Source organism: Trabulsiella odontotermitis (assembly GCF_030053895.1).
GTDB classification, from domain to species: domain Bacteria; phylum Pseudomonadota; class Gammaproteobacteria; order Enterobacterales; family Enterobacteriaceae; genus Trabulsiella; species Trabulsiella odontotermitis_C.
On record NZ_CP125781.1, the window covers coordinates 343,744 to 396,227 of the forward strand.

Below are 52,484 nucleotides of genomic sequence, written 5' to 3' on the forward strand. Positions count from 1 at the left end.
GGGATCTTCGATATTAAAGACGCCATTAACCAGGTGGCTGACCGTCTGAATATTTCGAAGCACACGGTGTATCTTTATATTCGCCAGTTCAAAAGCGGCGACTTCCAGGGGCAAGATAAGTAATGCGATTTGCCCTGATGGTGACGGGCCCCGCCTACGGTACGCAACAGGCCAGCAGCGCATTGCAGTTTGCGCGTGCGCTGGCGGCGGAAGGGCATGAGCTTGTCAGTGTCTTCTTTTATCGGGAAGGGGTATACAACGCGAATCAGCTGACCTCGCCCGCCAGCGATGAATTTGACATGGTGCGTGCATGGCAACAACTTCACGAGCAGCAGGGCGTGGCATTGCACATATGTGTGGCCGCCGCGCTGCGTCGTGGCGTCACCGATGAAACCGAAGCGCGTCAGCTCGGCCTTCCGGCGTTTAATTTGCAGCCGGGTTTTATGCTGAGCGGTCTGGGCGCGCTGGCGGAAGCCACATTAACTTGCGATCGCGTGGTGCAATTCTGATGAAACGCGTCGCCTTTGTCTTTTCTACCGCGCCACATGGCAGCGCGTCAGGGCGTGAAGGGCTGGATGCGCTACTGGCCACCTCCGCGCTGACGGACGAAATCGGCGTGTTCTTTGTCGGCGACGGCGTGTTGCAAATCCTCGACGGGCAACATCCGCAAATGGTGCTGGCGCGGGATTACATCGCGACCTTCAAACTGCTGCCGCTGTACGATATCGAACAGTGCTGGATGTGCGCAGCCTCGCTGCGTGAGCGCGGCATTGGCGGCGAGGCGAAATGGGTGGTTGACGCTGAAGCGCTGGAGCCAGAGCCGCTCCGCCAGCAGCTCGATCGTTTTGACGTCATTCTCCGCTTTTGAGGCGCCCATGCTCCATACTTTACGTTGTTCTCCCTGGCATGCTGACATCAACGCGCTTTTGCGGCTGGTGAAAGAGGGCGACGACCTGCTGTTGCTCTCTGATGGCGTGCTGGCCGCGGTTGAAGGCAGCCGCTTTATTGAAATTCTTCAAAAGGCCCCCATATCGCTTCATGTCCTACAGGAAGATGTTGAAGCCCGGGGTCTTTCCGGTCAAATTTCGAGCAGTGTCGTCAGGGTTGACTATACTGATTTCGTCAGGCTCACCGTCAAACATCCAGGGCTGCTGGCCTGGTGAAGACCAGAACGTTGTATATTTCTTGACACCTTTTCAGCGTGGCCCTAAAATTTCGCGTCCTCATATTGTATGAGGTCGTTTTATTACGTGTTTACGAAGCAAAAGCTAAAACCAGGAGCTATTTAATGGCAACAGTTAACCAGCTGGTACGCAAACCACGTGCACGCAAAGTTGCAAAGAGCAACGTGCCTGCGCTGGAAGCATGCCCGCAGAAACGTGGCGTATGTACTCGTGTATATACCACCACCCCTAAGAAACCGAACTCCGCACTGCGTAAAGTTTGCCGTGTGCGTCTGACTAACGGTTTCGAAGTCACCTCCTATATCGGTGGTGAAGGTCACAACCTGCAGGAGCACTCCGTGATCCTGATCCGTGGCGGTCGTGTAAAAGACCTTCCGGGTGTTCGTTATCACACCGTTCGTGGTGCGCTTGACTGCTCTGGCGTTAAAGACCGTAAGCAGGCTCGCTCCAAGTATGGCGTGAAGCGTCCTAAGGCTTAATGGTTCTCCGTTAAGTAAGGCCAAACGTTTTAAATTAATGTCAAACTAAACTCTTTGAGTTTTGGACAATCCTGAATTAACAACGGAGTATTTCCATGCCACGTCGTCGCGTCATTGGTCAGCGTAAAATTCTGCCGGATCCGAAGTTCGGATCAGAACTGCTGGCTAAATTTGTCAATATCCTGATGGTAGATGGTAAAAAATCTACTGCAGAATCAATCGTATACAGCGCGCTGGAGACCCTGGCTCAGCGCTCTGGTAAAAATGAACTGGAAGCTTTCGAAGTAGCTCTCGAAAACGTGCGCCCGACTGTCGAAGTTAAGTCTCGCCGCGTTGGTGGTTCTACTTATCAGGTACCAGTTGAAGTCCGTCCGGTTCGCCGTAATGCTCTGGCAATGCGTTGGATCGTTGAAGCTGCTCGTAAACGCGGTGATAAATCTATGGCCCTGCGTCTGGCGAACGAACTCACTGACGCTGCAGATAACAAAGGTACTGCAGTGAAGAAACGTGAAGACGTTCACCGTATGGCAGAAGCCAACAAGGCGTTCGCACACTACCGCTGGTAATCCCATCGGAGTTTTAGTCACCAGGCGGGCGCTTCAGGTAAGCTGCCCGCACTGGGTTACTTAATCTGAACGCCTAAAGAGACAAACGAGGAATCAAATGGCTCGTACAACACCCATCGCACGTTACCGTAACATCGGTATCAGTGCGCACATCGACGCCGGTAAAACCACTACTACCGAACGTATTCTGTTCTACACCGGTGTAAACCACAAAATCGGTGAAGTTCATGACGGCGCCGCAACCATGGACTGGATGGAGCAGGAGCAGGAACGTGGTATCACCATCACTTCCGCTGCGACTACTGCATTCTGGTCTGGTATGGCTAAGCAGTATGAACCGCACCGTGTCAACATCATCGACACCCCGGGGCACGTTGACTTCACTATCGAAGTAGAACGTTCCATGCGTGTACTCGATGGTGCGGTAATGGTTTACTGCGCAGTTGGTGGTGTTCAGCCGCAGTCTGAAACCGTATGGCGTCAGGCAAACAAATATAAAGTTCCACGCATTGCGTTCGTTAACAAAATGGACCGCATGGGCGCGAACTTCCTGAAAGTTGTTGGTCAGATCAAATCCCGTCTGGGCGCGAACCCGGTTCCGCTGCAGCTGGCAATTGGTGCTGAAGAAGCTTTCACCGGCGTTATCGACCTGGTGAAAATGAAGGCCATCAACTGGAACGATGCAGACCAGGGCGTTACCTTCGAATACGAAGATATCCCGGCGAGCATGCAGGAACTGGCTGACGAATGGCACCAGAACCTGATCGAGTCCGCAGCTGAAGCTTCTGAAGAGCTGATGGAAAAATACCTGGGTGGTGAAGAACTGACTGAAGAAGAGATCAAAAAAGCTCTGCGTCAGCGCGTTCTGAACAACGAAATCATCCTGGTAACCTGCGGTTCTGCGTTCAAGAACAAAGGTGTACAGGCGATGCTGGATGCGGTAGTTGACTACCTGCCATCTCCGGTAGACGTTCCTGCGATCAACGGTATTCTGGACGACGGTAAAGATACTCCGGCTGAGCGTCACGCCAGCGATGATGAGCCTTTCTCTGCACTGGCATTCAAAATCGCTACTGACCCGTTCGTGGGTAACCTGACCTTCTTCCGCGTGTACTCTGGTGTGGTTAACTCCGGTGATACCATCCTGAACTCCGTGAAGGCCGCTCGTGAACGTTTTGGTCGTATCGTTCAGATGCACGCCAACAAACGTGAAGAGATCAAAGAAGTTCGCGCAGGCGACATCGCTGCAGCGATCGGTCTGAAAGACGTGACCACAGGTGATACCCTGTGTGATCCGGATCATCCGATCATTCTGGAGCGTATGGAATTCCCGGAACCGGTAATCTCCATCGCCGTAGAACCGAAAACCAAAGCTGACCAGGAAAAAATGGGTCTGGCTCTGGGCCGTCTGGCTAAAGAAGACCCGTCTTTCCGCGTATGGACTGACGAAGAATCTAACCAGACCATTATCGCTGGTATGGGTGAACTGCACCTCGACATCATCGTTGACCGTATGAAGCGTGAATTCAACGTTGAAGCGAACGTCGGTAAACCTCAGGTTGCTTACCGCGAAGCGATTCGCGCGAAAGTTACCGATATCGAAGGTAAACACGCCAAGCAGTCTGGTGGTCGTGGTCAGTACGGTCATGTTGTTATCGACATGTACCCGCTGGAGCCGGGCTCAAACCCGAAAGGTTACGAGTTCATCAACGACATCAAAGGTGGTGTAATTCCTGGCGAATACATCCCTGCCGTTGATAAAGGCATCCAGGAGCAGCTGAAGTCTGGTCCGCTGGCGGGTTACCCGGTAGTTGATCTCGGTGTGCGTCTGCACTTCGGTTCTTACCATGACGTTGACTCCTCTGAGCTGGCGTTTAAACTGGCGGCTTCTATCGCCTTTAAAGATGGCTTTAAGAAAGCAAAACCTGTTCTTCTTGAGCCGATCATGAAGGTTGAAGTTGAAACGCCGGAAGAGAACACCGGTGACGTTATCGGTGACTTGAGCCGTCGTCGCGGTATGCTGCGTGGTCAGGAATCCGAAGTGACTGGCGTTAAGATCCACGCTGAAGTTCCGCTGTCTGAAATGTTCGGATATGCGACTCAGCTGCGTTCTCTGACCAAAGGTCGTGCATCATACACCATGGAATTCCTGAAGTATGATGATGCGCCGAACAACGTTGCTCAGGCCGTAATTGAAGCCCGTGGTAAATAAGCCGTAGGGTTAAAACCAAAGTCCCGTGCTCTCTCCACGAGGGGAGAGCACTATAGTAAGGAATATAGCCGTGTCTAAAGAAAAATTTGAACGTACAAAACCGCACGTCAACGTCGGTACTATCGGCCACGTTGACCATGGTAAAACTACCCTGACCGCTGCAATCACTACCGTACTGGCTAAAACCTACGGTGGTGCTGCTCGCGCATTCGATCAGATCGATAACGCGCCGGAAGAAAAAGCTCGTGGTATCACCATCAACACTTCTCACGTTGAATACGATACCCCGACTCGCCACTACGCACACGTAGACTGCCCGGGCCACGCCGACTATGTTAAAAACATGATCACTGGTGCGGCACAGATGGACGGCGCAATCCTGGTAGTTGCTGCGACTGACGGCCCGATGCCGCAGACTCGTGAGCACATCCTGCTGGGTCGTCAGGTAGGCGTTCCGTACATCATCGTGTTCCTGAACAAATGCGACATGGTTGATGACGAAGAGCTGCTGGAACTGGTAGAGATGGAAGTTCGCGAACTGCTGTCTCAGTACGATTTCCCGGGCGACGACACGCCGATCGTTCGTGGTTCTGCTCTGAAAGCGCTGGAAGGCGACGCAGAGTGGGAAGCGAAAATCATCGAACTCGAACTGGCAGGCTTCCTGGATACTTACATTCCGGAACCAGAGCGTGCGATTGACAAGCCGTTCCTGCTGCCGATCGAAGACGTATTCTCCATTTCTGGTCGTGGTACCGTTGTTACCGGTCGTGTAGAGCGCGGTATCATCAAAGTGGGTGAAGAAGTTGAAATCGTTGGTATCAAGGAGACAGCGAAGTCCACCTGTACTGGCGTAGAAATGTTCCGCAAACTGCTGGACGAAGGCCGTGCTGGTGAGAACGTAGGTGTTCTGCTGCGTGGTATCAAACGTGAAGAAATCGAACGTGGTCAGGTACTGGCGAAGCCGGGCACCATTAACCCGCACACCAAGTTCGAATCTGAAGTGTACATTCTGTCCAAAGACGAAGGCGGCCGTCACACTCCGTTCTTCAAAGGCTACCGTCCGCAGTTCTACTTCCGTACAACTGACGTGACTGGCACCATCGAACTGCCGGAAGGCGTAGAGATGGTAATGCCGGGCGACAACATCAAAATGGTTGTTACCCTGATCCACCCGATCGCGATGGACGACGGTCTGCGTTTCGCAATCCGTGAAGGCGGCCGTACTGTTGGTGCGGGCGTTGTTGCTAAAGTTCTGAGCTAATCATTTAGCTTTGAATAAAAAAGGGCGCTTCGGCGCCCTTTTTGCTTTCTGTTATTTTTCCGGAAACATTCGTATGCATTTTAATCGTTACCGCCGCACCGGTTTCATAATTGTGCTATTGTAATCATAACTATTCTCATTTACACTTTGCGCATAAAGTAAACGGGAGCAATTATGTTCGTTTGTTTGTGTAATGGTGTAAGCGATAAAAAAATACGGCAGGCAGTTCGCCAGTTTCATCCACAGTCATTTCAGCAGCTTCGTAAGTTTATTCCCGTTGCAAATCAATGTGGTAAATGCGCGCGGGCCGCGCGTGAGATAATGCAGGATGAATTAACCCAGATGCCGGAATATAAAGAGATTGCCTGAGGCTCTATCTTTTTTTTGACATCCCTGTAGCCCCATCTACGCTTCAATGAGTGGAAGCGGAGGGACTATAAAATGAAAGGTGATGTTAAAGTTATAAATTATCTCAATAAATTATTGGGAAATGAGCTTGTCGCTATCAACCAGTACTTTCTCCATGCGAGAATGTTCAAAAACTGGGGCCTGATGCGCCTCAATGATGTTGAGTACCACGAATCCATCGACGAAATGAAGCATGCCGATAAATACATCGAACGCATTCTTTTTCTCGAAGGCATCCCCAACCTGCAAGACCTGGGCAAATTAAACATCGGTGAAGATGTTGAAGAGATGCTGCGCTCCGATCTCGCGCTTGAGCTTGATGGCGCACAAAATCTCCGTGAAGCGATTGCCTATGCTGACACCGTTCATGATTACGTCAGCCGCGATATGATGATCGAAATCCTGGCGGATGAAGAAGGCCATATCGACTGGCTGGAAACCGAACTGGATCTCATCGATAAACTGGGTCTGCAGAACTATCTCCAGTCGCAAATCAAAGTGGAAGACTGAGCACCGTCTGCCAGCTACAAATCCAACCCGCTGCCGCCAGAAATGGCCCGAAAGGCAGCGGGTTTTTTATTGGCCGTAAAGAAAGGTCATCAATAGCCTGGATGCATATAAACAGCAACGCCAGGCTTGCCGCAATACAGACGAGCTGAGGGAGTTGCTGCCAGCCATGCCATGCACCCAGCGCGGCCAGAAATTTCACATCGCCATACCCCAACCCTTCCTGTTTTCGGAGCCATCGGTATCCCCAATAGATAGCAGCAAACGCCAGGTAACCGACGATAGCGCCAAGAACAGACAGCGGCAGCAGCTCCGGGAATAAGCAGAGATAAAACAATTGCCCGCTCCACAGCAGCGGGCAGGTCAACCTGTCTGGTAACAGGCGCGCTTTGAGATCGTGCCAGCCCAGCGTCAACGTTAACCCGGCGTAAATAAAGAAGAAGGGGAGAGCAGCAATCATCAATTTAACCTGTCAGCCAGTAAGTCGCAGCAGTGTCGGCGTAACAGTGCCGTGGCAGCAAAAGGCAAAATATGGTATTGCGTAGCGCTATCCAGAGAATCTCTGTCTTGTTACCTGCGTTGTATAAAAACGCCAGCCACGATCGCATCGCCGGCAGCCGGCATATTGTTGAAATAGTAAACACAGCTTGCTTCGCGGCGAGATTTGCGTATAATGCGCGGGCTTGTCAAAATTGACGGCGGGTTCGATATGAACTCTGGCAGAGTTAATTTTCTGTCAAACAATGTTCCCAATCGGGGAACTACGTAAGAACGGTTACACTCCCCCATCAATCGTAATGGGTGCGAGGAGTAATCATTTTCGTTTATAAAATAATTGGAGCTCTGGTCTCATGCAGAACCAAAGAATCCGTATCCGCCTGAAAGCGTTCGATCACCGTCTGATCGATCAATCAACCGCGGAAATCGTCGAGACTGCTAAGCGCACTGGTGCGCAAGTCCGTGGTCCGATCCCGCTGCCGACCCGCAAAGAGCGCTTCACCGTTCTGATCTCCCCGCACGTCAACAAAGACGCGCGCGACCAGTACGAAATCCGCACTCATAAGCGTCTGGTTGACATCGTTGAGCCAACTGAGAAAACCGTTGATGCTCTGATGCGTCTGGATCTGGCTGCCGGTGTAGACGTGCAGATCAGCCTGGGTTAATCAGGTCATCGAGCGATTGAGAGGTTGAAACAATGATTGGTTTAGTCGGTAAAAAAGTGGGTATGACCCGCATCTTCACTGAAGATGGCGTCTCTATCCCAGTAACCGTAATCGAAGTTGAAGCAAACCGCGTTACTCAGGTTAAAGATCTGGCTAACGATGGCTACCGTGCCATTCAGGTTACCACCGGTGCTAAAAAAGCTAACCGTGTAACCAAGCCGGAAGCGGGTCACTTCGCTAAAGCTGGCGTTGAAGCTGGCCGTGGTCTGTGGGAATTCCGTCTTGCTGAAGGCGAAGAGTTCACCGTAGGTCAGGACATTAGCGTTGAGCTGTTTGCTGAAGTTAAAAAAGTTGACGTAACTGGCACCTCTAAAGGTAAAGGTTTCGCTGGTACCGTTAAGCGCTGGAACTTCCGTACCCAGGACGCGACTCACGGTAACTCCTTGTCTCACCGCGTTCCGGGTTCTATCGGTCAGAACCAGACTCCGGGCAAAGTGTTTAAAGGCAAGAAAATGGCAGGTCAGCTGGGTAACGAACGTGTCACCGTTCAGAGCCTGGACGTAGTACGTGTTGACGCTGAGCGCAACCTGCTGCTGGTTAAAGGTGCTGTCCCGGGTGCAACCGGTAGCGACCTGATCGTTAAACCAGCTGTGAAGGCGTGAGGAGATAGCAATGGAATTAGTATTGAAAGACGCGCAGAGCGCGCTGACTGTTTCCGAAACTACCTTCGGTCGTGATTTCAACGAAGCGCTGGTTCACCAGGTTGTTGTTGCTTATGCAGCTGGTGCTCGTCAGGGCACTCGTGCTCAGAAGACCCGTGCTGAAGTAACTGGTTCCGGTAAAAAACCGTGGCGTCAGAAAGGCACCGGCCGTGCGCGTTCAGGTTCTATCAAGAGCCCGATCTGGCGTTCAGGTGGCGTGACCTTCGCTGCGCGTCCGCAGGACCACAGTCAAAAAGTTAACAAAAAGATGTACCGCGGCGCGCTGAAAAGCATTCTGTCCGAGCTGGTACGTCAGGATCGTCTGATCGTTGTCGAGAAGTTCTCTGTAGAAGCGCCGAAAACTAAGCTGCTGGCACAGAAACTGAAAGACATGGCTCTGGAAGATGTGCTGATCATCACCGGTGAGCTGGACGAGAACCTGTTCCTGGCTGCGCGCAACCTGCACAAGGTTGACGTACGCGATGCAACTGGTATCGACCCGGTTAGCCTGATCGCCTTCGACAAAGTCGTAATGACTGCTGATGCTGTTAAGCAAGTTGAGGAGATGCTGGCATGATTCGTGAAGAACGTCTGCTGAAGGTGCTGCGTGCACCGCACGTTTCTGAAAAAGCGTCTACTGCGATGGAAAAAACAAACACCATCGTTCTCAAAGTTGCTAAAGACGCGACTAAAGCAGAAATCAAAGCTGCTGTGCAGAAACTGTTTGAAGTCAAAGTTGATACCGTACGTACCCTGGTCGTTAAAGGCAAGGTGAAGCGTCACGGACAGCGTATCGGTCGTCGTAGCGACTGGAAAAAAGCTTACGTCACCCTGGAAGAAGGCCAGAATCTGGACTTCGTTGGCGGCGCTGAGTAAGTCGGAGGAGTAATACAATGGCAGTTGTTAAATGTAAACCGACATCTCCGGGTCGTCGCCACGTCGTTAAAGTGGTAAACCCTGAGCTGCACAAGGGCAAACCTTTTGCTCCGCTGCTGGAAAAAAACAGCAAATCCGGTGGTCGTAACAACAATGGCCGTATCACCACTCGTCATATCGGTGGTGGCCACAAGCAGGCATACCGTATTGTTGACTTCAAACGCAACAAAGATGGTATCCCGGCAGTTGTTGAACGTCTTGAGTACGATCCGAACCGTTCCGCGAACATCGCGCTGGTTCTGTACAAAGACGGCGAACGCCGTTACATCCTGGCCCCTAAAGGCCTGAAAGCGGGCGACCAGATTCAGTCTGGCGTTGATGCTGCAATCAAAGCGGGTAACACCCTGCCGATGCGCAATATCCCGGTTGGTTCTACCGTTCATAACGTAGAAATGAAACCAGGTAAAGGCGGTCAGCTGGCGCGTTCTGCTGGTACTTACGTTCAGATCGTTGCACGTGATGGTGCTTATGTCACCCTGCGTCTGCGTTCTGGTGAAATGCGTAAAGTCGAAGCAGACTGCCGCGCAACTCTGGGCGAAGTTGGCAATGCTGAGCATATGCTGCGCGTTCTGGGTAAAGCAGGTGCTGCACGTTGGCGTGGTGTTCGTCCTACCGTTCGCGGTACTGCGATGAACCCGGTCGACCACCCACATGGTGGTGGTGAAGGTCGTAACTTTGGTAAGCACCCGGTAACACCGTGGGGCATTCAGACCAAAGGTAAGAAGACCCGCAGCAACAAGCGTACTGATAAATTCATCGTACGTCGCCGTAGCAAATAATATTAGAGGATAAGCCATGCCACGTTCTCTCAAGAAAGGTCCTTTTATTGACCTGCACTTGCTGAAGAAGGTAGAGAAAGCGGTGGAAAGCGGAGACAAGAAGCCCCTGCGCACTTGGTCCCGTCGTTCAACGATCTTTCCAAACATGATCGGTTTGACCATCGCTGTCCATAATGGTCGTCAGCACGTTCCGGTATTTGTTTCCGACGAAATGGTCGGTCACAAACTGGGTGAATTCGCACCGACTCGTACTTATCGCGGCCATGCTGCTGATAAAAAAGCGAAGAAGAAATAAGGTAGGAGGAAGAGATGGAAACTTTAGCTCAACATCGCCATGCTCGTTCTTCTGCTCAGAAGGTCCGCCTTGTTGCTGACCTGATTCGCGGTAAGAAAGTGTCGCAGGCCCTGGATATTCTGACCTACACCAATAAGAAAGCGGCTGTACTGGTCAAGAAAGTTCTGGAATCTGCCATTGCTAACGCTGAACACAACGATGGCGCTGACATTGACGATCTGAAAGTTGCGAAAATTTTCGTAGACGAAGGCCCGAGCATGAAGCGCATTATGCCGCGTGCGAAAGGTCGTGCAGATCGCATCCTGAAGCGCACCAGCCACATCACTGTGGTTGTGTCCGATCGCTGAGACTCTGGAGACTAGCAATGGGTCAGAAAGTACATCCTAATGGTATTCGCCTGGGTATTGTCAAACCTTGGAACTCTACCTGGTTCGCGAACACCAAAGAATTCGCTGACAACCTGGACAGCGATTTTAAAGTACGTCAGTACCTGACAAAGGAACTGGCAAAAGCGTCCGTATCTCGTATCGTTATCGAGCGTCCGGCTAAGAGCATCCGTGTGACTATTCACACTGCTCGCCCGGGTATCGTTATCGGTAAGAAAGGCGAAGACGTAGAAAAACTGCGCAAGGTCGTAGCGGATATCGCTGGCGTTCCTGCACAGATCAATATCGCCGAAGTTCGTAAACCTGAACTGGACGCAAAACTGGTTGCTGACAGCATCACTTCTCAGCTGGAACGTCGTGTTATGTTCCGTCGTGCGATGAAGCGTGCTGTACAGAACGCCATGCGTCTGGGCGCTAAAGGTATCAAAGTTGAAGTTAGCGGCCGTCTGGGCGGCGCGGAAATCGCACGTACCGAATGGTACCGTGAAGGTCGCGTACCGCTGCACACTCTGCGTGCTGACATTGACTACAACACCTCTGAAGCGCACACCACTTACGGTGTAATCGGCGTTAAAGTGTGGATCTTCAAAGGTGAGATCCTGGGTGGTATGGCTGCTGTTGAACAACCGGAAAAACCGGCTGCTCAACCTAAAAAGCAGCAGCGTAAAGGCCGTAAATAAGGAGCGTCGCTGATGTTACAACCAAAGCGTACAAAATTCCGTAAAGTGCACAAAGGCCGCAACCGTGGTCTGGCGCAGGGTACGGATGTTAGCTTCGGCACTTTCGGTCTGAAAGCTGTTGGCCGTGGTCGTCTGACTGCACGTCAGATCGAAGCAGCACGTCGTGCAATGACCCGTGCAGTGAAGCGTCAAGGTAAGATCTGGATCCGTGTATTCCCGGACAAACCGATCACCGAGAAGCCGCTGGAAGTTCGTATGGGTAAAGGTAAAGGTAACGTGGAGTATTGGGTTGCCTTGATTCAGCCGGGTAAAGTCCTGTATGAAATGGACGGCGTACCGGAAGAGCTGGCCCGTGAAGCATTCGGCCTGGCAGCAGCGAAACTGCCGATCAAAACCACCTTTGTAACTAAGACGGTGATGTAATGAAAGCAAAAGAGCTGCGTGAAAAAAGCGTTGAAGAGCTGAACACTGAGCTGCTGAACCTGCTGCGCGAGCAGTTCAATCTGCGCATGCAGGCTGCAAGTGGCCAGCTGCAACAGACTCACCTGTTGAAACAGGTTCGTCGTGATGTTGCACGCGTTAAGACTTTACTGACTGAGAAGGCGGGTGCGTAATGACCGATAAAATCCGTACTCTGCAAGGTCGCGTTGTGAGTGACAAAATGGAGAAATCCATTGTTGTTGCCATCGAGCGTTTTGTGAAACACCCGATCTACGGTAAATTCATCAAACGTACGACCAAACTGCACGTACATGACGAGAACAACGAAAGCGGTATCGGTGACGTGGTTGAAATCCGCGAATGCCGTCCGCTGTCCAAGACTAAGTCCTGGACTCTGGTTCGCGTTGTAGAGAAAGCGGTTCTGTAATACAGTACGCAATCTCGATACGGATAAACGGCTCAGCGATGAGCCGTTTATTTTTTCTACCCTTATCCTGAGAGCGGTGTTATAATGCTGCGCCCTCGATATGGGGCTTTTTTAACGACCCTAATTTTGGGGTCTCAGTAGTAGTTGACATTAGCGGAGCACTGAAATGATCCAAGAACAGACTATGCTGAACGTCGCCGACAACTCCGGTGCGCGTCGCGTAATGTGTATCAAGGTTCTGGGTGGCTCGCACCGTCGCTACGCAGGCGTAGGCGACATCATCAAGATCACCATCAAAGAAGCAATTCCGCGTGGTAAGGTCAAAAAAGGTGATGTGCTGAAGGCGGTAGTGGTGCGCACCAAGAAGGGTGTTCGTCGCCCTGACGGTTCTGTCGTTCGCTTCGATGGTAATGCTTGTGTTCTTCTGAACAATAACAGCGAGCAGCCTATCGGTACGCGTATTTTTGGGCCGGTAACTCGTGAACTTCGTTCTGAGAAGTTTATGAAAATCATCTCTCTGGCACCAGAAGTACTCTAAGGAGCGAATCATGGCAGCGAAAATCCGTCGTGATGACGAAGTTATCGTGTTAACCGGTAAAGATAAAGGTAAGCGCGGTAAAGTTAAGAATGTTCTGTCTTCCGGCAAGATCATTGTTGAAGGTATCAACCTGGTTAAGAAACATCAGAAGCCGGTTCCGGCCCTGAACCAACCGGGTGGCATCGTTGAAAAAGAAGCTGCTATTCAGGTTTCTAACGTTGCAATCTTCAATACGGCAACCGGTAAGGCTGACCGTGTAGGCTTTAGATTCGAAGACGGTAAAAAAGTCCGTTTCTTCAAGTCTAATAGCGAAACTATCAAGTAATTTGGAGTAGTACGATGGCGAAACTGCATGATTACTACAAAGACGAAGTAGTTAAGAAACTCATGACTGAGTTTAACTACAATTCTGTCATGCAAGTCCCTCGGGTCGAGAAGATCACCCTGAATATGGGTGTTGGTGAAGCGATCGCTGACAAGAAACTGCTGGATAACGCAGCAGCTGACCTGGCAGCAATCTCCGGTCAAAAACCGCTGATCACCAAAGCACGCAAATCTGTTGCAGGCTTCAAAATCCGTCAGGGCTATCCGATCGGCTGTAAAGTAACTCTGCGTGGCGAACGCATGTGGGAGTTCTTTGAGCGCCTGATCACTATTGCTGTACCGCGTATTCGTGACTTCCGTGGCCTGTCTACGAAGTCTTTCGATGGTCGTGGTAACTACAGCATGGGTGTCCGTGAGCAGATCATCTTCCCAGAAATCGACTATGACAAAGTCGACCGCGTTCGTGGTTTGGATATTACCATTACCACTACTGCGACTTCTGACGAAGAAGGCCGTGCTCTGCTGGCTGCCTTTGACTTCCCGTTCCGCAAGTAAGGTAGGGTTACTGAATGGCTAAGCAATCAATGAAAGCACGCGAAGTAAAACGCGTAGCTTTAGCTGATAAATACTTCGCGAAACGCGCTGAACTGAAAGCGATCATCTCTGATGTGAACGCTTCCGACGAAGATCGTTGGAATGCAGTTCTCAAGCTGCAGACTCTGCCGCGTGATTCCAGCCCGTCTCGTCAGCGTAATCGCTGCCGTCAAACAGGTCGTCCGCATGGTTTCCTGCGGAAGTTCGGGTTGAGCCGTATCAAGGTCCGTGAAGCCGCTATGTGCGGTGAAATCCCGGGTCTGAAAAAGGCTAGCTGGTAATTGTCACCAATTGAATCACGGGAGTAAAGACAGATGAGCATGCAAGATCCGATCGCGGATATGCTGACCCGTATCCGTAACGGTCAGGCCGCGAACAAAGCTGCGGTCACCATGCCTTCCTCCAAGCTGAAAGTGGCAATCGCCAACGTGCTGAAGGAAGAAGGTTTTATCGAAGATTTTAAAGTTGAAGGCGACACCAAGCCGGAACTGGAAGTGACTCTTAAGTACTTCCAGGGGAAAGCTGTTGTAGAAAGCATTCAGCGTGTCAGCCGCCCAGGTCTGCGCATCTATAAAAGAAAAGATGAGCTGCCGAAAGTTATGGCGGGTCTGGGTATCGCGGTTGTTTCTACCTCTAAAGGTGTTATGACTGATCGTGCAGCGCGCCAGGCTGGTCTTGGTGGCGAAATTATCTGCTACGTAGCCTAATCGGAGGAAAAAATGTCTCGTGTTGCTAAAGCACCGGTCGTTGTTCCTGCCGGCGTTGATGTAAAAATCAACGGTCAGGTTATTACGATCAAAGGTAAAAACGGCGAGCTGACTCGTACTCTCAACGATGCTGTTGAAGTTAAACATGCAGATAATGCACTGACCTTCGGTCCGCGTGATGGTTACGCAGATGGTTGGGCTCAGGCTGGTACCGCGCGTGCCCTGCTGAACTCAATGGTTGTCGGTGTTACCGAAGGCTTCACTAAGAAGCTGCAGCTGGTTGGTGTAGGTTATCGTGCAGCGGTTAAAGGCAATGTTGTTAACCTGGCTCTGGGTTTCTCCCATCCGGTTGATCATCAGCTGCCGGCCGGCATCACTGCAGAATGTCCGTCTCAGACTGAAATCGTGCTGAAAGGCGCTGATAAGCAGATGATCGGCCAGGTTGCAGCAGATCTGCGCGCCTACCGTCGTCCTGAGCCTTACAAAGGCAAGGGTGTTCGTTACGCCGACGAAGTCGTGCGTACCAAAGAGGCTAAGAAGAAGTAAGGTAACACTATGGATAAGAAATCTGCTCGTATCCGTCGTGCGACCCGCGCACGCCGCAAGCTCCAGGAGCTGGGTGCAACTCGCCTGGTGGTACATCGTACCCCGCGTCACATTTACGCACAGGTCATTGCATCGAACGGTTCTGAAGTTCTGGTAGCTGCTTCTACTGTAGAAAAAGCTATCGCTGAACAACTGAAGTACACCGGTAACAAAGACGCTGCAGCAGCTGTGGGTAAAGCTGTCGCTGAACGCGCTCTGGAAAAAGGGATCAAAGATGTTTCCTTTGACCGTTCCGGGTTCCAATATCATGGTCGTGTCCAGGCACTGGCAGATGCTGCCCGTGAAGCTGGCCTTCAGTTCTAAGGTAGAGGTGTAAGATGGCTCACATCGAAAAACAAGCTGGCGAACTGCAGGAAAAGCTGATCGCGGTAAACCGCGTATCTAAAACCGTTAAAGGTGGTCGTATTTTCTCCTTCACAGCTCTGACTGTAGTGGGTGATGGTAACGGTCGCGTTGGTTTTGGTTACGGTAAAGCACGCGAAGTTCCGGCAGCGATCCAGAAAGCGATGGAAAAAGCCCGTCGCAATATGATTAACGTCGCGCTGAACCACGGCACCCTGCAGCACCCGGTTAAGGGTACTCACACGGGTTCTCGTGTATTCATGCAGCCGGCTTCCGAAGGTACCGGCATCATCGCCGGTGGTGCAATGCGCGCCGTTCTGGAAGTCGCTGGAGTTCGTAACGTTCTGGCTAAAGCGTATGGTTCCACCAACCCGATTAACGTGGTTCGTGCAACTATCGATGGCCTGGAAAATATGAATTCTCCAGAAATGGTCGCTGCCAAGCGTGGTAAATCCGTTGAAGAAATTCTGGGGTAATTGACCATGGCAAAGACTATTAAAATCACTCAAACCCGCAGTGCAATCGGTCGTCTGCCGAAACACAAGGCAACGCTGCTTGGCCTGGGTCTGCGTCGTATTGGTCATACTGTAGAACGTGAGGATACTCCTGCCGTTCGTGGTATGGTCAACGCGGTTTCCTTCATGGTTAAAGTTGAGGAGTAAGAGATGCGTTTAAATACTCTGTCTCCGGCCGAAGGCTCCAAAAAGGCGGGTAAACGCCTGGGTCGTGGTATCGGTTCTGGCCTCGGTAAAACCGGTGGTCGTGGTCACAAAGGTCAGAAGTCTCGTTCTGGCGGTGGCGTACGTCGCGGTTTCGAGGGTGGTCAGATGCCTCTGTACCGTCGTCTGCCGAAATTCGGTTTCACTTCACGTAAAGCAATGATTACGGCAGAGATTCGTCTGTCCGATCTGGCTAAAGTAGAAGGCGACGTAGTTGACCTGAACACGCTGAAAGCGGCTAACATTATCGGCATCCAGATCGAGTTCGCGAAAGTGATCCTGGCTGGTGAAGTATCTCGTCCGGTAACTGTTCGTGGCCTGCGTGTTACTAAAGGCGCTCGTGCTGCTATCGAAGCTGCTGGCGGTAAAATTGAGGAATAAGTAGCAGATGGCTAAGCAACCGGGATTAGATTTTCAAAGTGCCAAAGGCGGTTTCGGCGAACTGAAACGCAGACTTTTGTTTGTTATCGGCGCGCTGATTGTGTTCCGAATTGGCTCTTTTATTCCGATCCCTGGTATTGATGCCGCTGTACTTGCCAAACTGCTTGAGCAACAGCGAGGCACCATCATTGAAATGTTCAACATGTTCTCTGGTGGTGCTCTCAGCCGTGCTTCTATCTTTGCTCTGGGTATTATGCCGTATATCTCGGCATCCATTATTATCCAGCTGCTGACGGTGGTTCACCCAACGCTGGCAGAAATTAAGAAAGAAGGGGAGTCTGGTCGTCGTAAGATCAGCCAGTACACCCGCTACGGTACTCTGGTGCTGGCAATATTCCAGTCGATCGGTATTGCTACCGGTCTGCCGAATATGCCTGGTATGCAGGGCCTGGTCATTAACCCAGGCTTTGCATTCTATTTCACCGCTGTTGTAAGTCTGGTCACAGGAACCATGTTCCTGATGTGGCTCGGCGAACAGATCACTGAACGAGGTATCGGTAACGGTATTTCGATCATTATCTTCGCTGGTATCGTTGCGGGACTCCCGCCGGCCATCGCCCATACTATCGAGCAAGCGCGTCAAGGCGACCTGCACTTCCTCCTGTTGCTGTTGGTTGCAGTATTAGTATTTGCAGTGACCTTCTTTGTTGTCTTCGTAGAACGTGGTCAACGCCGCATTGTGGTGAACTACGCTAAGCGTCAACAAGGTCGTCGTGTCTATGCTGCACAGAGCACACATTTGCCGCTGAAAGTGAATATGGCGGGGGTAATCCCGGCAATCTTCGCTTCCAGTATTATCCTGTTCCCGGCAACCATCGCGTCATGGTTCGGGGGCGGTACTGGTTGGAACTGGCTGACAACAATTTCGCTGTATTTGCAGCCTGGGCAACCGCTTTATGTGTTACTCTATGCGTCTGCAATCATCTTCTTCTGTTTCTTCTACACGGCGTTGGTCTTCAACCCGCGTGAAACAGCAGATAACCTGAAGAAGTCCGGTGCATTTGTACCAGGAATTCGTCCGGGAGAGCAAACGGCGAAGTATATCGATAAGGTAATGACTCGCCTGACTCTAATCGGTGCGTTGTATATTACTTTTATCTGCCTGATCCCGGAGTTCATGCGTGATGCAATGAAAGTGCCGTTCTACTTCGGTGGGACCTCACTGCTTATCGTTGTCGTCGTGATTATGGACTTTATGGCTCAAGTGCAAACTCTGATGATGTCCAGTCAGTATGAGTCTGCATTGAAGAAGGCGAACCTGAAAGGCTACGGCCGTTAATTGGTCGCCCGAGAAGTTACGGAGAGTAAAAATGAAAGTTCGTGCTTCCGTCAAGAAATTATGCCGTAACTGCAAAATCGTTAAGCGTGATGGTGTCATCCGTGTGATTTGCAGTGCCGAGCCGAAACATAAACAGCGCCAAGGCTGATTTATTTCGCATATTTTTCTTGCAAAGTTGGGTTGAGCTGGCTAGATTAGCCAGCCAATCTTTTGTATGTCTGTGCGTTTCCATTTGAGTATCCTGAAAACGGGCTTTTCAGCATGGAACGTGCAATTCAAATAATAGGAGTGCATAGTGGCCCGTATAGCAGGCATTAACATTCCTGATCACAAACATACCGTAATCGCTTTAACTGCAATTTTCGGTATCGGCAAGACCCGTTCTAAGGCCATTTGTGCCTCAGCGGGAATCGCTGAACATGTTAAGATCAGTGAGCTGTCTGAAGAACAGATCGATACGTTGCGCGACGAAGTAGGTAAATTCGTCGTTGAAGGTGATCTGCGTCGTGAAATCACCCTGAGCATCAAGCGTCTGATGGACCTTGGTTGCTACCGTGGTTTGCGTCATCGTCGTGGTCTCCCGGTTCGCGGTCAGCGTACCAAGACCAACGCACGTACCCGTAAGGGTCCGCGCAAACCGATCAAGAAATAATCGGGGTGATTGAATAATGGCAAAGGCACCAATTCGTGCACGTAAACGTGTAAGAAAACAAGTCTCTGACGGCGTGGCTCATATCCATGCTTCTTTCAACAACACCATCGTTACTATTACTGATCGTCAGGGTAACGCTTTGGGTTGGGCAACAGCCGGTGGTTCCGGTTTCCGTGGTTCACGCAAATCCACTCCGTTTGCAGCTCAGGTTGCAGCAGAGCGTTGCGCTGAAGCCGTAAAAGAATACGGCATCAAGAATCTGGAAGTTATGGTCAAGGGACCGGGTCCGGGTCGCGAATCTACTATTCGTGCTCTGAACGCCGCTGGTTTCCGCATCACTAATATTACTGATGTGACTCCGATCCCTCACAACGGTTGTCGTCCGCCGAAAAAACGTCGCGTATAACGCGGTCGTTTTCTAGGATTGTTGGAGAAAGAAAATGGCAAGATATTTGGGTCCTAAGCTCAAGCTGAGCCGTCGCGAGGGCACAGACCTCTTCCTGAAGTCTGGCGTTCGCGCGATCGATACCAAGTGTAAAATTGAACAAGCTCCTGGCCAGCACGGTGCGCGTAAACCGCGTCTGTCTGACTATGGTGTGCAGTTGCGTGAAAAGCAAAAAGTTCGCCGTATCTACGGTGTGCTGGAGCGTCAGTTCCGTAACTATTATAAAGAAGCAGCACGTCTGAAAGGCAACACTGGTGAAAACCTGTTGGCTCTGCTGGAAGGTCGTCTGGACAACGTTGTATACCGTATGGGCTTCGGCGCCACTCGTGCAGAAGCACGCCAGCTGGTTAGCCATAAGGCTATCATGGTAAACGGTCGTGTTGTTAACATCGCTTCTTATCAGGTTAAAGCGAATGACGTTGTTAGCATTCGTGAGAAAGCGAAAAAGCAGTCTCGCGTGAAAGCCGCTCTGGAGCTGGCTGAGCAGCGTGAAAAGCCAACCTGGCTGGAAGTTGATGCTGGCAAGATGGAAGGTACGTTCAAGCGTCAGCCGGAACGTTCTGATCTGTCTGCGGACATTAACGAACACCTGATCGTCGAGCTTTACTCCAAGTAAAGCTTAGTACCAAAGAGAGGACACAATGCAGGGTTCTGTGACAGAGTTTCTAAAACCGCGCCTGGTAGATATCGAGCAAGTGAGTTCGACGCACGCCAAGGTGACCCTTGAGCCTTTAGAGCGTGGCTTTGGCCATACTCTGGGTAACGCACTGCGCCGTATTCTGCTTTCATCAATGCCGGGTTGCGCGGTGACCGAGGTTGAGATTGATGGTGTACTGCACGAGTACAGCACCAAAGAAGGCGTTCAGGAAGATATCCTGGAAATCCTGCTCAACCTGAAAGGGCTGGCGGTGAAAGTTCATGGTAAAGATGAAGTTATTCTTACTTTGAATAAATCTGGCATTGGCCCTGTGACCGCAGCCGACATTACCCACGACGGTGATGTCGAAATCGTCAAGCCTCAGCACGTTATCTGCCACCTGACCGATGAAAACGCATCTATTAGCATGCGCATCAAAGTTCAGCGCGGTCGTGGTTATGTGCCGGCGTCTGCCCGAATTCATTCGGAAGAAGATGAGCGCCCGATCGGACGTCTGCTGGTCGACGCCTGCTACAGCCCTGTAGAGCGTATTGCCTACAATGTTGAAGCAGCGCGTGTAGAACAGCGCACCGACCTGGACAAGCTGGTCATCGAAATGGAAACCAACGGTACAATCGATCCTGAAGAGGCGATTCGTCGTGCGGCGACCATCCTGGCTGAACAACTTGAAGCTTTCGTTGATTTACGTGATGTACGTCAGCCGGAAGTTAAAGAAGAGAAACCAGAATTCGATCCGATCCTGCTGCGCCCTGTTGACGATCTGGAATTGACTGTCCGCTCTGCTAACTGCCTCAAGGCAGAAGCTATCCACTATATCGGTGATCTGGTACAGCGTACCGAGGTTGAGTTGCTGAAAACGCCGAACCTGGGTAAAAAATCTCTTACTGAGATTAAAGACGTGCTGGCCTCCCGTGGTCTGTCTCTGGGCATGCGCCTGGAAAACTGGCCACCGGCAAGCATTGCTGACGAGTAACCGGATCACAGGTTAAGGTTTTACTGAGAAGGATAAGGTCATGCGCCATCGTAAGAGTGGTCGTCAACTGAACCGCAACAGCAGCCATCGCCAGGCTATGTTCCGCAACATGGCAGGTTCGCTGGTTCGTCATGAGATCATCAAGACGACCCTGCCGAAAGCGAAAGAACTGCGTCGCGTAGTTGAGCCGCTGATTACTCTTGCCAAGACTGATAGCGTAGCTAATCGTCGTCTGGCATTCGCCCGCACTCGTGATAACGAGATCGTGGCAAAACTGTTTAACGAGCTGGGCCCGCGTTTCGCGAGCCGTGCCGGTGGTTACACTCGCATTCTGAAGTGTGGCTTCCGTGCTGGTGACAACGCTCCGATGGCTTACATCGAGCTGGTTGATCGCGCCGAGCCGAAAGCAGAAGCTGCTGCAGAGTAATCTGTAGTAACGTAGAAAAACCCGCTTCGGCGGGTTTTTTTATATCCTCCACACCCCCATCTCTCTACAATATCTATACACTCTTTGTTCAATCCCCTGGAGACAACGCATGTGGTTGCTTGATCAGTGGGCGGAACGCCATATCCTGGATGCCCAAAAAAGCGGTGAGTTTGATAATCTACCCGGCACGGGTGAGCCGCTGCAGCTTGATGATGACGCCCATATCCCGGAGGAACTTCGGGCGGGTTATCGTTTGTTAAAAAATGCAGGCTGTTTACCGCCGGAGCTTGCTCAGCGGAAAGAGGCGCTGGAGCTCAGGGATCTCTTACAGAGCGTCCGGCAGGACGATCCCCGCTATCAGGAGCTGAGCCGCAGACTGACGCTGCTGGAGCTAAAATTGCGTCAGGCAGGGCTGAATACCGATTTTCTGCACGGCGAGTATGCAGACAGGCTGATACAGAAAATGAATGAGGGCTGAACATGTACCGTATAGGCGAACTGGCGAAATTAGCGGATGTCACCCCGGATACGATCCGTTATTACGAAAAACAGCAAATGATGGACCACGACGTCCGGACTGAGGGCGGTTTTCGTCTTTATTCTGACAACGATCTGCAGCGCCTGCGCTTTATTCGCTATGCGCGCCAGCTGGGATTTACGCTGGAATCGATCCGCGAACTGCTTTCGATCCGTATCGATCCAGAACACCATACCTGCCAGGAGTCCAAAGGTATTGTTCAGGCACGATTAAGCGAAGTCGAAGAAAAAATTGAAGAGCTACAGACCATGCGTCGCTCGTTACAGCGCCTGAACGACGCCTGTTGTGGTACAGCGCACAGTAGCGTGTATTGCTCGATCCTCGAAGCGTTGGAGCAAGGTGCGAGTACGTCTCCTTCTGTACGTTGATCTTTTTTAATACCGGGATTACACTCCCGCCGTCAAAACACACCAACTGGAGAAATTATGAGCCGCTATCAGCACAAGAAGGGGCAAATTAAGGATAACGCCATTGAGGCTTTACTTCATGACCCGCTGTTTCGCCAGCGCGTTGAGAAGAATAAGAAAGGGAAAGGCAGTTATTTACGCAAAGATAAGCACGAAAAACGGGGTAACTGGGAGGCCAGTGGCAAGAAAGCAAAATGCTTTTTTACCACTGGCCTTCTGACTTTTACACGTCAGATTATGAACGGTTGTTTTGTTCTTTCAGCAGATCGCGGATTTCAGAAAGCAGGACTTCTTCTTTAGTCGGCGCCGGCGGTTCTTTCGCTTCGACTTCATTATTGCGACGAAGTTTATTCATCAGTTTGATTGCCATGAAAATAGCAAATGCAACGATGATAAAGTCAAAGATATTCTGGATGAAAACGCCATAGTGCATCACTACCGCCGGGATATCGCCTGCTGCCGGGCGTAACGTCCAGGCAAATTGCTTGAAATCTACCCCACCAATTAACAACCCCAGGGGCGGCATAATAATATCGGCAACCAGTGACGATACGATTTTGCCAAATGCGGCACCAATAATGACACCCACAGCTAAATCGACAACATTCCCGCGCATCGCGAATTCGCGAAATTCTTTAAGTAAGCTCATTTTTTTCTCCATGTGCCAGCTGACGTTTATAAGTTTAACAAATGTTTAGTCAATTTCCATTACACACGGCGAATCAAAATAATTGATTAGCCCTTAAATAATAAAGGGTTAATGAAGAAGGCGCCCCTGAGAGCGCATCGTTGAAAATTAAAGGAAGAAGGGGCTTGGCTGGAAAAGTCGTTCTACATCAGTAATAAACTTTTTATCCGTCAGAAACATAATCACGTGATCGCCCTGTTCAATACGAAGATTATCATTAGCGATCATGACATCATTGCCCCGCACAACTGCGCCAATAATGGTTCCTGGCGGCAGTTTAATTTCATCAATGACCCTGCCGACCACTCTTGATGTGGTTTCATCACCGTGTGCGACGGCTTCAATCGCTTCGGCAACGCCTCTGCGCAGCGAAGACACACCGACAATATCTGCTTTACGAACATGACTCAGCAATGCGGAAATCGTCGCCTGTTGAGGCGATATGGCGATATCAATAACGCTGCCCTGCACGAGATCGACATAAGCGCGGCGCTGGATCAGCACCATCACTTTTTTCGCCCCCATGCGTTTCGCCAGCATCGCCGACATGATGTTCGCTTCGTCATCGTTGGTGACGGCGATAAAGAGATCGACCTGATCGATATGCTCTTCCATCAGCAGTTCCTGATCCGACGCATCGCCGAAGAACACGATCGTATTCTGCAGCTTCTCAGCAAGCTCCGCGGCACGCTGCTGATCGCGCTCGATCAGTTTAACGCTGTAGTCTTTCTCCAGACGCTGAGCCAGCCCTGCACCGATATTACCGCCGCCCACGAGCATGATACGTTTATAGGGTTTCTCCAGGCGCTGCATTTCGCTCATGACGGCGCGAATATGCTGTGAGGCAGCAATGAAGAAAACCTCATCACCGGCTTCCACAATGGTCGAGCCCTGAGGGCGGATCGGTCTGTCGTGGCGGAAAATCGCCGCCACACGGGTATCGATATGCGGCATATGCTCGCGCATGGTCGACAGCGCATTACCCACCAGAGGGCCGCCGTAATAGGCGTTAACCACCGCGAGGCTCACTTTACCTTCGGCAAAATTCACCACCTGCAGAGCGCCAGGATACTCAATCAGACGGTAAATGCTGTCGATGACTAATTGTTCCGGGGCGATCAAATGGTCGATAGGGACCGCTTCGGAATGAAAAAGCTTTTCAGCGTCACGCACGTAGTCAGGCGCACGGATGCGCGCAATACGATTGGGCGTATTAAACAGGGAATAGGCGACCTGACAGGCCACCATATTAGTTTCGTCCGAGCTGGTCACTGCCACGAGCATGTCTGCGTCATCGGCACCAGCTTCGCGCAGCACGCGGGGGTGCGAGCCATGACCCTGCACGACACGCAGATCGAATTTATCCTGCAGGCTGCGCAGCCGTTCGCCGTTAATGTCGACAACGGTAATGTCGTTATTCTCGCCCACCAGGTTTTCCGCCAGGGTGCCGCCAACCTGACCCGCACCAAGTATGATAATTTTCATCTGTCGCGATCCGTTATCCGATCATTTCTTGATTAGCTTAGCGTAAAAAAAGCCATCGCCTTCTTCCGCAGCAGGCAGGTTTTGCTTGCCCGGATCCTCTGGTGTGCCGGTACCGCTCAACACCGCATCAGACGTACGTTCCAGAAACGCGCGTATCTGCTCGCTGTTCTCTTCAGGAAGAATGGAACAGGTGGCGTAAACCAGCGTACCGCCGGGCTTCAGATACGGCCACACCGCATCGAGAATTTCGCGTTGCAGACTGGCAAGTTCGGGAATATCACGATCACGACGCAGCCATTTGATATCAGGGTGGCGGCGAATTACGCCAGTGGCAGAGCAGGGGGCATCCAGCAGGATACGATCAAACTGCATACCCTCACACCACTGCGCCGGATAGCGACCATCGCCCTGCTTCACTTGCGCTTTCATTCCCAGGCGTTTCAGGTTGTCATACACGCGGGAGAGTCTTTTTTCATCCACATCAACGGCCATGACCTGCGCGTCTGGCGCCGCTTCCAGAATATGCGTCGTTTTACCTCCCGGAGCCGCACAGAGGTCGAGGATCTGCTCGCTATTCTCTGGTGCCAGGAGCGTAACACAACCCTGCGCGGAAGCGTCCTGGACGGTCACCCAACCCTCTTCAAAACCCGGCAGAGCGTGAACCGGCAACGGCGATTCCAGCCGGATGGCATCCGGGTAGGCGGGATGGGTAAAGCCTTTATGACCTGCTTCTTCCAGCAAGGCCAGCCACGCATCGCGACTGTGATGATTGCGGTTAACGCGCAGCCACATCGGTGGTCGTTGGTTATTGGCCTCAACAATGGCTTCCCACTGCTGCGGATAAGCGTGCTGAAGGCGTTTTAACAGCCAGGAAGGGTGAAGTGAAGGGTTTTCGCTTTGCGCAAACGCCTCAAGCAATGTCTCTTGCTGGCGCTGAAACTGGCGCAGTACGCCGTTAATCAGCCCTTTGAGCTGCGGGCGCTTGATTGCTACCGCACCCTCTACGGTCTCTGCCAGTGCGGCGTGCGGAGGGATTCGGGTGTATATCAGCTGGTAGAAGCCCACCATGATCAGGTAGTGGATCGTGCGTTGTTTACCCGTCATCGGGCGCGACATCAGTTTGTTGATCAACCATTCCAGCTGAGAAAGGGTGCGCAGAACACCAAAGCAGAGCTCCTGGAGCAGTGCTTTATCTTTGTCCGACACTTTTTGCTGGAGCGGCGGGAGAACATTACTGAGCGATTGCCCGTCTTCAACCACCTGCTCCACGGCCTGGGCTGCCAGGCTGCGTAAATTTGTATTTTTTTTCATAACCGCAAAAACAAAAACGCCCGGTAATACCGGGCTTAAGACGTTTCACCCTCAGGCGAGACGATTACCGGGAATAAACCACTCCCGACGGGAATTTAACAGATCCTGCACGTTCATCGCTTTCTTCCCTGCAGGCTGTAGCGATTGCAGGTTCAAAATGCCATCGCCTGTCGCGACCTGAATACCGTTTTTATTGGCCGCAATGATGGTGCCGGGCTCGGCGTTTACAGGGGTATCAATAACTGACGCCTGCCAGACTTTAACTGGTTGATCGTCGATAACGATATAGCTCATCGGCCATGGATTGAAAGCACGAATATTACGTTCAAGCTGAGCGGCGGAAAGTGACCAGTCAATGCGAGCCTCTTCTTTGCTGAGTTTCTCAGCATAGGTGACCAGCGATTCATCCTGCACTTCGGGTTTTGCCGTACCGCGCGCAAGCTGTTTCAGTGTAAGCAGCAAGCCTTCCGGCCCCATGCCGGCCAGTTTATCGTACAACGATGCGCTGGTATCGTCAGGCGTAATCGGGCAGGTAATCTTACAGAGCATATCGCCGGTATCCAGACCCACATCCATCTGCATGATGGTGACGCCGGTTTCAGCGTCACCTGCCCACAGCGAGCGCTGAATAGGTGCAGCGCCGCGCCAGCGCGGCAGCAGAGAACCATGCACATTAATACAGCCCAGACGAGGCATATCCAGCACGGCTTTCGGCAGAATCAGGCCATACGCCACGACGACCATGACATCAGCGTTAAGATCGGCAACGAGCTGCTGGTTTTCCGGCGGGCGAAGCGAGGCGGGCTGGAAAACCGGTAGACCTTTTTCTTCGGCAAGCACCTTCACCGGGCTCGGCATCAGCTTCTTGCCGCGACCCGCAGGGCGATCGGGTTGGGTAAACACGCCGACGATCTGATGCTCAGACGACAACAGCGCGTCAAGATGACGCGCTGCAAAGTCAGGTGTACCCGCAAAAATAATACGTAGTGAGTCTGACACGTTGATTCTTGTCCTTAAGCTCGCGCATTCAGGCGGTCGAGTTTCTCAACTTTCTGACGAATACGTTGTTGCTTCAGCGGCGACAGATAATCGATAAACAGCTTACCGACCAGGTGATCCATTTCATGCTGAATACAGATTGCCAGCAGGCCATCGGCTTCCAGTTCGTACGACTTACCTTCACGGTCCAGCGCACGGATTTTTACTTTCTCGGCGCGCGGCACCAGAGCGCGTTGTTCCGGAATAGAAAGGCAACCTTCTTCAATACCGGTTTCACCGCTTTTCTCCAGCAGTTCCGGGTTGATCAGTACCAGCCGCTCGTCGCGGTTTTCGGAAACATCAATCACGATGATCCGCTGATGGATATCCACTTGCGTTGCCGCCAGGCCGATACCTTCTTCGGCGTACATCGTCTCGAACATATCATCGACGATACGCTGAATTTCTGCATTGACTTCTTTGACCGGCGTAGCGACTTTGCGAAGGCGCTCGTCCGGAATATGTAACACTTGCAAAACTGCCATAAATTTCCAGAGTCGTGTTCAGGAGTTGAAAAGATAATTACCACTATTCTAGACAAAACCCCACCTGATTGACAGCATCACTGACCAATCGCAAGGATTGCTGAAGCCGCTTGTGGCAGGGAGATGAGATGACATCGACAGAAATAGGGTTGCGTCTGATGGCGGTGGCCGGAATATACGGTGACGTCATGCTCGACGCGTTTCGGGCACTTAAAGCGTCTCCTTCTATAGAAAAGAGTATGCTTATGCAGACAGGCCTTTCCGCCAGGCAGGCAGCGCAGTTTCTGGCTGTTTCAGATGCCGAACTGGAAACCTCTCTGCACTGGCTTGAACAGCCAGACCATCATTTGATTACCGCAGACAGCAGTGCGTACCCCGAGGCATTGCGCGCCATCGTTGATTACCCCGCGCTGTTGTTTGTCGCAGGCGATCCCGCAGTGCTCTGTTCCCCACAACTGGCTGTGGTGGGGAGTAGGGCGCACTCCTGGTATGGCGAACGATGGTGCAGCCTTTTCTGCGAAACGCTGGCGACGCACGGTTTGACGATTACCAGCGGGCTGGCGCTGGGGATTGACGGTGTGGCTCATCGCGCAGCGCTGAAAGCCAAAGGGAAAACTATTGCTGTGCTGGGGCATGGTCTTTCGTTAATTCATCCACGGCGGCATCTCCCGCTGGCGAAGCATATTCTGGAAACGGGTGGCGCGCTGGTGTCTGAATTTCCGTTGCTGGCAAAACCGCTGGCTCACCATTTCCCGCGGCGAAACCGGGTCATAAGTGGTTTGAGCCTGGGGGTATTTGTCGTCGAGGCGGCGCTGAAGAGCGGTTCGCTGGTCACCGCCCGGTGTGCGCTCGAACAGGGAAGAGAAGTCTTTGCTTTACCCGGTCCGGTAGGACACCCCGGCACGGAAGGCCCGCACTGGCTGATTCGGCAGGGCGCGATTCTCGTGAACTCACCTGAGGAAATCCTGGAAAATTTGCAATATGGTTTCCACGGGTTGCCAGATGACGCTGAAAAAACAAATTATTCACCGGATCATCAGAGTGTGGCATTGCCATTTCCAGAGCTCCTGGCTAACGTAGGAGATGAGGTAACACCTGTTGACGTCGTCGCTGAACGTGCCGGCCAACCTGTGCCAGTAACGGTGGCTCAGCTACTCGAACTGGAGTTAGCAGGGTGGATCGCAGCTGTACCCGGCGGCTATGTCCGTTTAAGGAGGGCATGCCATGTTCGACGTACTAATGTATTTGTTTGAGACTTACATCCATAACGAAGCTGAAATGCGCGTGGATCAGGACAAACTGACGCGGGATCTTACCGACGCCGGTTTTGATCGTGAGGATATTTATAACGCGCTGTTGTGGCTTGAAAAGCTCGCTGACTATCAGGAAGGCCTCGCCGAACCGATGCAGCTCGCTTCTGACCCACTCTCCGTCCGTATCTATACGGAAGAAGAGTGCCAACGGCTGGATGCCAGTTGCCGGGGATTCTTGTTATTCCTGGAGCAGATTCAGGTGCTAAACCTCGAAACGCGTGAAATGGTGATCGAACGAGTCATGGCGCTGGATGCCGCAGAATTCGATCTGGAAGACCTGAAGTGGGTCATTCTGATGGTGCTGTTTAATATCCCGGGCTGTGAAAACGCGTACCAACAAATGGAAGAATTACTCTTCGAAGTGAATGAAGGTATGCTGCATTAATCATTTGTGCGGCATTAAGAGTTGTTATGGCCAAATCAGCACTGTTTACGGTGCGTAAAAACGAGCCCTGCCCTCAATGCGGGGCCGAACTGGTTATCCGATCCGGGAAGCACGGTCCGTTTCTCGGTTGCTCTCATCATCCGGAATGCGATTATGTCCGTCCCCTGAAAAGTCAGGCGGACGGGCACATCGTTAAAGTTCTGGAGGGACAGTTGTGTCCTGCCTGTGGCGCAGAGCTGGTATTGCGCCAGGGGCGTTTTGGTATGTTCATTGGGTGCAGTCAATACCCTGAATGTGAGCACACCGAAGTTATCGACAAGCCTGATGAAACGGCGATGAGTTGCCCACAATGCCATCACGGCCACCTCGTCCAGCGCCGTTCGCGCTACGGTAAAACCTTTCATTCCTGCGATCGCTATCCGGAATGTCAGTTCGTTATCAATTTCAAACCTGTGGCGGGTGAATGTCCTGAATGCCATTACCCGCTGCTTATCGAAAAGAAAACCGCACTGGGCGTGAAGCGTTTCTGTGCCAGTAAACAATGTGGAAAGCCGGTAACGGCGGAACAAATCAGTGAATAATTACCTGCCATCTGACACCGTAACGCATGCTGTTGCGGTGTTAAATAATGAAAATGTCATCGCCTATCCCACAGAAGCTGTTTTTGGTGTCGGTTGCGACCCGGACAGCGAAACTGCAGTGATGAAACTGCTGGATCTCAAACAACGGCCGGTTGAAAAAGGCCTGATTCTGATTGCTGCCGATTATGAACAGCTCAAACCCTATATCGACGATTCCCGGCTGACAGACGAACAGCGCGCCGCCGTGTTTTCCTGCTGGCCGGGGCCAGTCACTTTCGTTTTCCCGGCGCGGGCCACGACGCCACGCTGGCTGACAGGGCGTTTCGACTCGCTGGCGGTACGCGTCACGGATCATCCGCTGGTAATCGAACTCTGCCGTGCTTACGGCAAACCGATTGTTTCCACCAGTGCGAATCTGACCGGCTTGCCGCCGTGTCGCACCACAGAAGACGTTCACGCACAGTTTGGTGATGATTTTCCGGTTGTGAATGGCCTCACCGGCGGGCGCCTGAATCCTTCGGAGATTCGGGATGCGCTGACGGGTGAACGCTTTCGCCAGGGGTAATATCCGGGGGTAATATATGGAAACTTACGCTGTCTTCGGTAATCCGATCGCCCACAGCAAATCGCCGTTTATTCATCAGCAGTTTGCGAAACAGCTCCATATTGAACATCCGTATGGGCGAGTGCTGGCGCCGGTCGATGATTTCATCAACACCCTGAATGCCTTTTTCTCCGCGGGCGGTAAGGGGGCGAACGTGACCGTTCCTTTTAAAGAAGAGGCATTCGCCAGAGCGGATGAACTCACGGAGCGCGCGGCGCTGGCAGGTGCGGTCAATACGTTTAAGCGTCTGGAAGACGGGCGTTTACTGGGCGACAACACTGACGGAATTGGCTTATTGAGTGATCTGGAGCGCCTTGGCCTTATCAAGCCGGGATTTCGTATTTTGCTGGTGGGGGCTGGCGGTGCAGCGCGAGGCGTATTACTGCCATTGCTGTCATTGAACTGTGCGGTCACGATTACGAACCGGACGTTTTCCCGCGCACAGGAACTGGTGCAGCTTTTTGCCCATACCGGTAGTGTCGACGCGGTCGAAATTGCGAAACTCGATGGGCTGGAGTTTGATCTCATTATTAATGCCACCTCGAGCGGTATTGCTGGTGAGGTACCGGCGATTCCCTCCTCTCTCATTAATGCGCATGTTCGCTGCTATGACATGTTTTATCAGAAAGACACCACGCCCTTTCTGCGCTGGTGCGAGCAGCATGGCGCGAAGATGTGTGCCGATGGGTTAGGGATGCTGGTGGCTCAGGCGGCGCATGCGGTATTGCTCTGGCACGGTGTATTACCGGAAATCACGCCGGTGATCGCGGCGCTTTCCCGGGAACTGCAGGCGTGAATCAGGCGATTCAGTTCCCTGACAGAGAAATCTGGGACGACGAACGACGCGCGGTGGTTTTCCCTGCGCTGGTGAATGGCATGCAACTCACCTGCGCCATTAAAGGGGAAGTGCTGGCGCGTCACTTTGGCGGCGATACACCAGAAACGTGGCTGGCTGTTTTTCGCGAACACCGTTGGGATCTGGAAGAAGAGGCCGAACAGGTGATTCGCGAAGAACAGGAAGACGATCAGGGCTGGTTCTGGCTCTCCTGATGCAGATAGTCATCCTTCCATTTCACGTAGTTGTCCGCAGAATAGCGTAACCCCGCAATTTCCGCTTCCGTCAGGGGGCGGATCTGTTTTACCGGGCTGCCTAAATAGAGATAACCGCTTTCCAGTCGTTTGTTCTGCAGTACAAGGCTCCCGGCACCAATCATTACATCATCCTCAACAATCACGCCGTCGAGCAGAATGGATCCCATTCCTACCAGTACGCGATTGCCAATCGTGCAGCCATGCAGCATCACTTTATGTCCCACGGTGACCTCTTCTCCCACAATCAGGGGATTGCCTGCCGGGTTATAGGAAGATTTATGGGTAACATGGAGCACGCACCCGTCCTGAATATTACTGCGGGATCCGACAGAAACGTAATTGACGTCGCCGCGAATAGCAACCAGTGGCCAGATGCTGACGTCATCGGCCAAACGCACATCACCAATCACCACGCTGGTGGGATCAATCATCACGTTTTGACCGAGTTTGGGAAAAGTATCCTTATAAGGACGAAGCTTTGCAGACATGATTACCTCTGTTTGATCACGTATCGCTGCATTATCGACCATCAGCGGGGCTTTCACACCTCAAAAAAGCAGCAGATCGTACAGGATCGCCGCGAAAAGCCTGAAAAATCAGCAGTCAGAAAAAAAGATCCAAAAAACGCTTGTGCAAAAAAATGGGATCCCTATAATGCGCCTCCGTTGAGACGACAACGTGAATCACTTCACCAGATAGTCGTAACGGCTGAAGAGAAAAAATCCTGAGAAATTAGGGTTGACTCTGAAAGAGGAAAGCGTAATATACGCCACCTCGCGACAGCGCGCTGTAAGCCGCGTCGCAACTGCTCTTTAACAATTTATCAGACAATCTGTGTGGGCACTCGGAGTGACATGGATTCTTGACGTCCTCGGACGAAAAATGAATACCAAGTCTCAAAGAGTGAACACGTAATTCATTACGAAGTTTAATTCTTAGAGCATCAAACTTAAATTGAAGAGTTTGATCATGGCTCAGATTGAACGCTGGCGGCAGGCCTAACACATGCAAGTCGAGCGGCAGCGGGGGGAAGCTTGCTTCCCCGCCGGCGAGCGGCGGACGGGTGAGTAATGTCTGGGAAACTGCCTGATGGAGGGGGATAACTACTGGAAACGGTAGCTAATACCGCATAACGTCTTCGGACCAAAGTGGGGGACCTTCGGGCCTCATGCCATCAGATGTGCCCAGATGGGATTAGCTTGTTGGTGGGGTAACGGCTCACCAAGGCGACGATCCCTAGCTGGTCTGAGAGGATGACCAGCCACACTGGAACTGAGACACGGTCCAGACTCCTACGGGAGGCAGCAGTGGGGAATATTGCACAATGGGCGCAAGCCTGATGCAGCCATGCCGCGTGTATGAAGAAGGCCTTCGGGTTGTAAAGTACTTTCAGCGGGGAGGAAGGTGCTGTGGTTAATAACCGCAGCAATTGACGTTACCCGCAGAAGAAGCACCGGCTAACTCCGTGCCAGCAGCCGCGGTAATACGGAGGGTGCAAGCGTTAATCGGAATTACTGGGCGTAAAGCGCACGCAGGCGGTCTGTCAAGTCGGATGTGAAATCCCCGGGCTCAACCTGGGAACTGCATCCGAAACTGGCAGGCTTGAGTCTTGTAGAGGGGGGTAGAATTCCAGGTGTAGCGGTGAAATGCGTAGAGATCTGGAGGAATACCGGTGGCGAAGGCGGCCCCCTGGACAAAGACTGACGCTCAGGTGCGAAAGCGTGGGGAGCAAACAGGATTAGATACCCTGGTAGTCCACGCCGTAAACGATGTCGACTTGGAGGTTGTGCCCTTGAGGCGTGGCTTCCGGAGCTAACGCGTTAAGTCGACCGCCTGGGGAGTACGGCCGCAAGGTTAAAACTCAAATGAATTGACGGGGGCCCGCACAAGCGGTGGAGCATGTGGTTTAATTCGATGCAACGCGAAGAACCTTACCTGGTCTTGACATCCACGGAAGTTTTCAGAGATGAGAATGTGCCTTCGGGAACCGTGAGACAGGTGCTGCATGGCTGTCGTCAGCTCGTGTTGTGAAATGTTGGGTTAAGTCCCGCAACGAGCGCAACCCTTATCCTTTGTTGCCAGCGATTAGGTCGGGAACTCAAAGGAGACTGCCAGTGATAAACTGGAGGAAGGTGGGGATGACGTCAAGTCATCATGGCCCTTACGACCAGGGCTACACACGTGCTACAATGGCATATACAAAGAGAAGCGACCTCGCGAGAGCAAGCGGACCTCATAAAGTATGTCGTAGTCCGGACTGGAGTCTGCAACTCGACTCCACGAAGTCGGAATCGCTAGTAATCGTGGATCAGAATGCCACGGTGAATACGTTCCCGGGCCTTGTACACACCGCCCGTCACACCATGGGAGTGGGTTGCAAAAGAAGTAGGTAGCTTAACCTTCGGGAGGGCGCTTACCACTTTGTGATTCATGACTGGGGTGAAGTCGTAACAAGGTAACCGTAGGGGAACCTGCGGTTGGATCACCTCCTTACCTGAAAGAACCTGCCTCTGAAGTGCTCACACAGATTGTCTGATGAAAAGTGAATAGCAAGGCGTCTTGCGAAGCAGACTTTGTGTCCCCTTCGTCTAGAGGCCCAGGACACCGCCCTTTCACGGCGGTAACAGGGGTTCGAATCCCCTAGGGGACGCCACTTGCGCGGTAATGTGTGAAAGGCGTTGCCCACTGATATCTCAAAACTGACTCAGTGAGTCACGTTTGAGATATTTGCTCTTTAAAAATCTGGATCAAGCTGAAAATTGAAACGACACACAGTTTATGTGTGTTCGAGTCTCTCAAATTTTCACGACACGTGAGGTGTTTTACGAAACATCTTCGGGTTGTGAGGTTAAGCGACTAAGCGTACACGGTGGATGCCCTGGCAGTCAGAGGCGATGAAGGACGTGCTAATCTGCGAAAAGCGCCGGTAAGGTGATATGAACCGTTATAACCGGCGATGTCCGAATGGGGAAACCCGGTGCACTTCGGTGCATCATCGTAACATGAATACATAGTGTTGCGAGGCGAACCGGGGGAACTGAAACATCTAAGTACCCCGAGGAAAAGAAATCAACCGAGATTCCCCCAGTAGCGGCGAGCGAACGGGGAGGAGCCCAGAGTCTGAATCAGTTTGTGTGTCAGTGGAACGGTCTGGAAAGGCCGGCGATACAGGGTGAAAGCCCCGTACACAAAAACACACAGGCTGTGAACTCGATGAGTAGGGCGGGACACGTGGTATCCTGTCTGAATATGGGGGGACCATCCTCCAAGGCTAAATACTCCTGACTGACCGATAGTGAACCAGTACCGTGAGGGAAAGGCGAAAAGAACCCCGGCGAGGGGAGTGAAACAGAACCTGAAACCGTGTACGTACAAGCAGTGGGAGCACCCTTCGGGGTGTGACTGCGTACCTTTTGTATAATGGGTCAGCGACTTATATTCTGTAGCAAGGTTAACCGAATAGGGGAGCCGAAGGGAAACCGAGTCTTAACCGGGCGTTAAGTTGCAGGGTATAGACCCGAAACCCGGTGATCTAGCCATGGGCAGGTTGAAGGTTGGGTAACACTAACTGGAGGACCGAACCGACTAATGTTGAAAAATTAGCGGATGACCTGTGGCTGGGGGTGAAAGGCCAATCAAACCGGGAGATAGCTGGTTCTCCCCGAAAGCTATTTAGGTAGCGCCTCGTGAATTCATCTCCGGGGGTAGAGCACTGTTTCGGCCAGGGGGTCATCCCGACTTACCAACCCGATGCAAACTGCGAATACCGGAGAATGTTATCACGGGAGACACACGGCGGGTGCTAACGTCCGTCGTGAAGAGGGAAACAACCCAGACCGCCAGCTAAGGTCCCAAAGTCATGGTTAAGTGGGAAACGATGTGGGAAGGCCCAGACAGCCAGGATGTTGGCTTAGAAGCAGCCATCATTTAAAGAAAGCGTAATAGCTCACTGGTCGAGTCGGCCTGCGCGGAAGATGTAACGGGGCTAAACCATGCACCGAAGCTGCGGCAGCGACACTAAGTGTTGTTGGGTAGGGGAGCGTTCTGTAAGCCGTTGAAGGTGGCCTGTGAGGGTTGCTGGAGGTATCAGAAGTGCGAATGCTGACATAAGTAACGATAAAGCGGGTGAAAAGCCCGCTCGCCGGAAGACCAAGGGTTCCTGTCCAACGTTAATCGGGGCAGGGTGAGTCGACCCCTAAGGCGAGGCCGAAAGGCGTAGTCGATGGGAAACAGGTTAATATTCCTGTACTTGGTGTTACTGCGAAGGGGGGACGGAGAAGGCTGTGTCATCCGGGCGACGGTTGTCCCGGTTTAAGCGTGCAGGTGTGTGCTCCAGGCAAATCCGGAGTGCTTTAACACTGAGGCGTGATGACGAGGCACTACGGTGCTGAAGTGACAGATGCCCTGCTTCCAGGAAAAGCCTCTAAGCTCCAGGTAACACGAAATCGTACCCCAAACCGACACAGGTGGTCAGGTAGAGAATACCAAGGCGCTTGAGAGAACTCGGGTGAAGGAACTAGGCAAAATGGTGCCGTAACTTCGGGAGAAGGCACGCTGGTGTGTAGGTGAAGTCCCTCGCGGATGGAGCTGAGACCAGTCGAAGATACCAGCTGGCTGCAACTGTTTATTAAAAACACAGCACTGTGCAAACACGAAAGTGGACGTATACGGTGTGACGCCTGCCCGGTGCCGGAAGGTTAATTGATGGGGTCAGCCGTAAGGCGAAGCTCCTGATCGAAGCCCCGGTAAACGGCGGCCGTAACTATAACGGTCCTAAGGTAGCGAAATTCCTTGTCGGGTAAGTTCCGACCTGCACGAATGGCGTAATGATGGCCAGGCTGTCTCCACCCGAGACTCAGTGAAATTGAACTCGCTGTGAAGATGCAGTGTACCCGCGGCAAGACGGAAAGACCCCGTGAACCTTTACTATAGCTTGACACTGAACACTGGTCCTTGATGTGTAGGATAGGTGGGAGGCTTTGAAGTGTGGACGCCAGTCTGCGTGGAGCCGCCCTTGAAATACCACCCTTTAATGGCTGGTGTTCTAACGTGGACCCGTAATCCGGGTTGCGGACAGTGTCTGGTGGGTAGTTTGACTGGGGCGGTCTCCTCCTAAAGAGTAACGGAGGAGCACGAAGGTTGGCTAATCCTGGTCGGACATCAGGAGGTTAGTGCAATGGCATAAGCCAGCTTGACTGCGAGCGTGACGGCGCGAGCAGGTGCGAAAGCAGGTCATAGTGATCCGGTGGTTCTGAATGGAAGGGCCATCGCTCAACGGATAAAAGGTACTCCGGGGATAACAGGCTGATACCGCCCAAGAGTTCATATCGACGGCGGTGTTTGGCACCTCGATGTCGGCTCATCACATCCTGGGGCTGAAGTAGGTCCCAAGGGTATGGCTGTTCGCCATTTAAAGTGGTACGCGAGCTGGGTTTAGAACGTCGTGAGACAGTTCGGTCCCTATCTGCCGTGGGCGCTGGAGAATTGAGGGGGGCTGCTCCTAGTACGAGAGGACCGGAGTGGACGCATCACTGGTGTTCGGGTTGTCATGCCAATGGCACTGCCCGGTAGCTAAATGCGGAAGAGATAAGTGCTGAAAGCATCTAAGCACGAAACTTGCCCCGAGATGAGTTCTCCCTGAGACATTAAGTCTCCTGAAGGAACGTTGAAGACGACGACGTTGATAGGCCGGGTGTGTAAGCGCAGCGATGCGTTGAGCTAACCGGTACTAATGAACCGTGAGGCTTAACCTTACAACGCCGAAGCTGTTTTGGCGATGAGAGACAGAATTTCAGCCTGATACAGATAACAGAATTTGCCTGGCGGCTTTAGCGCGGTGGTCCCACCTGACCCCATGCCGAACTCAGAAGTGAAACGCCGTAGCGCCGATGGTAGTGTGGGGCTTCCCCATGTGAGAGTAGGACACTGCCAGGCATCCATTTAAGTGTGCTGATATGGCTCAGTTGGTAGAGCGCACCCTTGGTAAGGGTGAGGTCCCCAGTTCGACTCTGGGTATCAGCACCAGTTTTAAAGGTTAAAGTTCGGCAAGTAAAAAAGAATTTGTCTGGCGGCTTTAGCGCGGTGGTCCCACCTGACCCCATGCCGAACTCAGAAGTGAAACGCCGTAGCGCCGATGGTAGTGTGGGGCTTCCCCATGTGAGAGTAGGACACTGCCAGACACCAATAAGAAGAACCCCGATCGAAAGATCGGGGTTTTTTGCTTTTAGTGGATCACCTGCGACAAAAACGCGCGCGTACGTTCCGATTTCGGATGGGCGAAAAATTCCGCTGGCGGCGCCTGCTCCACAATCTCTCCGCGATCCATAAAGATGACCCTGTCCGCCACCGTCCGAGCAAACCCCATCTCATGCGTTACGCACAGCATCGTCATGCCTGACTGGGCAAGCGCAATCATGGTATCCAGCACCTCTTTCACCATTTCGGGATCGAGAGCGGAAGTCGGCTCGTCGAACAGCATAATTTTCGGCTTCATGCACAGCGAGCGCGCAATGGCTACACGCTGCTGTTGGCCGCCGGAAATCTGACCGGGAAACTTATGCGCGTGCTCGACAATACGCACACGCTCGAGGTAATGCATCGCCAGCGCTTCAGCCTCTTTTTTCGGCATCTTGCGCACCCATACTGGCGCAAGGGTGCAGTTCTGTAACACGGTTAAATGCGGGAAAAGGTTAAAGTGCTGAAACACCATTCCCACTTCCTGGCGGACTTTCTCGATATTCCGGACATCTTCATTAAGCTCGATGCCATCTACCACAATTCGCCCCTGCTGATGTTCTTCGAGGTGATTAATACAGCGGATGGTCGTTGATTTCCCCGAGCCGGAAGGGCCGCATAAAACGATACGCTCCCCCTGCTGTACATTCAGATCGATATCCTTCAGAACATGAAATTGCCCGAACCATTTATTCACTTTTTCAAGGGTGATCATTGCGTCAGCCGGTTGCATTGTAATTTGACCCATAATTTCCTCAGTGCCGGGAATGCCCGGTGTTAAAACGCTTTTCCAGATGCTGGCTGTAGCGCGACATGCTGAAACAAAAGATCCAGTAGATCAGTGCGGCAAAAACGTAGCCTTCCGTCGACATCCCAAGCCAGGCAGGATCGACAGTCGCCTGTTGCACGCTGCTGAACAGATCGAACAGACCAATAATGATCACCAGACTGGTGTCCTTAAACAGGGCGATAATGGTATTCACCAGCCCCGGGATCACCAGCTTTAGCGCCTGAGGCAAAATGACCAGCGCCTGGGTTTTCCAGTATCCCAGCGCCAGCGATTCCGCCGCTTCATACTGCCCTTTCGGCAACGCCTGTAAGCCGCCGCGCACCACTTCCGCCACATAGGCAGACTGGAACAGAATGACCCCCACCAGCGCGCGGATGAGCTTATCGATGCTCATCCCTTCCGACAGGAACAGTGGCAACATTACTGACGACATAAACAACACGGTAATCAGCGGAACGCCGCGCCAGAACTCAATAAAAATGACGGACAGCATACGTACAACAGGCATGGTTGAACGCCGTCCGAGCGCCAGCAAAATGCCTAGCGGCAGAGCCCCGGCAATACCTACCGCAGCGATGATAAGCGTCAGCGTCAGCCCGCCCCATAATCGGGTTTCCACCCGCTCAAGCCCCAGAAAACCGCCGAACAGTAACCACCAGACCAGCAGCGGATAAAGCACTACCCAGCAGGCAAGATACCGACCACGATACGGCAATTTTTTCAGGAACAGCGGGATGATAGTTATCAGCCCGGTTATCAAGGCAAGATTGATACGCCAGCGCTGATCGTGCGGATAGAGCCCATACATGAACTGGCCGAAACGCTCATGGATAAACACCCAGCAGGCGCCCGCTTTGGTACAGTCCGCCCGCGTCGAGCCCAACCAGTTGGCCTGCAAAAAAGCCCAGTTCAGTAAGGGCGGAATAATTTCCCACAGCAGCCACAGGCAAAGAATCGTCAGCAGCGAGTTAACCCAGCCAGTGAAAAGATTTTTGCGTATCCAGCCCAACAGCGTACCGGAACGCATTTTGCCGTGTGGCACAGGGTGCGACAGTAGTGCTTTTGTCATCAGAGCCCCCTAGCGCTCGATCAGGGCGATACGCCGGTTGTAGATATTCATCAGCAGCGAAATCGTCAGGCTGATAAGCAGATAAACCGACATCGTGATAGCGATCGTTTCAATCGCCTGACCGGTTTGATTCAGGACCGTACCGGCGAACAGCGACACCATATCCGGATAGCCAATCGCTGCGGCAAGCGAGGAGTTTTTAACGATATTCAGATACTGACTGGTGAGCGGCGGAATGATCACCCGCATTGCCTGAGGAATAATGACCTGACGCAGCGTTACGGGATTCGGCAACCCCAGAGAGCGCGCGGCTTCATGTTGCCCGTAGGGCACCGCCTGAATACCTGCGCGAATGATCTCGGCAATAAAGGCGGAGGTGTAAACCGAAAGGGCGAGTGTTAGCGCCGCCAGTTCAGGAATCAGCACCAGACCGCCGCGAAAGTTAAACCCGCGCAGCTCCGGGAGTTCCCAGTGGATTGCGGCGCCAAAGACCGCATGTGTCAGCAGAGGAAGCCCGACGAGAAGCGCAATCGCGATGGGCCAGGTGCGGCGTAACTGCCCGGTCGCCATCTGGTGTGCTTTATGACGGCGCCAGAGCCACCAGGTGATGGCAATGGCTAAAACGACAGCGCCAACAAACGCCAGCAGCCCTTCACCAAACTGTGGCGAGGGAATATACAATCCGCGGTTGCTGAGAAAGATCAGATCGAATGCGCTGACCGCCTGGCGAGGGCCGGGCAAATTGCGCAGCACGGCAAAATACCAGAAGAAGATCTGCAGCAGCGGTGGAATGTTACGGAAAATTTCGATGTAAATCGTCGAAAGCTTGCGCAGCAGCCAGTTTTCGGAAAGACGGGCCAGCCCCAGAAAGAAACCGATGAACGACGCAAACACAATACATAACGCGGACACTAACAGCGTATTCAACAGCCCGACGATAAAGACCAGACCATAAGTATCGCCCTGCTCATAATCAATCAGATGCTGCACAATACCAAACCCGGCGCTGCGATCGAGAAACGCAAAGCCAGAGGTGATGCCACGATGATTCAGGTTGGTGATGGTGTTGTGAATTAACCAGACAGCAATAGCGACAATCGTCGCCACCGCGATGATTTGAAAAAGCCAGGCGCGAACTGTGGGATTAGAAAACGACAGCGCGCCTTTTACGGTTGGGCGGCGATGGAACATAACAAAACCTCTGCGGCCGAAACTCCAGAAAAGGGCACCGCTAACGCGATGCCCATTACAGCGTAAGATTTACCGTACCGGTGGTGCGTACTGGATACCGCCGTTATTCCAGAGATTGTTCTGGCCGCGTTTGATTTTCAGCGGGCTGTTCAGGCCCACGTTACGTTCGAAAACCTCACTGTAATTGCCGACCTGTTTGACGATGTTGTAAGCCCATTTATTATCCAGCTTGAGATCCTTGCCGTAGTCGCCTTCTTTACCCAGGAAATGGGCCATGTCCGGCGTCGCAGGATTCGCGGCTTTTTCATCGACGTTTTTCGAGGTAATACCCATTTCTTCCGCATTGAGCATGGCAAACAGCGTCCAGCGGGCAATAGCGAACCACTCGTCATCCCCACGACGAACCACCGGTCCCAGCGGCTCTTTCGAAATGACTTCAGGCAACACAATCCATTCAGCAGGATTGCTCAGCTTGATGCGCAGTGCATACAGCTGAGACTGATCCGAGGCGAGCGTATCGCAACGGCCAGACTCCAGCGCTTTCGCAGACTCGTCTGAGCGGTCAAATGTTACCGGCGTATACTTCATATTGTTAGCTTTGAAATAGTCCGCCACGTTAAGCTCGGTGTCGGTGCCAGCCTGAATACAAACTGTTGCTCCATCCAGTTCTTTCGCACTTTTGAGTCCGGCTTTGTTGTGCGTCAGGAAGCCGATACCGTCGTAATAGGTCACGCCGGTAAATGACATCCCCATTCCCGCATCGCGGGAGGAGGTCCAGGTGGTATTACGTGAAAGCAGATCGACTTCACCCGATTGCAGCGCTGTAAAACGCTCTTTCGCTGTCAGCGGGGTATATTTCACTTTGCTGTCATCGCCAAACACGGCGGCGGCGATCCCACGGCAAACATCCACATCAATACCTGTGAATTTCCCATTCGCATCGGCATAGGAGAAGCCCGGTAATCCGTCGCTAATACCGCATTGTACGAATCCTTTCTTTTTAACCGCATCCAGAGTTGCACCAGCATGGGCCTGACTGGCAATAGCAAGCAGCGTGGTACCTGCGATCGCCAGGCTGGCAATCATCATCTTTTTCATAATGCATCCTGTGTGACGAGATTTATCGTTATTTATTAAGGCGTCCGGAACGCCTGATACCTGTCTGTGGTGACAGCCATACTTTGTTAAGCAAAGCGGATGCCATAATTGCAAGCGCCTGATTTTCGGGCGGCGGCGTGCAATAAAGTGAGTGTAGACATGAAATGAAAATGTCATCGCCCTGAAATGGTGCAAAATTACAACCTGTGCCACAAATTAGCGCAAAAAAGTTTCTCGTAAGACGGAAGGGGAAATAATAATTTCGGGCGGTAATATTGGCGAGAGAATGAATCAAAACTATTTTGTGTGATATGACAAAGCGCGGAATTCCGCGCTTTGCTGTGATTATTTGGTCAGTGCGACGATGCCGAGCGTCAGGCCCGCCAGCGCGGCTGCGCCGCCAGCGATGGCGCCTGCGGTTTCCCAGTTGTCCTGCGTCGTCCCTTTCATACAGGTATTGGTGTGAACCAGTCGCCCCTGATCGTCATAGACCGGTACACAGGGAGACTCGTGTGCACAGCCAGCGAGAAACGTAGTCAGTAATGCGACAGAAATGAATCTTTTCATAAGGTTACCTCTTAATAAGCCACGGTAAATGTCATTACGTAAAACATCCCATGGACGTCAGAGGGTATTTTATCATTGGTATTTAACGGACCGTCTGCGCAAAACAATCTCAAAGTATGAGTGATGTAAATATCGTGGAGAGAATACAAGGGGAAGCATAAAATTGTGCAGGAAAAATGAAGCTGAATATAAAAACTTATCTGCGAAAAATAATAATATTCATCTGGTTAAAGGAGTATATGCCAAATATCTTCATGCATTAAAGCCTTACATTATTAAAAAATTAAGGCGCACGATGGCGCCTTAAGAAGACATTTATTCTTTATGCTGGCTGAATCGCCGTCTGACTACCACAAAGAAGACCGGAACAAAGAAAATCGCCAGCAGCGTGGCGGATAACATCCCGCCCATGACACCTGTCCCTACTGCATTCTGCGCGCCGCTCCCTGCACCATGGCTTATCACCAGCGGCAACACGCCAAGGACGAAAGCCAGTGAAGTCATCAGAATCGGTCGCAGACGCATCCGCGAAGCCTCCAGCGTCGCTTCGATAACCCCTTTGTGCTCTTTTTCCATTAAATCTTTAGCGAATTCGACGATCAGAATCGCGTTTTTTGCCGACAGACCAATGGTGGTGAGCAACCCTACCTGAAAATAAACATCATTGTTCAACCCGCGCAGCGAGGCGGCCAGCAGTGCGCCGATAACCCCGAGCGGCACCACCAGCATCACGGAAAACGGCACGGACCAGCTTTCATAAAGTGCTGCGAGACACAAGAACACCACAATCAGCGAAATGGCGTACAACGCCGGAGCCTGATTCCCCGAAAGCCTTTCCTGATAAGACATGCCAGTCCAGTCATAGCCAACGCCGGAAGGCAGTTTGCTGGCCAGTTGCTCCATTAAAATCATCGCCTCGCCGGTACTTTTCCCAGCCACTGCTTCACCGAAGATTTCCATCGACGGCATCCCGTTGTAGCGTTCCAGACGCGGCGAGCCGTAAGCCCAGTGTGATGTCGCAAAGGCGGAGAAAGGGACCATTTCACCGTTAGCACTGTGCACAAACAAATTGTTGATGTCTGTGGGTAGCATGCGGTATGGCGCATCGGCCTGCACGTAAACTTTCTTTACGCGTCCGCGATCGACAAAGTCATTCACATAAGTGCCGCCGAGCAATGAGGAGATGGTCTGGTTGATGTCAGAAATCGACACGCCCAGCGCCTGTGCCTTTTCCTGATCGACATCCAGCTTAAATTGCGGCGTATCCTCCAGTCCGTTCGGGCGAACGTTGGTCAGGATATCCGGATGCGCTCTCGCCATCCCCAACAATTGATTGCGTGCCTGGGTTAGCGCGTTGTGACCGAGATCCGCCTGATCAATCAGTTCAAAATCGAAACCTTTCGCCGTACCAAGTTCCATAATGGCGGGCAAGTTAAAGGGGAAGACCATGGCATCGCGGATCTGGCTGAAAGCATGGCGAGCGCGTTCGACAATAGCCTCGACGCCATTCTCGCTGCCGGATCGTTCTTCCCAGGGCTTCAGGCTGATAAACGCAATCCCTGAGTTTTGCCCCTGGCCGCTAAAGCTAAAGCCGTTGACGGTAAATACCGATTCGACATTCGCTTTCTCTTCCGTCAGGTAATACTGCTGGATGTGATCCAGCACCTGTTGCGTACGAGCCTGCGTGGCGCCCGCCGGGAGCTGTACCATGGTCATAAAGACACCCTGATCTTCGTCCGGCAGGAACGAGGTTGGCAGGCGTAAAAACAGCACCGTCATGCCTGCGACAATCAACACGTAAATCACCAGATAGCGGCCCGTGCTGCGCAGGATCCCGCTGATGCTGTTGGTATAGTGCTCAACGCTGCGATCAAACGTGTTGTTAAACCAGCCGAAAAATCCTCGCTTCTGTTCATGATGATCGGGATCGACCGGTTTCAGCAGGGTGGCGCACAGCGCCGGGGTAAGAATTAACGCGACCAGCACCGAAAGCGCCATGGCAGAAACAATGGTGATTGAGAACTGGCGGTAAATGGCGCCCGTTGAACCGCCGAAAAAGGCCATCGGAATAAATACCGCCGACAGTACCATTGCAATACCGACCAGCGCGCCCTGGATCTGCGACATAGATTTCTCCGTCGCCGCCTTCGGTGGCAACCGGTCTTCCATCATCACGCGTTCGACGTTTTCCACCACCACGATGGCGTCATCAACCAGCAGGCCAATAGCCAGCACCATGCCAAACATGGTGAGGGTGTTGATGGAGTAACCACATGCTGCCAGCACGGCGAAGGTTCCCAGCAGAACTACCGGTACGGCAATGGTCGGGATCAGCGTGGCGCGAAAATTCTGCAGAAACAGATACATCACCAGAAAAACCAGCACGATGGCTTCGAGCAGCGTTTTCACCACCTCGTGAATTGAGATGGTGACAAACGGCGTGGTGTCGTACGGATAAACGACCTTCAGCCCTTGCGGAAAGAAGTTCTGCAGTTCAGCCAGTTTTCCCTTCACGGCTTTTGCCGTATCCAGTGCATTGGCGCCGGTCGCCAGCTTGATCCCAATACCCGTTGCGGTTTGACCATTAATTTTGGTCACCATATTGTAGTTTTCGCCGCCGAGAGTAATGCGGGCCACGTCCTTGAGACGTACCACGGAGCCATCCTGATTCACCTTCAGCGTGACACGGCCAAATTCATCCACATCTTTCAGTCGGGTCTGGGCGATGATCGATGCGTTCAACTGCTGCCCCGGGACGGCAGGCGTGCCGCCGAGTTGACCCGCCGCTATCTGGTCGTTCTGCGTCTTGAGCTGGTTAATAACATCAACCGGCGTCAACTGATACTTATTGAGTGCATTTGGATCGAGCCAGATCCGCATCGCGTACTGGGCGCCAAACATTTGCACGTTGCCCACGCCACTGGTGCGGCTAATCGCGTCCTTCACATTCGACGCCACGTAGTCGGAGATATCCTCCTGGGAAAGGTTTTTATTGCCCGACACAAAACCGGCGACCAGCAGAAAACTGCTGCTGGATTTTTCTACGCCAATGCCTTGCTGTTGCACTTCCTGCGGCAGCAGGGGCATCGCCAGTTGGAGTTTGTTCTGCACCTGCACTTGTGCAATGTCTGGGTCGGTACCGGAACCGAACGTCAGCGTAAGGGTAACGTTGCCCGCAGAATCGCTGGTGGAAGACATATACATCAGATTATCGACGCCGTTCATGTTCTGTTCGATAACCTGCGTGACGGTATCCTGCACCGTTTGCGCGTCAGCGCCAGGATAGGTGGCGGTCACCGAGACCGCAGGTGGCGCAATGGTTGGATACTGGGCGATGGGAAGTTGCACAATCGCCAGACCACCGGCAATCATCAAAATAATGGCCAGCACCCAAGCGAAAACCGGGCGTTGAATAAAAAACTTAGACATTGTGTTTCATACCTTACTTCGCGGTAGCCGCTACCGTGTCTTCTTCCGCGTCCACGGTCACACCCGGATGCACTTTTTGTAACCCGCTGACGATGACCTTATCGCCGGGCTGTAATCCGTCTGTCACCAGCCAGCGATCGCCAATCGCCTGCGAGGCGGTAATATCACGCAATTCCACCTGGTTTTTGGCATTGACCAGCAGGACGGTGGCCTGGCCCAGCGGTGTGCGCGTCACGCCTTGCTGCGGGATCAGAATGGCATTAGGTTGTACGCCTTCATCAATGCGCGCCCGAACAAACATGCCGGGCAGCAGGGCGTGTTGTGGGTTCGGGAAGATAGCGCGAAGGGTAATCGAACCGGTGTTTTCATCCACGGTGACGTCAGAGAATTGCAGCGAGCCTTTTTGTGCGTACGGCTGACCGTTTTCCATGACTAGCTGCACACGTTTGGTTTCGCCGCCGCCCTGCAGGCTTTCCTGTTTCAGGCGCATAAAATCGTTACTGGACTGCGTCACATCGACGTAAATAGGATCAAGCTGCTGCACAGTGGCCAGCGCCTCTCCCTGGCTGCTGGTGACCAGCGCGCCTTCGGTCACCGTGGACTTACCAATACGGCCGCTGATGGGGGAGGTGACTTTCGTCCAGGCGAGATTAATGCGTGCATTCTCCACGGCAGCCTTTGCCGCCAGCACGCTGGCATCCGCCTGACGCGCAGTGGCAATGGCCTGATCGTAATCCTGCTGGCTGATGTACTGCGTGCCGAGCAGCGGGGCGTAGCGTTTTACCGTCAGATGTGCGAGGGCAGCTGCCGCTGCGGCTTTGGCTTCATCTGCTTTTGCGCTGGCATACGCGGCCTGGTAAGTCGCGGGATCGATCTGGTAAAGCGACTGACCGGCTTCTACGTCGCTGCCTTCCACAAAATGACGTTTAAGGATGATGCCGCTAACCTGCGGGCGAACTTCCGCGATGCGAAACGCTGCTGTGCGCCCCGGAAGTTCAGTGGTCACCTTCAACGGCGCGCGCATGGCAACATGAAAGGTCACCTTTGGCGTGGGTGCCTGCGGTTGTTGATTGTCCGAATCATTGCAGCCTGCCAGTAATGCAGTCGTCATGATGAGGCTGGAGAAAAGCGTCGCCCTGGCGTGAATCATTATTACCGTTCCTTATTAACCGAATCATCGGTGCACCGAAAACCGGAGAAAGAATAGAGATAAAACAGCTCGCCATCCTACAAATAAATAAATGCAGATGTAAGTCATCGTGAATTAAGAATCGGTACTGAACGCACTAAAACACAAAAAAGAGATGAATGGTGTCAGGTTTATTTACGATGTGAATGCGTTGTGTTTATTTATTGATATTAACTATTCAATAAAAAGTTGTGTGTGTCTATGCGCCATCGTTTTTTTCGACAATAATGGCTGCCGATTTATTCGTGATTTTTACTTTTCGGTAGTGACTTTTCTCTGGCGGGTACGCATTTTATGGCAAGAAAAACGAAAGCAGACGCATTAAAGACACGGCAACTTTTAATCGATGCCGCCATTGAACAGTTCGCTAAGCACGGCGTGACCAATACCACGCTTTCTGACATCGCCGATGCTGCTGGCGTCACGCGCGGCGCGGTGTACTGGCACTTTAGCAGTAAAACGGAATTATTCAATGAAATGTGGGAACAGCAGGTACCGTTAAACCATATCATAAAATATATACGAACGGAGAATGAAAACCCGCTAATTGATTTGCAGGAGAAATTTATTGCCGCGCTGCAATATATTGCCGAAACGCCAAAGCAACGTGCATTAATGCAAATACTTTATCATAAATGTGAATTCACAACGGGAATGATGACGGAGAGCGAAATCCGTAACAAGATGTGCGTTAACCGTAACGAATTGCGTGAAGCATTATTAAAATGTATCCATTACGGGATTTTACCTGTCGATACCAACGTAGACGTGATGGTCATTATGTTACGCGGTTTTTTTAGCGGCATTATTAAAAACTGGCTCATGGAACCCGGGCAATTCAATTTATATCAACAGGCACCGGTTCTGGCGGATAATATTATGAGCACACTTACTCGGGCGTCGTGCACTCCACCAACTTCAGCGGATTCACCGAATCCATGTTGCGGCATCTTGCAGACTCAAGGGTGACGAACTCCAGCAACTGAATAATCAGCACGTCGAGGAGAAAGACGAGGAGAACAAAAATGACTAACCAACCGTATTTGCGCAACATACCCTGTCCCCTGATTCTTCCAGGATGAATGGCTAGAATATATCCGAAATGGCGGGGCTAAAAAGTGAGGTAAAACGAAGATTCCGGCAATAAAAAAGGCGCTTCCCCATGCCGAAGAGCGCCTTTTTAAACGTCAGGAACAAAAATCAGTTCATGCCGTATTTTCAAAACCTATGTTTTTTATAGTTCAGTGTCGTTCGCTATTGTTTACATATATATTTGAATAAAAAGAGCAATATTCATTTTATTGTTCGCCTTTGCTCGCCCCGGTTTGGGGAGTAACATCGCGATGTGTAGTCAGTGGTGTAGTCAGTCTGAAATATGAACTGAGGTTTTCTATGGCAGGTGGAACGAACAAGTTAAGCGACAGCTCGTTGCGTAAAATGGTCGGAAGGGAAAGCCCTGGTGACAGCTTTTATGCTGACGGCGACGGGCTGAGCGTCAAGGTGTCCCGGGTGGGGATATTGACCTGGTACTTCACGTTCCGGATCGGCGGTCGTAATACGGCGCCGCAGCGCATCAAGCTGGGTAACTACCCTGATTTGTCACTCAAGTCGGCCAGAGAGAAGCGCGATCAGTGCCGCGCCTGGCTGGCTGAGGGCAAGAATCCACAATATCAGCTGAATATCTCGACGCAGGAGACCCTGAAGCCGGTCACGGTTAAGGAGGCTCTGGAATACTGGCTGAACGAATACGCAGCCCACAAACGCGCCAATTTCGTTAAGCACCGCGAACAACTGAAAAAGCACATCTACCCCTATATCGGAAATTACCCTCTCTCGATGTGCGAAACCCGCCACTGGCTCGAGTGCTTTGCCCGGGTGCGCGCTGTCGCGCCGGTGGCTGCAGGATATCTGTTACAGATGTGCAAACAGGCGCTCAAATTTTGCCGGGTGCACCGGTACGCGGTGAGCAACGCTCTGGACGATTTAACGATCGACGATGTTGGCCGCAAGCAGAATAAACTCGACAGAGAGCACAACAGGCCGGAACTGGCCGATATCTGGCGCGAGTGTACCGGCATCAAATTTAAACCCTACTATGCCGCGCTGCTGCGCCTGCTGGTGGTATTTGGCTGCCGGTCGCAGGAGCTGAGGCTCTCCCGGCTCGATGAGTGGGATATGCAGGAATGGGTCTGGACGGTGCCAAAGGAGCACAGTAAAGGCGGGGAGAGGATCGTGCGCCCGGTTCCTGTTGCGGTGAGACCGTTTATCCTGGAGCTTTACGAGAGGCATAAGGATTCAGGCCTGCTGCTGGGCGAGATCAAAAAACCGGAGGCAGTCAGTCAGTGGGGGCGCGGGGTTTATAGACGCCTCGGTCACTCCGCGCCGTGGACGCTTCACGATCTGCGTCGAACGTTCGCCACGACGCTGAATAACATGGGTATAGCTCCGCATGTTGTAGAGCAACTGCTGGGGCATACGCTGGGCGGGGTTATGGCGGTATATAACCGCAGCCAGTACCTGCCGGAAAAGCTGGAGGCGTTGAATAAGTGGATGGAGCGTCTCGATCTGATTGCCGGGGAATATCCGAACGTGACCATTTTGAAGGTGGCAAAATGAGCGAAGAAATAAAACTCCCTGATCGTCTCTATTACCCGCTGCCGGAAGCCGCCGCAAAACTCGGTTGCACTATCCGGGACCTGTATCACTACGCAGCTATTGGCGCACTTAAAATCGCCGCTTACTTTCCCCTGACCGGTGATCATGATTTTGTCGTTGATGTACCAGAAGCTCTGGATGAAGAAATCGATGAGGAGGTGGGGGGTGACCTGTGGGGCTCATATTGGGCGATAGGTGGCCTGACGTTAAAACAGGATGCTGATGCCATCGGCTATCGTGCGTATTCGATAAACGGTTTTTTCCACGTTCATCGCGGATGTTTTATGTCTCTCGAGTTCATGGGAACTGATGAAAAATTGCGACGACCAGTTCTCACAACCCTGCCGGAAGCCGGGGAATTCATTGAATCATGCCAAATTATTGACGTTTCCGGAACGCTCGAGATAGACCCGCGATTCCTTTGCGTTATGGCTGAAGACATCAACGAGATAAAAGCCGTTGGTACTTCTCCAGTAGGGCAGCCGGAAACGATAAAAATAGTGAGCAGTAAACAGGCTGCGTTTATTTCCGGGTTGCTCCGCATGATCCCTGACACTGCTGATATGGATATTGAAAAGACACCCGCCTCGAAACTGCTGGAAATTGTGGAGGCGGCGGCAGCTCAGAAGGGGATAGAACTCCCTCAGATCGATAAAAACACCTGGTCCCGTTATTTAGGTCGTAGGTGAACTCCCCTAGAAGGTAGGGGGAATTCCCCCAAAAGCCGCAAAAAGCTCCTCAATATGCCCTTGTACCGTAACAAACAAGGGCGTTTATTTATGAACAAATCCAATCAAACTACAGACCGTGTGATCCGTGAGGCGGAGTGTCGCCAAATCACCGGTCTTTGCCGCACTACCCGTTACACGATGGAGAAGGAGGGTGCATTCCCGGCTCGCCGTAAGCTCGGCGGTCGTGCGGTTGGCTGGTTGCTTTCCGAGGTTGCTGCTTGGCAGCAGAATTGCAACAAAGCGGCATGAGGGGAATGTATGGCGCATAAAACAAAGGCGACCATGCCGGGCCGCCAATGGGATCACTCAAAACAGAATCAGCTTACCAGGGTTAATGCTGGTGGTCAAAAAGGGAGTATCGCCGTTTGTGGATATACCCCCAGCGGTAGATACGACAATGGCGTTCTGCTCAACCGGCGCAAAATTGCGCCCGTCGATTTGCCTCAACTTTCCGGATCAGATATGAGCAGATTCGCGCGCATCTCTGGTCAGCCTTTTGGCTCGATGCCGTGCTTTCTTAGCTCAGCTCGTCCTAGTTCTTTTAGCCAGTTACTGGTGCTGGTGTTTTCTACCTGTGCCAACTCATCGAATTGTCTGCGTAACTCAGTAGGTATGCGGATTGGAAGCATGGGGGACTTTCCACCGCCTTTAGGTTGTTTGTCTCTGGATATTGACATGCATATGCCTATAGGTTTATCGTTCATGCGAATAGGCATATACACTAACATGTATAAGTCTATAAAAACAACGCCCCGGAGTGCGGGAACACTGCCGGGGCGTCTGACCACCGCGTTAAACCAGTAACGAGGCAGCTATGAAAGATCATATCACACACCCGCAAGGGCGGAACAACTACACCTGGCGTTTCATATCAATGATTGCCGGTTGTCAGTCTCAGCGCTACATCATTGTCTACACCAACGCAGCCAGCGAAGAAGAGGCTCGCGCTAACTGTCCTGGAATACATCTGGTATTTGCTGCACGCCTTCCGTTTCAGGAGGTACAGCTATGATCCGGAGAATTGAAGACCTCGACTTTGAAGATGAATTTCGCCGTATGAATTGCCTGCTTTCAGCAAGCGCTGAATTACATGGGAGTGATCAGGCAGAAAACGATCTCTCTTTTGAACTTCTCGATAAGGTCCTGTACCGGGTTCGTGAAATCAACCAGACCTTTGAAAAAGAGAGGGGTGAGGAAAATGTCTGATATCTATCATGAAATTATTAAACACCCGGTCGATTTCAGGGTACATGGCGATGATGATTTGGTTAATGCCGTTGATACCTATGCATCAGCTGCACGCAGCATCTTTTCCGCGCTTACCCTGATCGGCAACCTCGCTCTTGATGCCGTTGAAAGCGAAGGCTATGACAACGAGGACGCCATGCGCGATTTAATGCTGATTGGCGACACCCTCAGACATTTGCCGAGAATCGCAGAAGCTCTGGAGCAATGCTCTGACACTGCGCAATTCGCACTGCAGCAACGCCGCGGGGAGACAAAACAATGATCAGCAACGTCAAATTTAACGAGCTGGAAAAACGCGTAGATCTGCTGGTGGAAAAGGTCGTGAGCCTCGAGCTGCAGGTCAAATCACTCACCGACAGTCAGGGGGGAGAAATCCCTCCCGGCATGAGTCCGATCACTACGCTGGCGGCAGAGTTTGGTATTTCCACCAAAAAGGCTGAAGAGCTGGCGAAAAACTCAGGTGTGATGCTGCTCAGGATGAAGTCAGGGACTTACGTTGTGCCGGATGAGAAGTTCAGGGAAGCGGCGCGGCTGGTGCTGCGTGCTGCAAAACGTAAGTATGGATCGGCGTACTGGTATCACCCGCTGATTGGCAAATTCCAGATGAGCGGAGGGATCCCAAGATGACGGATGCAGTCATGTCAGTAGAAACGGTATCTGACGCCCTGTTCACCTGCGTCTATCGCTGGGCACACGGTAAGCCTATGAAAGCCAGTGAGGTTACAGAGGCCATCCACCAGCACAGGGAACCGGCAACCCGCTATGGTGCTCTGGCCTCCCGGTTAGGCCAGCTGCAGGCGATGACCTATGAAGCGTTATGTGAGGCCGGCTTTCTTGATACCGATCACGTCCGCGAGATTATGGCGCGCCGGCTGGTGGTGTCAGAGTTAATCGGAGAGGCAGAGCTTAACGACTGGCTACGGGATATTGAGAGAGTCCGGCGCCTGTTTTCAGAGGAGCAAAAGCCTGAGAGGAAAACCCGCCTCCCGCTTTCGTGGGGCTCTCAGGGTTACGATGTTCAGCAGGATTTCATCATTAAGCATTACCTGCCGTCTAAGTCGTTATGCGCAATCTACGGCCCCAGCGGCTCCTACAAAAGTTTTCTGGCCATTTCCTGGGCCTGTCATATTGCTGCCGGGAAAACGTGGAGTGGTAACACGGTGGCGCGTGGTTCGGTGCTGTATGTGGTCGGCGAGGGTGGTGTGGGTGTGCCGCGGCGAGTTAAG

At 52.1% G+C, this 52,484-nt stretch carries 71 protein-coding genes, 2 tRNA genes, 4 rRNA genes and 1 pseudogene (2 of these 78 only partly in view); 63 read left to right on the top strand and 15 right to left on the bottom strand.

What is annotated here, in order from left to right; translation table 11 throughout:
• The 10 genes from QMG90_RS01570 to bfr all read left to right on the top strand — a co-directional run.
• Nucleotides 1-123, top strand: partial view of a helix-turn-helix transcriptional regulator gene (locus QMG90_RS01570; protein ID WP_054177832.1) — the end only. It extends 600 nt beyond the left edge of the window; 123 of the gene's 723 nt are visible here — the last part of the coding sequence; the start codon falls outside the window, past its left edge; the stop codon is at nucleotides 121-123.
• Nucleotides 123-509, top strand: a complete 387-nt coding sequence (gene tusD, locus QMG90_RS01575) for a sulfurtransferase complex subunit TusD (RefSeq protein ID WP_283282461.1) — start codon at nucleotides 123-125, stop codon at nucleotides 507-509. The genes QMG90_RS01570 and tusD overlap by 1 nt, the downstream gene beginning before the upstream one ends.
• Nucleotides 509-868, top strand: coding sequence for a sulfurtransferase complex subunit TusC (tusC, locus tag QMG90_RS01580; RefSeq protein WP_283282462.1), 360 nt, complete (start codon nucleotides 509-511; stop codon nucleotides 866-868). Before tusD ends, tusC begins: the two co-directional genes overlap by 1 nt.
• A 7-nt stretch (nucleotides 869-875) precedes the next feature.
• Entirely contained in the window at nucleotides 876-1,163 is a 288-nt protein-coding gene (gene tusB, locus QMG90_RS01585; RefSeq protein WP_283282463.1) for a sulfurtransferase complex subunit TusB, read from the top strand.
• Between the two features lie 125 nt (nucleotides 1,164-1,288).
• Nucleotides 1,289-1,663: a 30S ribosomal protein S12 gene (rpsL, locus tag QMG90_RS01590; protein ID WP_000246815.1), complete on the top strand. Its 375-nt coding sequence runs from the start codon at nucleotides 1,289-1,291 to the stop codon at nucleotides 1,661-1,663.
• 95 nt (nucleotides 1,664-1,758) lie between these two features.
• The gene (gene rpsG, locus QMG90_RS01595; RefSeq protein ID WP_013364441.1) at nucleotides 1,759-2,229 is read left to right on the top strand and encodes a 30S ribosomal protein S7; all 471 of its coding nucleotides are present in this window, start codon (nucleotides 1,759-1,761) and stop codon (nucleotides 2,227-2,229) included.
• A 97-nt stretch (nucleotides 2,230-2,326) separates the two neighbouring features.
• Nucleotides 2,327-4,441 carry an elongation factor G gene (fusA, locus tag QMG90_RS01600; protein WP_283282464.1) on the top strand — a complete coding sequence of 705 codons (2,115 nt, stop codon included), beginning with the start codon at nucleotides 2,327-2,329 and terminating at the stop codon, nucleotides 4,439-4,441.
• Between the two features lie 70 nt (nucleotides 4,442-4,511).
• Nucleotides 4,512-5,702 (top strand): elongation factor Tu, encoded by a 1,191-nt coding sequence (gene tuf, locus QMG90_RS01605; RefSeq protein ID WP_283282465.1) that lies wholly within the window; start codon nucleotides 4,512-4,514, stop codon nucleotides 5,700-5,702.
• Between the two features lie 174 nt (nucleotides 5,703-5,876).
• Nucleotides 5,877-6,071, top strand: coding sequence for a bacterioferritin-associated ferredoxin (gene bfd / locus QMG90_RS01610; protein ID WP_283282466.1), 195 nt, complete (start codon nucleotides 5,877-5,879; stop codon nucleotides 6,069-6,071).
• A gap of 72 nt (nucleotides 6,072-6,143) precedes the next feature.
• Complete coding sequence (gene bfr, locus QMG90_RS01615; RefSeq protein WP_283282467.1) at nucleotides 6,144-6,620, top strand: bacterioferritin; 477 nt, start codon at nucleotides 6,144-6,146, stop codon at nucleotides 6,618-6,620.
• Here bfr and QMG90_RS01620 read toward each other — a convergent pair.
• Nucleotides 6,604-7,077: a prepilin peptidase gene (locus QMG90_RS01620; RefSeq protein WP_283282468.1), complete on the bottom strand. Its 474-nt coding sequence runs from the start codon at nucleotides 7,075-7,077 to the stop codon at nucleotides 6,604-6,606. The two genes, bfr and QMG90_RS01620, sit on opposite strands and share 17 nt — an antisense overlap.
• A gap of 391 nt (nucleotides 7,078-7,468) precedes the next feature.
• Between QMG90_RS01620 and rpsJ the strand changes: the two genes are divergently transcribed.
• The 31 genes and pseudogenes from rpsJ to QMG90_RS01775 all read left to right on the top strand — a co-directional run.
• Nucleotides 7,469-7,780 carry a 30S ribosomal protein S10 gene (gene rpsJ, locus QMG90_RS01625; protein ID WP_001181005.1) on the top strand — a complete coding sequence of 104 codons (312 nt, stop codon included), beginning with the start codon at nucleotides 7,469-7,471 and terminating at the stop codon, nucleotides 7,778-7,780.
• 32 nt (nucleotides 7,781-7,812) lie between these two features.
• The gene (gene rplC, locus QMG90_RS01630; protein ID WP_006817279.1) at nucleotides 7,813-8,442 is read left to right on the top strand and encodes a 50S ribosomal protein L3; all 630 of its coding nucleotides are present in this window, start codon (nucleotides 7,813-7,815) and stop codon (nucleotides 8,440-8,442) included.
• A gap of 10 nt (nucleotides 8,443-8,452) precedes the next feature.
• Nucleotides 8,453-9,058, top strand: coding sequence for a 50S ribosomal protein L4 (gene rplD / locus QMG90_RS01635; RefSeq protein ID WP_000424395.1), 606 nt, complete (start codon nucleotides 8,453-8,455; stop codon nucleotides 9,056-9,058).
• The gene (gene rplW, locus QMG90_RS01640) at nucleotides 9,055-9,357 is read left to right on the top strand and encodes a 50S ribosomal protein L23 (RefSeq protein ID WP_038158532.1); all 303 of its coding nucleotides are present in this window, start codon (nucleotides 9,055-9,057) and stop codon (nucleotides 9,355-9,357) included. Before rplD ends, rplW begins: the two co-directional genes overlap by 4 nt.
• Nucleotides 9,358-9,374: 17 nt before the next feature.
• Nucleotides 9,375-10,196 carry a 50S ribosomal protein L2 gene (rplB, locus tag QMG90_RS01645; RefSeq protein WP_054181092.1) on the top strand — a complete coding sequence of 274 codons (822 nt, stop codon included), beginning with the start codon at nucleotides 9,375-9,377 and terminating at the stop codon, nucleotides 10,194-10,196.
• 16 nt (nucleotides 10,197-10,212) lie between these two features.
• Nucleotides 10,213-10,491: a 30S ribosomal protein S19 gene (gene rpsS / locus QMG90_RS01650; RefSeq protein ID WP_001138115.1), complete on the top strand. Its 279-nt coding sequence runs from the start codon at nucleotides 10,213-10,215 to the stop codon at nucleotides 10,489-10,491.
• Between the two features lie 14 nt (nucleotides 10,492-10,505).
• On the top strand, nucleotides 10,506-10,838 hold the full coding sequence (gene rplV / locus QMG90_RS01655; protein ID WP_002919773.1) for a 50S ribosomal protein L22: 333 nt from the start codon (nucleotides 10,506-10,508) through the stop codon (nucleotides 10,836-10,838).
• A gap of 17 nt (nucleotides 10,839-10,855) precedes the next feature.
• Nucleotides 10,856-11,557 (top strand): 30S ribosomal protein S3, encoded by a 702-nt coding sequence (gene rpsC, locus QMG90_RS01660; RefSeq protein ID WP_000529945.1) that lies wholly within the window; start codon nucleotides 10,856-10,858, stop codon nucleotides 11,555-11,557.
• A gap of 12 nt (nucleotides 11,558-11,569) precedes the next feature.
• Nucleotides 11,570-11,980, top strand: a complete 411-nt coding sequence (rplP, locus tag QMG90_RS01665) for a 50S ribosomal protein L16 (protein WP_002919759.1) — start codon at nucleotides 11,570-11,572, stop codon at nucleotides 11,978-11,980.
• Complete coding sequence (rpmC, locus tag QMG90_RS01670; protein WP_004388609.1) at nucleotides 11,980-12,171, top strand: 50S ribosomal protein L29; 192 nt, start codon at nucleotides 11,980-11,982, stop codon at nucleotides 12,169-12,171. Before rplP ends, rpmC begins: the two co-directional genes overlap by 1 nt.
• The gene (rpsQ, locus tag QMG90_RS01675; RefSeq protein WP_024549501.1) at nucleotides 12,171-12,425 is read left to right on the top strand and encodes a 30S ribosomal protein S17; all 255 of its coding nucleotides are present in this window, start codon (nucleotides 12,171-12,173) and stop codon (nucleotides 12,423-12,425) included. The genes rpmC and rpsQ overlap by 1 nt, the downstream gene beginning before the upstream one ends.
• Before the next feature lie 166 nt (nucleotides 12,426-12,591).
• Nucleotides 12,592-12,963 carry a 50S ribosomal protein L14 gene (rplN, locus tag QMG90_RS01680; RefSeq protein WP_004388611.1) on the top strand — a complete coding sequence of 124 codons (372 nt, stop codon included), beginning with the start codon at nucleotides 12,592-12,594 and terminating at the stop codon, nucleotides 12,961-12,963.
• A gap of 10 nt (nucleotides 12,964-12,973) precedes the next feature.
• Complete coding sequence (gene rplX, locus QMG90_RS01685) at nucleotides 12,974-13,288, top strand: 50S ribosomal protein L24 (RefSeq protein WP_038158520.1); 315 nt, start codon at nucleotides 12,974-12,976, stop codon at nucleotides 13,286-13,288.
• Between the two features lie 14 nt (nucleotides 13,289-13,302).
• Complete coding sequence (gene rplE, locus QMG90_RS01690; RefSeq protein ID WP_049847031.1) at nucleotides 13,303-13,842, top strand: 50S ribosomal protein L5; 540 nt, start codon at nucleotides 13,303-13,305, stop codon at nucleotides 13,840-13,842.
• Between the two features lie 14 nt (nucleotides 13,843-13,856).
• Nucleotides 13,857-14,162, top strand: coding sequence for a 30S ribosomal protein S14 (rpsN, locus tag QMG90_RS01695; protein WP_283282469.1), 306 nt, complete (start codon nucleotides 13,857-13,859; stop codon nucleotides 14,160-14,162).
• 33 nt (nucleotides 14,163-14,195) lie between these two features.
• The gene (rpsH, locus tag QMG90_RS01700) at nucleotides 14,196-14,588 is read left to right on the top strand and encodes a 30S ribosomal protein S8 (RefSeq protein ID WP_012908428.1); all 393 of its coding nucleotides are present in this window, start codon (nucleotides 14,196-14,198) and stop codon (nucleotides 14,586-14,588) included.
• A 12-nt stretch (nucleotides 14,589-14,600) separates the two neighbouring features.
• Nucleotides 14,601-15,134, top strand: a complete 534-nt coding sequence (gene rplF, locus QMG90_RS01705) for a 50S ribosomal protein L6 (protein WP_054181091.1) — start codon at nucleotides 14,601-14,603, stop codon at nucleotides 15,132-15,134.
• A gap of 9 nt (nucleotides 15,135-15,143) precedes the next feature.
• Nucleotides 15,144-15,497, top strand: a complete 354-nt coding sequence (gene rplR / locus QMG90_RS01710) for a 50S ribosomal protein L18 (RefSeq protein WP_038158510.1) — start codon at nucleotides 15,144-15,146, stop codon at nucleotides 15,495-15,497.
• Nucleotides 15,498-15,511: 14 nt separating this feature from the next.
• Nucleotides 15,512-16,012, top strand: a complete 501-nt coding sequence (rpsE, locus tag QMG90_RS01715) for a 30S ribosomal protein S5 (protein WP_049847029.1) — start codon at nucleotides 15,512-15,514, stop codon at nucleotides 16,010-16,012.
• A gap of 6 nt (nucleotides 16,013-16,018) precedes the next feature.
• On the top strand, nucleotides 16,019-16,198 hold the full coding sequence (gene rpmD, locus QMG90_RS01720) for a 50S ribosomal protein L30 (RefSeq protein WP_001140434.1): 180 nt from the start codon (nucleotides 16,019-16,021) through the stop codon (nucleotides 16,196-16,198).
• Nucleotides 16,199-16,201: 3 nt separating this feature from the next.
• The gene (gene rplO / locus QMG90_RS01725; RefSeq protein WP_054181090.1) at nucleotides 16,202-16,636 is read left to right on the top strand and encodes a 50S ribosomal protein L15; all 435 of its coding nucleotides are present in this window, start codon (nucleotides 16,202-16,204) and stop codon (nucleotides 16,634-16,636) included.
• A gap of 7 nt (nucleotides 16,637-16,643) precedes the next feature.
• Entirely contained in the window at nucleotides 16,644-17,975 is a 1,332-nt protein-coding gene (secY, locus tag QMG90_RS01730) for a preprotein translocase subunit SecY (protein WP_038158504.1), read from the top strand.
• Between the two features lie 31 nt (nucleotides 17,976-18,006).
• The gene (gene rpmJ, locus QMG90_RS01735; protein ID WP_000868187.1) at nucleotides 18,007-18,123 is read left to right on the top strand and encodes a 50S ribosomal protein L36; all 117 of its coding nucleotides are present in this window, start codon (nucleotides 18,007-18,009) and stop codon (nucleotides 18,121-18,123) included.
• Nucleotides 18,124-18,270: 147 nt separating this feature from the next.
• The gene (rpsM, locus tag QMG90_RS01740) at nucleotides 18,271-18,627 is read left to right on the top strand and encodes a 30S ribosomal protein S13 (RefSeq protein ID WP_038158502.1); all 357 of its coding nucleotides are present in this window, start codon (nucleotides 18,271-18,273) and stop codon (nucleotides 18,625-18,627) included.
• A gap of 16 nt (nucleotides 18,628-18,643) precedes the next feature.
• On the top strand, nucleotides 18,644-19,033 hold the full coding sequence (gene rpsK, locus QMG90_RS01745) for a 30S ribosomal protein S11 (RefSeq protein WP_002919257.1): 390 nt from the start codon (nucleotides 18,644-18,646) through the stop codon (nucleotides 19,031-19,033).
• A gap of 34 nt (nucleotides 19,034-19,067) precedes the next feature.
• Nucleotides 19,068-19,688 carry a 30S ribosomal protein S4 gene (rpsD, locus tag QMG90_RS01750; protein ID WP_038158499.1) on the top strand — a complete coding sequence of 207 codons (621 nt, stop codon included), beginning with the start codon at nucleotides 19,068-19,070 and terminating at the stop codon, nucleotides 19,686-19,688.
• 25 nt (nucleotides 19,689-19,713) lie between these two features.
• Nucleotides 19,714-20,703 (top strand): DNA-directed RNA polymerase subunit alpha, encoded by a 990-nt coding sequence (locus QMG90_RS01755; protein WP_038158497.1) that lies wholly within the window; start codon nucleotides 19,714-19,716, stop codon nucleotides 20,701-20,703.
• 40 nt (nucleotides 20,704-20,743) lie between these two features.
• Nucleotides 20,744-21,130 carry a 50S ribosomal protein L17 gene (gene rplQ, locus QMG90_RS01760; protein WP_002919206.1) on the top strand — a complete coding sequence of 129 codons (387 nt, stop codon included), beginning with the start codon at nucleotides 20,744-20,746 and terminating at the stop codon, nucleotides 21,128-21,130.
• 109 nt (nucleotides 21,131-21,239) lie between these two features.
• Nucleotides 21,240-21,608 (top strand): DnaJ family domain-containing protein, encoded by a 369-nt coding sequence (locus QMG90_RS01765; RefSeq protein WP_283282470.1) that lies wholly within the window; start codon nucleotides 21,240-21,242, stop codon nucleotides 21,606-21,608.
• A gap of 2 nt (nucleotides 21,609-21,610) precedes the next feature.
• Nucleotides 21,611-22,036: a Zn(2+)-responsive transcriptional regulator gene (zntR, locus tag QMG90_RS01770; RefSeq protein ID WP_283282471.1), complete on the top strand. Its 426-nt coding sequence runs from the start codon at nucleotides 21,611-21,613 to the stop codon at nucleotides 22,034-22,036.
• Between the two features lie 57 nt (nucleotides 22,037-22,093).
• A pseudogene (locus QMG90_RS01775) lies at nucleotides 22,094-22,294 on the top strand (alternative ribosome-rescue factor A); the annotation flags it as partial.
• 16 nt (nucleotides 22,295-22,310) lie between these two features.
• Here QMG90_RS01775 and mscL read toward each other — a convergent pair.
• From mscL to def, 5 genes are all read right to left on the bottom strand, one after another.
• Nucleotides 22,311-22,724: a large-conductance mechanosensitive channel protein MscL gene (gene mscL / locus QMG90_RS01780; RefSeq protein WP_283282473.1), complete on the bottom strand. Its 414-nt coding sequence runs from the start codon at nucleotides 22,722-22,724 to the stop codon at nucleotides 22,311-22,313.
• A 147-nt stretch (nucleotides 22,725-22,871) separates the two neighbouring features.
• Nucleotides 22,872-24,248, bottom strand: a complete 1,377-nt coding sequence (trkA, locus tag QMG90_RS01785) for a Trk system potassium transporter TrkA (protein ID WP_038158486.1) — start codon at nucleotides 24,246-24,248, stop codon at nucleotides 22,872-22,874.
• Between the two features lie 21 nt (nucleotides 24,249-24,269).
• A complete protein-coding gene (gene rsmB / locus QMG90_RS01790) occupies nucleotides 24,270-25,559 on the bottom strand; it encodes a 16S rRNA (cytosine(967)-C(5))-methyltransferase RsmB (protein WP_283282474.1) in 1,290 nt (429 codons plus the stop codon).
• A gap of 51 nt (nucleotides 25,560-25,610) precedes the next feature.
• Entirely contained in the window at nucleotides 25,611-26,558 is a 948-nt protein-coding gene (gene fmt / locus QMG90_RS01795) for a methionyl-tRNA formyltransferase (protein ID WP_283282475.1), read from the bottom strand.
• Nucleotides 26,559-26,572: 14 nt separating this feature from the next.
• Entirely contained in the window at nucleotides 26,573-27,082 is a 510-nt protein-coding gene (def, locus tag QMG90_RS01800) for a peptide deformylase (RefSeq protein WP_283282476.1), read from the bottom strand.
• 128 nt (nucleotides 27,083-27,210) lie between these two features.
• Here def and dprA point away from each other — a divergent pair, with 128 nt between their 5' ends.
• Genes dprA through QMG90_RS01830 form a run of 6 tightly spaced genes read left to right on the top strand, consistent with a single transcriptional unit; the run spans nucleotide 27,211 to nucleotide 31,015 of the window.
• On the top strand, nucleotides 27,211-28,335 hold the full coding sequence (dprA, locus tag QMG90_RS01805; RefSeq protein ID WP_283282477.1) for a DNA-protecting protein DprA: 1,125 nt from the start codon (nucleotides 27,211-27,213) through the stop codon (nucleotides 28,333-28,335).
• Nucleotides 28,307-28,780: a DUF494 family protein Smg gene (gene smg / locus QMG90_RS01810; protein WP_038158479.1), complete on the top strand. Its 474-nt coding sequence runs from the start codon at nucleotides 28,307-28,309 to the stop codon at nucleotides 28,778-28,780. Before dprA ends, smg begins: the two co-directional genes overlap by 29 nt.
• A gap of 26 nt (nucleotides 28,781-28,806) precedes the next feature.
• A complete protein-coding gene (locus QMG90_RS01815; protein ID WP_283282478.1) occupies nucleotides 28,807-29,361 on the top strand; it encodes a DNA topoisomerase family protein in 555 nt (184 codons plus the stop codon).
• Complete coding sequence (tsaC, locus tag QMG90_RS01820; protein ID WP_283282479.1) at nucleotides 29,354-29,926, top strand: L-threonylcarbamoyladenylate synthase type 1 TsaC; 573 nt, start codon at nucleotides 29,354-29,356, stop codon at nucleotides 29,924-29,926. Before QMG90_RS01815 ends, tsaC begins: the two co-directional genes overlap by 8 nt.
• Before the next feature lie 16 nt (nucleotides 29,927-29,942).
• Nucleotides 29,943-30,761, top strand: coding sequence for a shikimate dehydrogenase (gene aroE, locus QMG90_RS01825; RefSeq protein WP_283282480.1), 819 nt, complete (start codon nucleotides 29,943-29,945; stop codon nucleotides 30,759-30,761).
• Nucleotides 30,758-31,015, top strand: coding sequence for a DUF1488 family protein (locus tag QMG90_RS01830; protein ID WP_283282481.1), 258 nt, complete (start codon nucleotides 30,758-30,760; stop codon nucleotides 31,013-31,015). Before aroE ends, QMG90_RS01830 begins: the two co-directional genes overlap by 4 nt.
• On the opposite strand, the gene QMG90_RS01835 is transcribed toward QMG90_RS01830, so the two are convergent.
• Nucleotides 30,991-31,545, bottom strand: a complete 555-nt coding sequence (locus tag QMG90_RS01835; RefSeq protein ID WP_283282482.1) for a gamma carbonic anhydrase family protein — start codon at nucleotides 31,543-31,545, stop codon at nucleotides 30,991-30,993. The two genes, QMG90_RS01830 and QMG90_RS01835, sit on opposite strands and share 25 nt — an antisense overlap.
• 463 nt (nucleotides 31,546-32,008) lie before the next feature.
• Between QMG90_RS01835 and QMG90_RS01840 the strand changes: the two genes are divergently transcribed.
• From QMG90_RS01840 to rrf (QMG90_RS01865), 6 genes are all read left to right on the top strand, one after another.
• Nucleotides 32,009-33,550 (top strand): 16S ribosomal RNA (locus QMG90_RS01840).
• Nucleotides 33,551-33,634: 84 nt separating this feature from the next.
• Nucleotides 33,635-33,710, top strand: a tRNA-Glu gene (locus tag QMG90_RS01845).
• A 193-nt stretch (nucleotides 33,711-33,903) separates the two neighbouring features.
• Nucleotides 33,904-36,810, top strand: a 23S ribosomal RNA gene (locus QMG90_RS01850).
• A gap of 65 nt (nucleotides 36,811-36,875) precedes the next feature.
• Nucleotides 36,876-36,991, top strand: a 5S ribosomal RNA gene (gene rrf / locus QMG90_RS01855).
• A gap of 14 nt (nucleotides 36,992-37,005) precedes the next feature.
• Nucleotides 37,006-37,081, top strand: a tRNA-Thr gene (locus QMG90_RS01860).
• Between the two features lie 39 nt (nucleotides 37,082-37,120).
• Nucleotides 37,121-37,236 (top strand): 5S ribosomal RNA (gene rrf / locus QMG90_RS01865).
• The 16S, 23S and 5S rRNA genes sit together here with 2 tRNA genes alongside, the layout of an rRNA operon.
• 44 nt (nucleotides 37,237-37,280) lie before the next feature.
• Here the strand turns inward: rrf (QMG90_RS01865) and QMG90_RS01870 are convergent.
• The 7 genes from QMG90_RS01870 to QMG90_RS01900 form a co-directional block, all read right to left on the bottom strand.
• The gene (locus tag QMG90_RS01870) at nucleotides 37,281-38,039 is read right to left on the bottom strand and encodes an amino acid ABC transporter ATP-binding protein (protein ID WP_283282483.1); all 759 of its coding nucleotides are present in this window, start codon (nucleotides 38,037-38,039) and stop codon (nucleotides 37,281-37,283) included.
• A 7-nt stretch (nucleotides 38,040-38,046) separates the two neighbouring features.
• Complete coding sequence (locus tag QMG90_RS01875) at nucleotides 38,047-39,150, bottom strand: amino acid ABC transporter permease (RefSeq protein ID WP_283282484.1); 1,104 nt, start codon at nucleotides 39,148-39,150, stop codon at nucleotides 38,047-38,049.
• 9 nt (nucleotides 39,151-39,159) lie between these two features.
• The gene (locus QMG90_RS01880) at nucleotides 39,160-40,341 is read right to left on the bottom strand and encodes an amino acid ABC transporter permease (RefSeq protein ID WP_283282485.1); all 1,182 of its coding nucleotides are present in this window, start codon (nucleotides 40,339-40,341) and stop codon (nucleotides 39,160-39,162) included.
• 69 nt (nucleotides 40,342-40,410) lie between these two features.
• Nucleotides 40,411-41,439, bottom strand: a complete 1,029-nt coding sequence (locus tag QMG90_RS01885) for an amino acid ABC transporter substrate-binding protein (RefSeq protein ID WP_283282486.1) — start codon at nucleotides 41,437-41,439, stop codon at nucleotides 40,411-40,413.
• 345 nt (nucleotides 41,440-41,784) lie between these two features.
• The gene (locus QMG90_RS01890; protein ID WP_038160691.1) at nucleotides 41,785-42,006 is read right to left on the bottom strand and encodes a lipoprotein; all 222 of its coding nucleotides are present in this window, start codon (nucleotides 42,004-42,006) and stop codon (nucleotides 41,785-41,787) included.
• 315 nt (nucleotides 42,007-42,321) lie between these two features.
• Entirely contained in the window at nucleotides 42,322-45,435 is a 3,114-nt protein-coding gene (locus QMG90_RS01895) for an efflux RND transporter permease subunit (RefSeq protein ID WP_283282487.1), read from the bottom strand.
• A 13-nt stretch (nucleotides 45,436-45,448) separates the two neighbouring features.
• A complete protein-coding gene (locus QMG90_RS01900; protein WP_283283864.1) occupies nucleotides 45,449-46,588 on the bottom strand; it encodes an efflux RND transporter periplasmic adaptor subunit in 1,140 nt (379 codons plus the stop codon).
• A gap of 330 nt (nucleotides 46,589-46,918) precedes the next feature.
• Here QMG90_RS01900 and envR point away from each other — a divergent pair, with 330 nt between their 5' ends.
• Entirely contained in the window at nucleotides 46,919-47,593 is a 675-nt protein-coding gene (envR, locus tag QMG90_RS01905) for an acrEF/envCD operon transcriptional regulator (RefSeq protein ID WP_283282488.1), read from the top strand.
• Here the strand turns inward: envR and QMG90_RS01910 are convergent.
• Nucleotides 47,514-47,678: a DUF2556 family protein gene (locus QMG90_RS01910; RefSeq protein WP_283282489.1), complete on the bottom strand. Its 165-nt coding sequence runs from the start codon at nucleotides 47,676-47,678 to the stop codon at nucleotides 47,514-47,516. The genes envR and QMG90_RS01910 overlap by 80 nt on opposite strands.
• Before the next feature lie 338 nt (nucleotides 47,679-48,016).
• Here QMG90_RS01910 and QMG90_RS01915 point away from each other — a divergent pair, with 338 nt between their 5' ends.
• The 9 genes from QMG90_RS01915 to QMG90_RS01955 form a co-directional block, all read left to right on the top strand.
• The gene (locus QMG90_RS01915; RefSeq protein ID WP_283282490.1) at nucleotides 48,017-49,240 is read left to right on the top strand and encodes a tyrosine-type recombinase/integrase; all 1,224 of its coding nucleotides are present in this window, start codon (nucleotides 48,017-48,019) and stop codon (nucleotides 49,238-49,240) included.
• Complete coding sequence (locus tag QMG90_RS01920) at nucleotides 49,237-49,968, top strand: hypothetical protein (protein ID WP_283282491.1); 732 nt, start codon at nucleotides 49,237-49,239, stop codon at nucleotides 49,966-49,968. Before QMG90_RS01915 ends, QMG90_RS01920 begins: the two co-directional genes overlap by 4 nt.
• A gap of 90 nt (nucleotides 49,969-50,058) precedes the next feature.
• Entirely contained in the window at nucleotides 50,059-50,259 is a 201-nt protein-coding gene (locus tag QMG90_RS01925) for a helix-turn-helix transcriptional regulator (RefSeq protein WP_283282492.1), read from the top strand.
• A 9-nt stretch (nucleotides 50,260-50,268) separates the two neighbouring features.
• A complete protein-coding gene (locus tag QMG90_RS22395) occupies nucleotides 50,269-50,814 on the top strand; it encodes a hypothetical protein (protein ID WP_346733129.1) in 546 nt (181 codons plus the stop codon).
• Nucleotides 50,815-50,824: 10 nt separating this feature from the next.
• Entirely contained in the window at nucleotides 50,825-51,022 is a 198-nt protein-coding gene (locus QMG90_RS01935; RefSeq protein WP_283282494.1) for a host cell division inhibitor Icd-like protein, read from the top strand.
• Complete coding sequence (locus QMG90_RS01940) at nucleotides 51,019-51,216, top strand: hypothetical protein (RefSeq protein WP_283282495.1); 198 nt, start codon at nucleotides 51,019-51,021, stop codon at nucleotides 51,214-51,216. The genes QMG90_RS01935 and QMG90_RS01940 overlap by 4 nt, the downstream gene beginning before the upstream one ends.
• Nucleotides 51,209-51,520 (top strand): hypothetical protein, encoded by a 312-nt coding sequence (locus tag QMG90_RS01945; RefSeq protein ID WP_283282496.1) that lies wholly within the window; start codon nucleotides 51,209-51,211, stop codon nucleotides 51,518-51,520. The genes QMG90_RS01940 and QMG90_RS01945 overlap by 8 nt, the downstream gene beginning before the upstream one ends.
• Complete coding sequence (locus QMG90_RS01950) at nucleotides 51,517-51,885, top strand: hypothetical protein (protein ID WP_283282497.1); 369 nt, start codon at nucleotides 51,517-51,519, stop codon at nucleotides 51,883-51,885. Before QMG90_RS01945 ends, QMG90_RS01950 begins: the two co-directional genes overlap by 4 nt.
• On the top strand, nucleotides 51,882-52,484 hold the 5' portion of the coding sequence (locus QMG90_RS01955) for a helicase RepA family protein (protein ID WP_283282498.1). It continues 768 nt past the right edge of the window; only the first 603 of its 1,371 coding nucleotides appear in the window; its start codon is at nucleotides 51,882-51,884; its stop codon lies off the right edge, out of view. The genes QMG90_RS01950 and QMG90_RS01955 overlap by 4 nt, the downstream gene beginning before the upstream one ends.

Excerpts from the sequence above, each read along its gene's own strand:
- rplR (WP_038158510.1), top strand. The coding sequence starts at position 15,144 with ATGGATAAGAAATCTGCTCGTATCCGTCGTGCGACCCGCGCACGCCGC.
- QMG90_RS01620 (WP_283282468.1), bottom strand. The coding sequence starts at position 7,077 with ATGATTGCTGCTCTCCCCTTCTTCTTTATTTACGCCGGGTTAACGTTG.
- bfr (WP_283282467.1), top strand. The coding sequence starts at position 6,144 with ATGAAAGGTGATGTTAAAGTTATAAATTATCTCAATAAATTATTGGGA.
- dprA (WP_283282477.1), top strand. The coding sequence starts at position 27,211 with ATGACATCGACAGAAATAGGGTTGCGTCTGATGGCGGTGGCCGGAATA.
- rplC (WP_006817279.1), top strand. The coding sequence starts at position 7,813 with ATGATTGGTTTAGTCGGTAAAAAAGTGGGTATGACCCGCATCTTCACT.
- bfd (WP_283282466.1), top strand. The coding sequence starts at position 5,877 with ATGTTCGTTTGTTTGTGTAATGGTGTAAGCGATAAAAAAATACGGCAG.
- tusB (WP_283282463.1), top strand. The coding sequence starts at position 876 with ATGCTCCATACTTTACGTTGTTCTCCCTGGCATGCTGACATCAACGCG.
- QMG90_RS01940 (WP_283282495.1), top strand. The coding sequence starts at position 51,019 with ATGATCCGGAGAATTGAAGACCTCGACTTTGAAGATGAATTTCGCCGT.
- QMG90_RS01935 (WP_283282494.1), top strand. The coding sequence starts at position 50,825 with ATGAAAGATCATATCACACACCCGCAAGGGCGGAACAACTACACCTGG.
- QMG90_RS01895 (WP_283282487.1), bottom strand. The coding sequence starts at position 45,435 with ATGTCTAAGTTTTTTATTCAACGCCCGGTTTTCGCTTGGGTGCTGGCC.
- QMG90_RS01765 (WP_283282470.1), top strand. The coding sequence starts at position 21,240 with ATGTGGTTGCTTGATCAGTGGGCGGAACGCCATATCCTGGATGCCCAA.
- rplO (WP_054181090.1), top strand. The coding sequence starts at position 16,202 with ATGCGTTTAAATACTCTGTCTCCGGCCGAAGGCTCCAAAAAGGCGGGT.
- rpmJ (WP_000868187.1), top strand. The coding sequence starts at position 18,007 with ATGAAAGTTCGTGCTTCCGTCAAGAAATTATGCCGTAACTGCAAAATC.
- QMG90_RS01920 (WP_283282491.1), top strand. The coding sequence starts at position 49,237 with ATGAGCGAAGAAATAAAACTCCCTGATCGTCTCTATTACCCGCTGCCG.
- rpsH (WP_012908428.1), top strand. The coding sequence starts at position 14,196 with ATGAGCATGCAAGATCCGATCGCGGATATGCTGACCCGTATCCGTAAC.
- QMG90_RS01890 (WP_038160691.1), bottom strand. The coding sequence starts at position 42,006 with ATGAAAAGATTCATTTCTGTCGCATTACTGACTACGTTTCTCGCTGGC.
- rplP (WP_002919759.1), top strand. The coding sequence starts at position 11,570 with ATGTTACAACCAAAGCGTACAAAATTCCGTAAAGTGCACAAAGGCCGC.
- rpsS (WP_001138115.1), top strand. The coding sequence starts at position 10,213 with ATGCCACGTTCTCTCAAGAAAGGTCCTTTTATTGACCTGCACTTGCTG.
- trkA (WP_038158486.1), bottom strand. The coding sequence starts at position 24,248 with ATGAAAATTATCATACTTGGTGCGGGTCAGGTTGGCGGCACCCTGGCG.
- rplV (WP_002919773.1), top strand. The coding sequence starts at position 10,506 with ATGGAAACTTTAGCTCAACATCGCCATGCTCGTTCTTCTGCTCAGAAG.
- rpmD (WP_001140434.1), top strand. The coding sequence starts at position 16,019 with ATGGCAAAGACTATTAAAATCACTCAAACCCGCAGTGCAATCGGTCGT.
- QMG90_RS01815 (WP_283282478.1), top strand. The coding sequence starts at position 28,807 with ATGGCCAAATCAGCACTGTTTACGGTGCGTAAAAACGAGCCCTGCCCT.
- rpsL (WP_000246815.1), top strand. The coding sequence starts at position 1,289 with ATGGCAACAGTTAACCAGCTGGTACGCAAACCACGTGCACGCAAAGTT.
- secY (WP_038158504.1), top strand. The coding sequence starts at position 16,644 with ATGGCTAAGCAACCGGGATTAGATTTTCAAAGTGCCAAAGGCGGTTTC.
- QMG90_RS01950 (WP_283282497.1), top strand. The coding sequence starts at position 51,517 with ATGATCAGCAACGTCAAATTTAACGAGCTGGAAAAACGCGTAGATCTG.
- QMG90_RS01755 (WP_038158497.1), top strand. The coding sequence starts at position 19,714 with ATGCAGGGTTCTGTGACAGAGTTTCTAAAACCGCGCCTGGTAGATATC.
- rpsJ (WP_001181005.1), top strand. The coding sequence starts at position 7,469 with ATGCAGAACCAAAGAATCCGTATCCGCCTGAAAGCGTTCGATCACCGT.
- zntR (WP_283282471.1), top strand. The coding sequence starts at position 21,611 with ATGTACCGTATAGGCGAACTGGCGAAATTAGCGGATGTCACCCCGGAT.
- rplN (WP_004388611.1), top strand. The coding sequence starts at position 12,592 with ATGATCCAAGAACAGACTATGCTGAACGTCGCCGACAACTCCGGTGCG.
- rpsD (WP_038158499.1), top strand. The coding sequence starts at position 19,068 with ATGGCAAGATATTTGGGTCCTAAGCTCAAGCTGAGCCGTCGCGAGGGC.
- rplX (WP_038158520.1), top strand. The coding sequence starts at position 12,974 with ATGGCAGCGAAAATCCGTCGTGATGACGAAGTTATCGTGTTAACCGGT.
- rplB (WP_054181092.1), top strand. The coding sequence starts at position 9,375 with ATGGCAGTTGTTAAATGTAAACCGACATCTCCGGGTCGTCGCCACGTC.
- QMG90_RS01915 (WP_283282490.1), top strand. The coding sequence starts at position 48,017 with ATGGCAGGTGGAACGAACAAGTTAAGCGACAGCTCGTTGCGTAAAATG.
- fusA (WP_283282464.1), top strand. The coding sequence starts at position 2,327 with ATGGCTCGTACAACACCCATCGCACGTTACCGTAACATCGGTATCAGT.
- QMG90_RS01885 (WP_283282486.1), bottom strand. The coding sequence starts at position 41,439 with ATGAAAAAGATGATGATTGCCAGCCTGGCGATCGCAGGTACCACGCTG.
- rplD (WP_000424395.1), top strand. The coding sequence starts at position 8,453 with ATGGAATTAGTATTGAAAGACGCGCAGAGCGCGCTGACTGTTTCCGAA.
- rpsG (WP_013364441.1), top strand. The coding sequence starts at position 1,759 with ATGCCACGTCGTCGCGTCATTGGTCAGCGTAAAATTCTGCCGGATCCG.
- rpsN (WP_283282469.1), top strand. The coding sequence starts at position 13,857 with ATGGCTAAGCAATCAATGAAAGCACGCGAAGTAAAACGCGTAGCTTTA.
- QMG90_RS01925 (WP_283282492.1), top strand. The coding sequence starts at position 50,059 with ATGAACAAATCCAATCAAACTACAGACCGTGTGATCCGTGAGGCGGAG.
- rpsC (WP_000529945.1), top strand. The coding sequence starts at position 10,856 with ATGGGTCAGAAAGTACATCCTAATGGTATTCGCCTGGGTATTGTCAAA.
- rplF (WP_054181091.1), top strand. The coding sequence starts at position 14,601 with ATGTCTCGTGTTGCTAAAGCACCGGTCGTTGTTCCTGCCGGCGTTGAT.
- QMG90_RS01910 (WP_283282489.1), bottom strand. The coding sequence starts at position 47,678 with ATGTTGCGCAAATACGGTTGGTTAGTCATTTTTGTTCTCCTCGTCTTT.
- tusC (WP_283282462.1), top strand. The coding sequence starts at position 509 with ATGAAACGCGTCGCCTTTGTCTTTTCTACCGCGCCACATGGCAGCGCG.
- rsmB (WP_283282474.1), bottom strand. The coding sequence starts at position 25,559 with ATGAAAAAAAATACAAATTTACGCAGCCTGGCAGCCCAGGCCGTGGAG.
- def (WP_283282476.1), bottom strand. The coding sequence starts at position 27,082 with ATGGCAGTTTTGCAAGTGTTACATATTCCGGACGAGCGCCTTCGCAAA.
- QMG90_RS01870 (WP_283282483.1), bottom strand. The coding sequence starts at position 38,039 with ATGGGTCAAATTACAATGCAACCGGCTGACGCAATGATCACCCTTGAA.
- QMG90_RS01945 (WP_283282496.1), top strand. The coding sequence starts at position 51,209 with ATGTCTGATATCTATCATGAAATTATTAAACACCCGGTCGATTTCAGG.
- QMG90_RS22395 (WP_346733129.1), top strand. The coding sequence starts at position 50,269 with ATGGCGCATAAAACAAAGGCGACCATGCCGGGCCGCCAATGGGATCAC.
- tusD (WP_283282461.1), top strand. The coding sequence starts at position 123 with ATGCGATTTGCCCTGATGGTGACGGGCCCCGCCTACGGTACGCAACAG.
- QMG90_RS01835 (WP_283282482.1), bottom strand. The coding sequence starts at position 31,545 with ATGTCTGCAAAGCTTCGTCCTTATAAGGATACTTTTCCCAAACTCGGT.
- smg (WP_038158479.1), top strand. The coding sequence starts at position 28,307 with ATGTTCGACGTACTAATGTATTTGTTTGAGACTTACATCCATAACGAA.
- envR (WP_283282488.1), top strand. The coding sequence starts at position 46,919 with ATGGCAAGAAAAACGAAAGCAGACGCATTAAAGACACGGCAACTTTTA.
- rpsK (WP_002919257.1), top strand. The coding sequence starts at position 18,644 with ATGGCAAAGGCACCAATTCGTGCACGTAAACGTGTAAGAAAACAAGTC.
- aroE (WP_283282480.1), top strand. The coding sequence starts at position 29,943 with ATGGAAACTTACGCTGTCTTCGGTAATCCGATCGCCCACAGCAAATCG.
- rplW (WP_038158532.1), top strand. The coding sequence starts at position 9,055 with ATGATTCGTGAAGAACGTCTGCTGAAGGTGCTGCGTGCACCGCACGTT.
- rpmC (WP_004388609.1), top strand. The coding sequence starts at position 11,980 with ATGAAAGCAAAAGAGCTGCGTGAAAAAAGCGTTGAAGAGCTGAACACT.
- rpsE (WP_049847029.1), top strand. The coding sequence starts at position 15,512 with ATGGCTCACATCGAAAAACAAGCTGGCGAACTGCAGGAAAAGCTGATC.
- rplE (WP_049847031.1), top strand. The coding sequence starts at position 13,303 with ATGGCGAAACTGCATGATTACTACAAAGACGAAGTAGTTAAGAAACTC.
- rpsQ (WP_024549501.1), top strand. The coding sequence starts at position 12,171 with ATGACCGATAAAATCCGTACTCTGCAAGGTCGCGTTGTGAGTGACAAA.
- QMG90_RS01880 (WP_283282485.1), bottom strand. The coding sequence starts at position 40,341 with ATGTTCCATCGCCGCCCAACCGTAAAAGGCGCGCTGTCGTTTTCTAAT.
- rplQ (WP_002919206.1), top strand. The coding sequence starts at position 20,744 with ATGCGCCATCGTAAGAGTGGTCGTCAACTGAACCGCAACAGCAGCCAT.
- QMG90_RS01875 (WP_283282484.1), bottom strand. The coding sequence starts at position 39,150 with ATGACAAAAGCACTACTGTCGCACCCTGTGCCACACGGCAAAATGCGT.
- mscL (WP_283282473.1), bottom strand. The coding sequence starts at position 22,724 with ATGAGCTTACTTAAAGAATTTCGCGAATTCGCGATGCGCGGGAATGTT.